Origin of the sequence: Streptomyces sp. WZ.A104 (assembly GCF_002382885.1) — a bacterium.
Classification (GTDB): Bacteria; Actinomycetota; Actinomycetes; order Streptomycetales; family Streptomycetaceae; genus Streptomyces.
The window spans coordinates 1-54,487 of the sequence record NZ_NWVL01000056.1 but is presented as its reverse complement, the minus strand read 5'-3'; the positions used below and the strand labels follow the sequence as shown (position 1 = coordinate 54,487).

The window sequence follows — 54,487 nt, the reverse complement described above, 5'->3', positions numbered from 1 at the left end:
CCCCCCACACCCTCCGCGACACCGCCCACCACGTCCTCACCGACCCCACCTACCGCAACAACACCCACACCATGCGCCACCACATCACCCACGCCGGCGGCGCACCCGCCGCCGCGGACTTCCTCGAATCGCTGGTGACCCCGGTGTCCGCCGCACAGGACGTCCGCGGGTGACGGGGCCCACGGTCCCGCCCGTCGAGATCGACACGCCGTCCTTCTTCGCCGACCAGCACGGGCACTACGGGCGGATCCGGGAATCGTCGGGGCCGCGCCGGGTACGCAATCCGCAGGGGCTGGAGTACTGGCTGGTCACGCGGCACGACGAGGCCCGGACGGTGCTGCTCGACGCCCGGTTCTCCAAGGATCCGCAGCGCGCGTCGGTCGCCTTGAGCGCGGCCGGGTACGGGGTCTCCGGCGCGGGAAGCTTCTTCCTGCCCCTGGTGAACAGCGACCCGCCCGACCACACACGGCTGCGGCGGCTCGTCTCGGGAGCGTTCACCCCGCGTCGGGTCGCGGCGCTGGGGCCCGCGGTCGAGCGCCTCACCCACGAACTCCTGGACGCGATGGCGGAGCGGGACGCGGGCCCCGCCGGGCCGGACGCGGGGGCAGCGCCCGTCGACCTCATGGCGGCCCTCGCCTTCCCCCTGCCGGTCCTGGTGATCAGCGAACTCATCGGTGTTCCTCACGGCAATCGCGGCGCACTGCTGACCTGGGCCGCGCGGATGCTCACTGTGTCGGGACCGGGAGCGACACCTGCCTCGGGGCCGGCGGAGCGCACCCGCAGACTCCACCAGTGGTTCGCCTCCCTGGTCGCTGCCAAGCGGCCCCTGGTCCGCACCGACGTACCCGCGGACGAGCAGCCGGACCTCCTCTCGGCGCTCGTGGCGGCCCACGCGCAAGAGCAGCGGCTGAGCGACGAGGAGCTCGTCAGCCTCCTCGTCCTGCTGTTGCTGGCGGGGCACGAGACGACCACGGGGATGCTGGGCAACGCCGTCGACACCCTGCTCCGGCATCCCGACCAGCTCGCGCTGCTGCGCAAGCGTCCCGAGCTGACCCCCTCGGCGATCGATGAACTCCTTCGCTACGAGACCTCCTTGGCCCGAACGACCCTGAGGGTCGCGACGCAGGACGTCGAACTCGGAGGAACGGTCATCCCGGCGGGCGGCATCGTCAGCGTGGCGCTCGCCGCGGCCAACCGGGACCCGGACGTCTTCCCCCTGCCGGACCGGCTCGACATCACCCGCGAGCGCGGCCCCCACCTCGCCTTCGGCCACGGCATCCATTTCTGCCTCGGCGCGCCGCTGGCCCGGCTGCAGACGGAGACGGTGCTCACCGCCCTGTTCGGCCGCTATCCGGACCTCGCGCCCGCCGACCCGGACCAGCCGCAGTCATGGCGTCCGATCGGTGACATGCGGGGCCTGCTCACGCTCCCCGTGCGCCTCGGGCCCCGCGCACCCGCGCGGCCCGTCCCCGGCCGTCCCGCCGCGTACCCGGCAGGCACCGCGTGAGCGTGCCGCACCGTCCCGACCACCCCCGTCCGGCAGAAGAGGAACCCGTGCTCCCACACGCCACCGGCGCCCGACCGCCCGAGGCGGCGATCGAAGTCCGCGGCCTGCGCAAGCGGTTCGGGAAGACGTCCGCCCTGGACGGCGTCGACCTGACCGTCGCGCCCGGTACCGTCTGCGGTCTACTCGGACCCAACGGAGCCGGTAAGACCACCCTGGTGCGGATTCTGGCGACCCTGTCGCCGCCGGACGGCGGGCGCGCCCGTGTGGCCGGCCTCGATGTCGTCCTCGACCCCGCCCGGGTGCGTGCCAACATCGCGCTGACCGGCCAGTACGCCTCGGTGGACGAGCTGATTAGCGGGCGCGAGAACCTGGAGATGTTCGCCCGGCTTCACCGGATGCGCGGGCCCGTCGTCCGCCGGCGCGCCGAGGAACTGCTCGAACGGTTCGGCCTCCAGGACGCCGCCGGTCGCGCCGTGCGCACGTACTCCGGCGGCATGCGCCGCAAACTGGATCTCGCCGTGAGCCTGGTGGTCCCCCCTGCGGTGATCTTCCTCGACGAGCCGACGACCGGCCTCGACCCGCAGAGCCGGTACGCCCTCTGGGACAGCGTGCGCGAGCTCGTCCGGGCCGGCACCACCATCCTGCTCACCTCCCAGTACCTGGACGAGGCCGACCACCTCTCCGACCGGATCGCCATACTGGGCAACCCGGACGGCGCGGGCGGCCGGGTGATCGCCGAAGGCACGCCCTCCGCCCTCAAGTCCTCGCTCGGCCGCGGGTGCATCGACCTCACCGTGCGCCACGCCGACCAGCTGGCCCTCGCCGCCGAAGCCCTGGTCCGCACGGGGGCCGGAGCGGTCGAGGTCCACCGCGAGCTGCGGAGGGTCACCCTGGCCACCGGACGCTCCACCGGTCCCGGCACCGCCGTGCTCACCGCCGCGCTGCGCGAACTGGAAGCGTCGGGCATCGCGGTGGAGGACCTCGCGCTGCGCCGTCCGACGCTGGACGAGGTGTTCATCGGCCTGGTGACCACACCCGCGACCACCACCGAGGAGGCCGCGTGAGCCCCCGCCCGGCCGGCCCCGCGGCGACGGCGTCGGCGACGACCGGGGGAACCGGGGCGCGATCGGCCCGTACGCGCCGGGACGAACCCCTGCTCTCCCGGCTGCGCTGGGGCGCGGGCGACGCGGCGACCATCACCCGCCGCTACCTGATCCATCTGCGCGGCGCCCCCGAGCGGGCAGCGATGGCCCTGCTGCTGCCCCTGGTCTTCACCCTGCTCTTCGTCTATGTGCTCGGCAGCAACATGCGCGTCCCGGCGGGTGATTCGTACGTCAACTTCCTGATCCCGGGGATGCTGGCACAGATGACGGTCTTCGGCATCGCGGCGAGCGCCTCAGCCGTCGCCGACGACCGGGACAAGGGGATCACCGACCGGCTCCGCTCCCTGCCTATGAGCCGGACCGGAGTACCCGTCGGGCAGTCGTTGGCCGAGAGCCTGGGCGGGCTGATCACCCTGCTGGTCATGGCGGGCTGCGGGCTCCTGGTCGGCTGGCGTCCGGGCGCCTCCGTGACGCACGTCGTGGCGGGACTCGCGCTGCTGCTGGTCGCCCGGTACGCGTTCAGCTGGCTCGGCATGTGGCTCGGCCTGGTCCTTCCGTCCCGGTCGGCCACGGACCTCATCGGCATGCTGACCTTCCCGCTGACGATGGTCTCCAACATCTTCGTGCCGTCCGACGGCCTGCCCGCGGGCCTGCGCCTGGCCGCCGAATGGAATCCCGTGAGTGCGGTGGTGTCCGCGGTACGGGAACTCTTCGGCAACCCCGTCGGTCTGTCCCCCGACGCGGCTTGGCCGATCGTGCACCCGGTGGCCGCCACGCTCGGTTGGTCGCTCCTGCTGCTCGCCGTCTTCGGCCCCCTCGCCATCTCGGCCTTCCGCTCGCCGAAGCACTGACCACTGGAGAGATGTCATGAAAGCCCTTGTTCTGGCGGGGGGTTCGGGTACGCGGCTGCGGCCCATCACCCACACCTCCGCCAAGCAGCTCGTCCCCATCGCCAACAAGCCCGTCCTCTACTACGGGCTGGAGGCGATAGCCGACGCCGGGATCAAGGACGTCGGCGTCATCGTCGGCGAGACGGCCGCCGAGATCGAGCGGGCCGTCGGCGACGGTTCCGCCTTCGGGCTGAACGTGACCTACATAGCGCAGTCCCAGCCGCTGGGGCTCGCCCACGCCGTGCTGATCGCCCGCGAGTTCCTGGGGGACGACGACTTCCTCCTCTACCTCGGCGACAACTTCATCCTGGGCGGGATCACCTCGCTCGTCGACGAGTTCCGCGCGAACCGCCCGGACGTCCAGCTGATGCTGACGCGGGTCGCGAATCCCAGCGCCTACGGCGTCGCCACCCTCACCGCCGCGGGCAGGGTGGCCGCCCTGGAGGAGAAGCCGGAGCGGCCCCGGAGCGATCTGGCGGTGGTCGGCGCCTATCTCTTCACGCGGGCCGTCCACGAGGCCGTCCGCGCCATCGCCCCTTCCGAGCGGGGCGAGTTGGAGATCACCGATGCCCTCCAGTGGATGCTGGACCACGACCGGGACGTCAGGCCGACGGTGATCACTGGCTACTGGAAGGACACGGGCAACGTCGCGGACATGCTTGAGGCGAACCGGCGCGTGCTTGAGGTCCTGGAGCCGGCCGTGGACGGCACCGTCAGCACCGACAGCGAACTGATCGGGAGGGTCAGGGTCTGCGCGGGAGCCGAAGTGCGCGGCTCCCGCATCGTCGGCCCCGCCCTGATCGGCGCGGGGTCGGTCGTCGTCGACTCCTACGTGGGCCCGTCGACCTCGATCGCCGAGAACTGCCGGATCACCGACAGCGAGATCGAGTTCTCGATCGTCCTGGACCACGCCTCCATCACCGGAGTCCGCCGTATCGACGCGTCGCTGATCGGTTGCCACGTCGAGGTCGCCCCGGCGCCCCGCGTACCGATGTCGCACCGTTTCGTCCTGGGTGACCACAGCAAGATACGGATCTCCTCATGAGCGGTCGGCACTACCTCGTCACGGGCGCCGCCGGGTTCATCGGCTCGCACTTCGTCAGCGACCTGCTGGGGCCCGGATCGCCGCCGGACGTCCGTGTCACCGTCCTGGACGCGCTCACCTACGCGGGCGATCCGGCGCACCTCGCCCCGCTCTCCGGCGACCCCCGGTTCCGCTTCGTCCAGGGGGACATCACCGACGTCCCGCTCGTCCGCACCCTGATGGAGCCCGGGTGTGTGGTGGTCAACTTCGCCGCCGAAAGCCACGTGGACCGCTCCATCGAGGACGCGGGAGCCTTCGTCCGCACCAATGTCACGGGGACGCACGTGCTCCTCGACGCGGCGCTCTCAGCGGGCGCCCGCTGCTTCCTCCAAGTCTCGACCGACGAGGTGTACGGGTCCATCGACCACGGTGCCTGGACCGAGGAATCGCCCGTCTCCCCGAACTCGCCCTACGCGGCCACCAAAGCCGCCGCCGACCTGCTGGCGCTCTCGTACGCCCGGACGCACGGCCTTGACGTGCGGGTCACCCGCTGCAGCAACAACTACGGCCCGCGCCAGCACCCCGAGAAGCTGATCCCGCTCTTCGTCACCACTCTGCTGGCGGGCGGGGCGGTGCCGCTCTACGGCGACGGGGGGAACGTACGCGACTGGCTGCACGTCTCCGACCATTGCCGCGGCATCCGGCTCGTGCTGGATCGCGGCCGGGCCGGCGAGGTGTACAACATCGGGAGTGGCACCGAGTTGACCAACCGCCAGCTGACGGGGATGCTCCTGGACGCCTGTGGGGCCGACTGGAGCGCGGTCCGCCACGTCAAGGACCGCAAGGGGCACGACCGCCGCTACTGCGTCGACGACGGGAAACTGCGGCGCCTCGGATACCGACCTCTCGTCCCCCTCGCGGATGGCCTGGCCGAGACCGTCGGCTGGTACGCGGCCACGCCCGCCTACCGCTGACGACGCGGCCCGCGCCGACCGTCCCGCTCCCTCCACCACTCCGTCACGCCAATCGGGCTCCGCGTTCAGGGCTCGCAGCTTCAGAAGGAATCTCCGTGCGCGTCCTGTTCTCCGTCTTTCCCGCGACGGCCCACACCCTCCCCGTCATCCCGCTCGCCTGGGCGCTGCAGAACGCGGGACACGAGGTCCGGATCGCCACCCACCCCGACGCCGCGGGGGCGGCGACGCAGGCGGGGCTCGCCGCCGTGCCCGTCGGCGGATCGGAGGATCTTCGCGAACTCGCCGACTTCAGCCGCAACCCCGCCCTGCTCGGCCACCTCGGCGGGAACCTCTCCGTCGCCTCCCCCGACTGCCCCGACTGGGGTCCGAAGTGGTTCCGGATGACCCGCGTGTTCGCCGGTCTGCGACCCCTCTTGGAGGAACTCACCGGTGTCGCCGTGCGCTGGCGCCCCGATCTGGTCCTGTGGGACCCCTTCTGCCTGCCGGCCGCCGTCGCGGCGCGGCTGAGCGGCGCCGCACACGCCCGAGTGCTGTGGGGGCGCGACAACATCGCCTGGCTCCGGCAGAGGTCCCGACGCTATCTGGCACAGGCTCAGGGCGGGACCTGGCCGGACCCGCTGGAGGAGGTCATGCAGCAGCTGCTGGAGCCGTACGGACTGCCCTACGAGGAGGAGCTGCTCCTCGGCCAGTGGACGATCGATCCCCTGCCCCCCGGGGTGAGACTGCCGGCGCCGGACGTCCGGTACGAGGGCATGCGGTGGGCGTCCTACAGCGGAGGCGGCCCCGTGCCCGACTGGCTGCACACGAAGCCCGTCCGCCCGCGCGTCTGCCTGTCGTGGGGAACCGGGGAGCCGGGTGCGCAGCCGCGGCCGGGGGGCGGGGCGCCCCTCTCCGAGGTGCTCGGCGCCCTCGCGGAACTCGACGTGGAACTGGTCTCCGCGCGCAGCGGGCTTGCGGCCCCGGCCGTCGACGTACCGGGCCGGGTGCGCCTGCTGGACCGGCTTCCGCTCAGCCAGTTGCTCCCGGGGTGCTCCGCGGTCGTCCACCAGGGCGGCAGCACTGTGTTCTCCGCGGCCGCGGCGCACGGCGTACCCCAGCTCGTGGTTCCGACGTCGTTCTGGGACGAGGAAGGGACGGCGGGGTACCTCGAACACCGCAACGCGGGACGGGTGCTGGACCCTGCCCGGTGGGATGCCACGACCCTGCGTGACGCGCTGTCGGCCCTGCTGGCGGACCGCCGCGTCCACGAGCAGGCCAGGGCCCTGCGCGACGAACTCGCGATGCTGCCGGGGCCCTCCGCGCTCGTACCCGTGCTGGAGCGACTGACCGGCCTCCACCAGCGGATCTGAGACGAGCGGCCCCACTCCAGTCGTAGTCCGGCCCCGCCCGCGGGCCCGTGGCGGAGACAGGAAAGCAGTCCCGGGACGGACGACCGCGCACCGGGGTCCTTGACACGATCGACCTCACGATTCGACGCGGGCACGACCTTCACGACCAGCCGAACGCGGAGCCCCACCATGCACAACACCATCGCGGCCATGTACCCGCGGATGAGAACCGGGATCTTCTTCACCCCCACCACCGAAGGCGACGGTGTCCTCCTGACCAACGGCAGTGAGGTCGTGTCCTTCCTGGGCGCCTCCACCTACGCCTGGCTGGACAGACTCTCTCCGCACCTCGACGGCTCGCACCGCGTGGCCGATCTGACGGCCGGCCTGCCGCCCGCGCCCCGGAAGATGGTGGAGAAGCTCGTCGGCGCTCTCCACGACGCCGGTCTGGTCCGTGACGTCAGCCAGGACATGGCCCATTCCCTGAATCCGGACGAACTGGAGCGCTACGCCTCCGAGATCGCGTTCATCGAGGCCTTCCACACCTCGCCCGCCCTGCGCTTCCAGCGCTACCGCGAGACCCGGATCTCCGTCATCGGGTCGGGCGCGGTCTTCGCCGCGGCCGTCGAGGGCGCGCTGCTGACGGGCGTCGCCCGGCTGTCGGCGCGGCCCGCCCCCGAGCGCGGCCCCGAGGACCGCGCCGTACGGGAGCGCCTCGACGAACTCGCCGCCGAGGCGCGGCGGCGCGATCCCGGTCAGCGGCTGGAGACGGCGGCGCTCGATCCCGCCGATCCTGTGGCGCTGCGCGACGCGGTCGGGGCCGCCGATCTGGTCCTGTACGCGGCTGACCGCACCGACCCCGGCGCACTGCGCGCGCTCGACGGGATCTGCGGCGACCTCGACCGGACCCTCATCCCCGTCACGCTGTACGGGGACGCGGCGTGGGTGGGGCCGACGTGTGCCGCGGACCGGCCCTGGGTGCGGTGGGAGAGTCTGTGGCTTCGGCTGGGCGACCGGCCCGACGGCGAACGGGAGCGGACCCGGTTCCTCACCGGTCCCGTGCCCGGCATCGTCGCCAACCACCTGGTCTTCCGCGCGTTCGAGCACCTCACCGGCGGGGCGGACGCGACGGCCGCGGACGAGGACCACCCCGGCCGGGCGTCCGGCGCCGTACGCCTGGACCTGGAGACCCTCCAGACCTCGGCCCACGAGCTGGCACCGCATCCGCTGGTGCCCGGGGCGGCCGACGGAAGCGCTGATGAGCGGCGGATCCGGGACCTCGCCGACGGAGCGGCCGTGGACGCGGCCGAACTCGCCGCACGCGTCGTTCCCCTGACCGACGTCCGGCTCGGTGTCCTCGGCCCCGTGTCGGAGGCGCACCTCGAACAGTTCCCGCTGCGCGTGGTCCGTCTCGCGGTGACGGATCCGCACCGGCCCGGCACGCCGTTCACCGTATGGGGCGCCGGATCCGATTTCCCGCAGTCCCAGGACGCCGCCCTGCGCCACGGGCTCGCCGCCCATGCCGTCCGCTCCGCCGCCACGACGACGCGTGCCGACAGCGTGCGCGGCGTCAGTCTCCTGGACGGCGCCGACCGGGCGGTACCGGCGCCGCGCGTCTTCGTCGCTGCGGGGGACAGCGCCGTGCCCGGCTCCCTTCCGGTCGGTACGGCCGGCGCGGCCACCTGGGCGGCCGCCGTCGAGCAGGGCCTGCTCGACCACGTCCTGCGTGGCGCGCCCGCCGGGGCCGCCTTGAAGGCGACGGACCACCGGACCACGGAGCAGCTCGATCTGACCGCCGGGGCACGGCGGTTCCTGGACCTGCTCGCGGCATCGGGCGAGACGCTCACGGCGCACACCGTGGACGCGCCTGCGGGGGTCCACCTGTACGCCTTCCGGCTCGGCGCCGACCAGGCGGGCCTCGTCGAGCACGGCGCGGGGTTCACGGCGGCCGAGGCCGTCGAGGCGGGGCTCGGCCGGCTCCTGCTGGCCTGGCAGGCCCGTAACTCGGGGCAGTCCGAGTACGCGCCCTCCCCCGCCGTGAACCTGCGCACTTCCTCCGTGGCCGACACGCGTGCGGACGAACCGCGCTACCGCGCCTTGGTCGAGGCTCTGCACCTCGCCGGATCCGCGGCGGTCGCGGTTCCCCTCGACGGCGACCCGGCCGTCCGTGAGGTACTCCCCTACCTGGTCAGGGTGGTGCTCCTCGATGTCTGAGCCGACCTCGAACCCCGTTCCCCCGCGCACGGTCGCCGTCATCGGTGACGGCGGCCTGCTCGACGCGGCCGTCGCCCGGGTCGCGTCACGCGGGTTCCGTGTGCTGCGCCCGGGCGACGCGCCGATCACCGACGAACTCCGCTCGTGCGCGGCCGTCCTGCTCCCGAGCGACAGCGCGAGCACCGCCCGGTACTCCGATGTGCGCGCGGCCGCCGAGGCCGTCGGCATCCCCTGGATCCCGGTCGGCACCGACGCGGACGCCATCCATGTGGGGCCGGTGGCCGCGGGCACCGGGCAGGCCTGTCCGACCTGCGCGGACTGGCGCCGCCGTCTCGCGCGGGACCAGGCGGGGCACCACGAGACCCTCCGCGCCCGCCACGGCTCCGCGTTGGCGGCCCTGCCCTCCCGGCTCCGTACGCGGCCGGCCGCGGCCGTGGCCGCGGAACTCGCGGTCTCCCTGCTGGAATCCGCCCTGTCCGGCGTCCCGCGCCGGGACACCGACGCCGGTACGGAGGGCGCGGAGGTCCGCCGTCCGGGGGACGTGTTCCTGCGGGTCGAGTTGGGCTCGCTCGCCATCACCTCCCACCGCTACCTGCCCTACTCCCTCTGTGAGGACTGCGGAGGCCTGCCCGACGACGACGCCGGGCCGGCGCGCATCGTCCCGGTCTCCCGCCCCAAGCCCGCGCCCGATGTATTCCGCGTACAGAACGTGGTGGCCCGCGAGCAGGAGCTGTACGACCTGTACGTCGACGGAGCCGCCGGTGTGGTCCCCTCGGTGGAGGACGAACGCGGAGGCCCCCTGCCGCGTGCCATGGCCCCGCTGAGCTCGCTGCGCGGCAACAACTCCCAGAATGGCTGGGGCCGTACGACCGACTACCGGTTCTCCCGCATCACCGCCGTCCTGGAGGCCCTGGAGCGCTTCGGCGGCGAGGAGCCCCGCGGCCGTCGTACATCGGTCACGGCCAGCCGCCGCGAGCTGGGCGAGCGCGCCGTCGACCCGCGCGCCTTCGGCCTCTATCCGGACGAGCGCCACGAACTGCCGGACTTCCCCTACACCCGGTACGACGAGGACCTGGTGATGCCCTGGGTGTGGGGGTACTCCTTCGCCCGGGGCGAAGCGGTACTGGTGCCGGAGCGGTACGCCTACTACGCCGCGCACAGCCACGAGGAACCCCGGTTCGTGTACGAGATCTCCAACGGCTGCGCCATGGGCGGCTGTCTGGAGGAGGCCGTCCTGTGCGGTCTGCTGGAAGTCGCCGAACGGGACGCCTTCCTGATGACCTGGTACGGACGGATGCCCATCCCCCGGGTCGACCCCGCCAGCGCGCGGGACCGCTCCATCCCGATGATGATCGAGCACCTGCGTCACCGGACGGGGTACGAGATCCAGCTCTACTCGGCCACGCTGGAGCAGGGCGTCCCGTGCTTCTGGGCGGTGGGGCTCGATACCCTCGGCGACCCGGGCAGGCCCCGGATCCTGTGCGCGGGCGGCTCCGCGCTCCAGCCCGAGAAGGCCGTGGTCAACGTCCTGCACGAGATGGGGCACCTGCTGGAACACGCGAAGCTCTACGACTCCGCGGAGCGGGACCGCGCCGCCCGCATGGTGGCGGACCCGTCGCTGGTCAAGGTGATGGGCGACCACTCGGTGCTCTACAGCCACCGGGACGCGTTCGACCGGTTCGACTTCCTGTTGTCGGAGCGCAAGGCGCGGCCGTTCGCCGACTTCGAGGAACAGTGGCGGTGGCCCGCCCACACTGATCTACGGTCCGACCTGGACGAGATGGTGCGCCGCTACCTGGACCGCGGCCTGGACGTCCTCGTCGTCGACCAGACGACACCGGAACACCGGGCAGGCGGATTCGCCTGCGTGAAGGTGATGGTGCCCGGCACCCTGCCGATGACCTTCGGACACCGGAACAGGCGTGTCGACGGGCTGCCGCGGCTCTTGAACGTTCCGTACGAACTGGGTTACCGCGACCGGGTCCTGACTCCCGGGGACATCAATCCCCATCCCCACCCCTTCCCCTGAGGACTGCACGGATGACGGCCATCGAAGGGCGGGACGGGCACACCGCGTCGCCAGGTGCCCGGTACTGGCACCGGTCCCTGCACGACTACGCCGCTATGACGGCGGGAGCTCCGCGGGGCCGCGAGGGCGGTCCCGCGGAGCCCGCGCGGTTCACCCGGTTCGGCGCGCTGCCGCGGTACCCGCTGCCCGCGCCCGTGGGGGAACTCGCCCCGCTCACTGTGACCGCCCCGGACGCCACCTTCCACTCGGCGCTGCTCCACTACTCCTGCGGTGTGCTGCGGACCGAGTTCGGTCCGACGGCCCGCTGGCCCTATCACAGGGCAACGCCCTCCGCCCGGTGCTTCGCCCCCGTCGAGACGTACCTCTGGACCCCCGGGCACGAGGGGCTCCCGGCGGGTGTCTACGCCTACGATCCGGCGCACCACACGCTCGTGCTGGTGCGTGCCGGGGACCACCGGGCCTTCCTGAGTGCGGCGTTGGGCGCGGACCTCGACGACGCGGTGGGGGCGCTGCTGCTCTCCACGGTCTTCTGGCGGACAGCCTTCCGCTACGGCGACTACGCCTACCGGCTGTGCGCGCAGGAGACGGGACTGGTCGCGGGGAACGTGATGATGGTCGCGGACGCCCTGGGCATGCAGGCGCACCTGCACCACCAGTTCCTCGACGGCCCCCTGGAGCGGCTCGTCGGAGCCCCGGGCCCGCAGGAGAGCGTGGCCGCCGTCCTCCCCTTTTACTCCCGGCGGGACTCGGGGCACAGACCGGTCCTGCGGAGCGAGGCCGCGTACACCGGGGAGGCCCTGGCCGCTCTCCTCGGGGCCGCGCACGGCCGGCCCGCGCCGCCGACGACCGGAATCGATGCCCTGGCGGAACTGACCGGGATGGACGCGGCTGCCCGGCTCACGGACACGGCGTCCTTCTCTCGGCTGCCCGCCGGTCCGGCTCCCGCACGGCGGACGGACGACGCGGGGGCCCGGACCCCCGATCTGGCGCACTGCCTGCGGCTTCGCACCTCGGGCAGTCCCGCCTTCAACCCGGCCCGTCAGCCCGTCCCCTTGGACGGGATCCGCCGCGTGCTCGGTCCGCTGTTCGACCCCTGGCCGTCCGATGCGGTGCCTGACGGCGCGGCGCCGCCCGTCACCGCCCATCTCTGGGCGGTCAACGTCAGCGGGCTCGCCGACGGAGTGCACCGGGTGGCACCGGACGGACTCCACCGGCTCGGGTCCGCCGCCCCCCTCCGCGCCCGGGACATCGGCATGGAGGCGGCCAACATCAACTACCGGGCCGTCGCGGCCGTGGTGTTCCTCTCGGCCCCGCGCGCGGTCGCCCAGGAGGTCTTCGGTGACCGGGCGTTCCGCGTCCTGCACCACGAGGCCGGAGCCGTCGCGCAGCGGCTTTGCGTACGGAGCGCCGCCGAGGGGCTCGCCGCCAGGATCCACAACGGCTACGCGGCGCGGACGTTGTCCGGGGTACTGGAGCTGCCTCCGGGGCACGAGCCGCTGTTCCAGATCGCGCTCGGCGTGCCTGGGCCCGACGAACGCTATCTGATGCCGGTCACCCGGCTCTCGACGACCGCTCAGCGGCCCGGACACCCCGGCGGGCCCACCGCTGCCGCACCGACACGGAACGAGGTACACACCGCATGACCGCACACGCTCCGTCCGTCGGCGCGACAGCACTGGGATTCCTGCGCTCCGGCCATCAGCCGCCGGACGCCCTGCCCGCGGCGGACCCTGCCCGCCTCCCGCCGGTCCACAAGCGCTACCCGTCGGCCCCCTCGGTGCCCCTCCCGTCCGGCGGCGAGCCGTCGGTGGACGCCTCGCTCCCCCGCCTGTCCTGGCTGCTGCGGCAGACCGCCGGGCTCACCAGGATGCGCTGGATGAGCGGTCTCATGCCGCTCGGTCTGAGCGGCTCCGGTGAGCCGCGCGACCGGCGGGTGCTCCTCTCCCCCGGCCGGATAGGGGCGGCCTCCGGCTCGCGCTACCCCGTGGAGGTCTACGTCGCGCACGGCGCGTCGGACGGTCTCCCGGCCGGGCTCGCCCACTACGACCCCGTGCACCACGTACTGGAACGCCTGCGGGACGGTGACGGCCGGGCCCGGCTGCTCGGCCTGCTGAGCACGCCGCCGGAGCGGGAGCCCGAGTTGGTACTGCTCCTGACGAGCGTGCTGTGGCGCAACGCGGCCAAGTACGGCGTGTTCGGCTACCGGCTGCAGAGCCTGGACGTCGGGGTCGTGGCTGCCCAGGCAGTGGCCGCCGCGGAGGCGACAGGGCTGACGGCCACCATCCACCTGCACTACGACGACACGGCCCTGGACGAGGTCCTCGGCTTGTCCCCCTTCGCCGAGAGCGTCTTCGCGGTGGTCACCCTGCACCGGGCGGAGGACCGGCCCGCGCCCCGCGCGGAGCGGAACGCCCCGTGGTACGGCCCCGTGCCCGAGGCCGTACCCGGACCGGCTTCGATCTCCGCAGTCCCCGAGATGGCGGAGGCGGCCGCCCTGCACTCCGCGATCCGCGCCGCGGCGCCCGGTTCCCGGGGGTGGCTCCCGGCGTGGTCACCTGATGCCGGTGCGCTCCCGCACGCACTGCCGACGGCGGACCTGAACCTTGCCGACGGCTTCGCCGGACGGCGTACCGTCTACGGCTACCGGCCCGCTCCGGTGCCGGAGCATACGCTCGCGGCTCTGCTCGCCGCGGCCGCCGCGCCCCTCCCCACGGACACGCCGGACAGGGCGGACGCACCTGCCCTGCGGCTCGCCGGGGTGGTGCAGCGCGTCCACGCGGTGGCGACGGGCGCCCATGTGTACGACCCCGTCGGGCACGCGCTGATCCCCACCCGGCCCGCGGAGGCCGTGCGGGCGATGATCGGCGCGGCCAAGAGCCCCATGCTGGCCGACGAGTGCCGCACCGCCACCGCGACCCTGGCGCCCTGCGGTGATCTGCGGGCGGGCATCGAGCGGTTCGGCGACCGCTGGTACCGGACGCAGAACATCGCTGCGGGAGCCCTCGCCCAGCGCGTCGCACTGGCCGCGGCCGCGGTCGGGCTGGAAAGCCACGTGCACTGCGACTTCGACCCGGACCGCGCCGCCTCGGCCCTCGGCCTCGGCCCTGGTCCCGGAGCGCTCCAGCCGCTGGTGGTGGTGACCGTGGGGCCCCCGTCCCCGCAGCACTCGGACCCGCAGCTGCCGCTTCGGGGCCAGGCATGAGAACCCCACCCGCACCCCTGCCCGGCAGACGGAAGGACACCAACTGATGGATCTCTACGATGTCGTGGTCGTAGGCGCCCGGAGCGCGGGAGCCTCCACCGCGATGCTCTTCGCACGCGCCGGCTGCCGGGTCCTCCTCCTGGACCGGATGCGCTTCCCCAGCGACACGCTCTCCACGCAGCACGTCCACCGGCCCGGGCTGCGGCTGCTCAACCGGTGGGGCCTGCTGGGGCGGCTGGCGGACACCGGCTGCCCGCCGGTGCGCCGGATCTCCTACACCCTGGGAGACCTCCGGCTGGAGGGGGCCGTACCGGTGGAGGAAGGCATCGACGCGGTCTATGCGCCGCGCCGGTTCGTCCTTGACAGCCTCCTGATCGACGGCGCGGTCGAGTCCGGCGTGGAGTTCCGCGAGGGGTGCACCGTGACCGGCGTGCTGTCCGACGCCGGCAGGGTGTCCGGTGTGGAGTGGCGTACGGCCGCGGGGTCCACGGGCCGGGCGCACGCCCGGCTGGTGGTCGGCGCGGACGGGATGCGCTCGACCATGGCCCAGCACGTCGGCGCCCGTACGGTGCGGGAGAACGCTCCGCGCACCTGCGTCTACTACGGTTACTGGGAAGGCCTGCCCGCGGAGTTCGAGGTGTACGAGCGAACCGGCCGACTGATCGGCGTCGTCGGCACCCATGACGAACTCACCTTGGTGGCCGCCTACTTCCCGCAGGAGGAGTTCCCCCGAATACGGAAGGACCCGCAAGGGGCCTACCTGGAGGCGCTCCGCACGACCGCCCCGGAACTGGCCGAGCGCGCCGCGTCGGCGCGCCGGGTGGAGCACCTGCGGGGCACGGGGAGCCAGCTCAACTTCTTCCGCGAGACCACCGGACCGGGCTGGGCCCTGGTCGGCGATGCCTCGTGCCACAAGGATTCGATCACCGGAACCGGTATCAGTGACGCCTTCGAGCAGGCATCACTGCTCGCCGGATCGGTAGGCGGGTCGCTGCACGACGAGCACGCGACGGCCGCCGCGCTGGAGCGGTACGCGGCCGGCCACCAGCGCCTCCTGAAACCGCGCTACGAGACGGCGCTCCAAAGCGCACGACTCGAAGTGAGCGCGGAGCGACTGGAGTTCACCCGCTGGATCTCCGGCGACCAGGCGTCCACCGAAGCGTTCCTGTCGGTGGCGGTGAGCCACATCGATCCCTCTCTGCTGGTCCCCACCACGGGGTGAGGGGGTCCCCGACGGCCGCAGCCGACCGGGAACCCCCTCACCGGTCACGCCGCGGAGGCCCTCACCAGCCCCGTCTCGTAGGCGAGGATCACCGCTTGGGTCCGGTCGCGCAGCCCGAGCTTCTGGCACAGGTGATAGAGGTGCGATTTGACCGTGGCCTCGCTGAGCGACAGCATCTTGGCGATCACCAGGTTGGAGTGACCGTTGGCGACGAGCGCCAGGACATCACGCTCACGACCGGTGAGCAGCGAGAGCCGCGAGGCGGTCGCGGGGGCCATCTCCGGCGCCCGGTTGAGCAGCAGCCGGATCAGCTGGACCGCGGGCGGCGACTTCAGCACCATCGCCCCGTCAGCGATGTCACGGATGGCCGCGGGGAGCGACTGCGGGTCACAGTTCCCGGGCAGCAGCCCCCGGACCCCGCCCCGTAGCGCCGCGAGCATTTCGTCGTCCTCGGTGGCGGAGCTGAGCATGAGGACCCCGGGCGCGGCAGCCCAGCCCACCCTCCTCAGAATCATTGCAATCGCGACGCCATCCATGGCATCCGGATCATGGCTGATCAACGCGACATGAGGTCGCAGTTCCCGTACGGCCGCCTCCACCTCACGCGTGTGCAGCGCCTCACCGACAACTACCATGTCGGGCTCGCGTTCCAGAACGCTGGCCAGGCCCACGCGCATCAGATGGTTCGGGTCACACAGAAGAACCCGAATACAGTCAGCCTCAACATCATTCGCCACAGTGCGACTTACCCCCGTAAATGCATGAACTCCTGCCGAGATCGCCTAAGAATTGGCGATTCGACTGGTCTGGACCACTGAAGAGACTACCGACATGTCGGTATGAGAGCCAGCAGGTTGCACTCCGGTTTGCGTCACACGCGAGCCCAAAGGGTGAGACGGGCTCCGGACTCAACCCGCAGGCGGGGGAACAAGACTGGCCGACGGGCGGACGACATCGTTCCACGCCGGTGTCAGGGTGGTCCCCGTCAGTCAGTTCAGGGGGGGGTAAAGGTGCAAATACCGGCGGAAGCAGCTCCGTTGCTCGACTTCAGCCCCTACCGCCTGCTCACGGAACCGGAGGCCGTCCACCGCAGTATGCGTGCGGAGCCGCCGGTGCGCTACGTACGCGAGGAGAGCGGGTTCTCGTACTGGCTGATCTCCCGCTACGCCGAGGCCCGTGAGGCACTCGGCGCGCCGGGGCTCTCGAACGACCCGCGCCGCCTGGGGCACGCGGTCGACGCCCACAACGCCTACTCCCCCATGGCGAACAACGACCCGCCGGACCACACCCGGCTGCGCAGGCTCGTCTCCCACGGGTTCACCCGGCGCCGGGTGGCCGCTCTGGAGCCCGAGGTCGACCGCATCGTCGACGAACTGCTCGGCGACGTCGGACCGTCCGGCCGCACCGACGTGATCGCGGACCTCGCGTTCCCCTTGCCCGTCCTGGTCATCTGCGCGCTGCTCGGGGTACCGGGCCGGGACCGCGCGGCCCTGCGCACCTGGGCGGAGCACACCCTCTCGACGGCGGTGGGCCCGCGGACCCGGGAGGAACGTTCCCGCAGGCTGCGCACGTACTTCACCCGGCTGATCGCGGCCAAGCGCGACGCCGTGCGGACCGCCGTGCCGCCCGACGAACAGCCGGACCTGCTCAGCGCCCTCATCGCCGCACAGGAACAGGACAACAGCCTCACGGACGACGAACTCGTCGGTCTGGCCGTTCTGTTGCTGGTCGCCGGGCACGAGACGACGACCAACCTGATCGGCAACGGGCTGCTGACCCTGCTGCTCCACCCGGAGCAGCTGCGGCTCCTCCTGGAGGAGCCGCAGCTGCTGCCCACCGCGGTGGAGGAACTACTCAGATACGAAGGCTCCGCCGGGCAATCCTCCTTGCGCGTGGCGGTCGAGGACACCCTCATCGGGGGAACCCTGATTCCCCGGGGGTCCGTCGTCAACATCGGCCTGTCCCTCGCCAACCGGGACCCCGGCGTCTTCCCGGACTCCGGCACCCTCGACGTCCGGCGGGAGCCCAATCCCCACCTGGCGTTCGGGCACGGCATCCACTTCTGCCTCGGCGCGCCCCTGGCCCGCATGCTGGCGACCGCGGCCCTCGGCGCCCTGCTGGAGCGGTTCCGCGGCCTCGCACTGACCGTGTCGCCCGACGAGCTGCGCTGGCGACAGATCAGCATCCTGTGCGGCCTCACCGCACTTCCCCTCTCCTTTGATCCCGTTTTTCGTGAAACGAGTCGTACGTGACGATCCCCGATCCGATGGCGGCGGCCCATCTCTACCGCCTCGCCTTCGGTTTCATTCCCGCCCAGATGATCCATGCCGCTGCCAGGTTCCGCCTCCCCGATCTGCTGGCCGAGCGGAGCCTGACCACCGAGGAGTTGGCGGACCTGACCGGTACCCACGCCCCCTCGCTGCGCCGGCTGCTGCGCGGCCTCGCCTCGATCGGCCTGGTCGAGGAGGCCGAGGGGGGTGCCTTCGGGCTGACCCCGGCCGGTGTACCTCTTCGGTCCGACGTGCCCGGCTCCGTCCGCCCCATGCTGATGCCGTACTTCGACGAGGGCATCTGGGCCTCGTGGGGACGGTTCCTGGAGTCCGTGCGCACGGGCCGGCCCCCGGTCGAGTCGGTCACCGGAGGTTCGGTGTTCGCCCACTTCGCGGCCGACCCGGAGCTGGCCGCCGAGTTCAACGCCGCCATGGCGGTGAGCGGCGGCGCAGAGGCCTGGAGCCTGGCCAAGTCGCTCGACTTCACCGGCGTGCGGACCGTCGTGGACATCGGTGGCGGATCGGGCGCGCTCCTGGCAGGGCTCCTGGGACACCATCCCGAACTGCGCGGCATCCTGGTCGACACCCCCGCGGGAGTGTCCGACGCCCCGGCCGCCTTCGCCGAGGCGGGTGTGGCGGACCGCTGCGAGATCACCGCCGGGGACTTCTTCACGTCGGTGCCCGGGGGCGGCGACCTCTACGTGATCAAGAGTGTCCTGCACGACTGGGACGACGAGGAGTGCGTCCGCATCCTGCGGAACTGCCGCCGGGCCATGGACGACACGGCCCGCGTCCTGATCGTCGAGGTCATCGCGCCCGCCGTCGTGGACCCCACGACCGATCCGTTCCTCACGGCGAGCGACCTCAACCTGCTGGTCCTCACCCGCGGCCGCGAACGGACGCAGGAGGAGTTCGCCCACCTCCTGGAGGAGGCCGGTCTCCGGTTGACGGGCGTCGGCGATCCGGTGGGCTTCAACGGGTACCGGACGATCGAAGCACGCCCGGCGGCCACGGAAGGCGGTGCGGCGTGAAGACGACCGAGGGATCCCGGGCAGCGAGCCCCGTCGAGGACTCCCACCAGAACGTAGGACCCGGCACGCTCCGCCGGCTCGCCGCGGCCTGGCCCAGGCGGGCCACGGTGCGCACCGACATGGACAAGGTCACCGGCACCGAGGCGTACGACCCCGAGCTGCTCGACTACCCGGTCTCCCTGATGCCGTTCGGTGAACACCCCGACTTCCAGGGCGCGTCCGAGGAGAAGCGCCGTACGGTGAACACCCTCGGCTGGATCGCGTACAACGAACGCGTCGTCGCGGCCGAGGAGTACGTGGTCAACCCGACCTTCGAGAAGCTCGGCCACGCGGTGTTCCCCGGCGTGGACCGGTTCGAGGTCAAGGAGATCGTGCGGCAGTCCCACATCGACGAGGTGTGGCACACGTACATGCACATGCTGGGCATGCAGCGCACCCGGGAGGCCCGGCAGGTCACGGCGGAACCCGCGGCCACGCACCCGGTGACGAACCGTCTGCTGTACGAGGCGCAGGCCGAGGCGGGCGAGCGTTGGCAGACGGACCTCCTCTACCTGCTGTGGACCACGGTCGGCGAGGTCAGCGTCAACGCCTTCCTCGACCTCATGGCGCGGGACACCACCGTCCAGCCGATGCACTCTCTGATCGCACGGCTGCACGCGCGGGACGAGTCGGCGCACGGCCCGGTCTTGATCGAGATCATGAGGGACGTCTACACCCACCTGAGCAGGAAGCAGCAGGACTTCTTCATCGCGTCCCTGCCCTCGGGCATCACCGCGTTCTGCGCGGAGGACTTCGACTGGTGGCTGAAGGTGCTGGAGTTCGCGGGAGTGCCCAAGGCCAGGGACATCATCGAGGACTCCAGGAGCGCCGGCGGCGGCCCGCACGGCAACCTGCTCGTCAACGACTTCTCCGGTGTGCGGCGCCTGTGCCGCGAGCTCGGCGTAGAAGACCGGGTGGCCTTCGACTTCGCGGCCGACGACGCCGCTCGGCTGGGGAGTGCCGCATGATCCTCACCGGTCCCGAGATCACCGACGCGGCGGCGGACGGACGCATCGTCATTTCGCCCTTCCGACCGGACCAGGTCAACCCCAACAGCTACAACATCTGTCTCGGAGACAGGCTGTTGACGTACACCGACGAGGTCATCGACCCCTACCGCCCCAACCCGACCCAGGAGATCACCATCGGGGAGGAGGGCTATGTCCTGCAGCCGGGCCGCCTCTACCTCGGCCACACCGTGGAGCGCGTCGGCTCCGACCTCTACGTACCGCTGCTGTTCGGGCGCTCCTCGGTCGGCCGGCTCGGGCTGTTCGTCGAGATCACCGCGCCGATCGGCGACATCGGTTTCCACGGCCAGTGGACGCTGATGCTCTCTCCGGTCATGCCCCTGCGGGTCTACCCCGGGATGAAGATCGGCCAGATCATGTTCTTCGTATCGCTCGGCCAGGTCGACCTCTACGAGGGCAAGTACCAGTCCTCGGCGGGCCCGCAGGAATCCCGCTACTGGAGAGACGTGGCGGTACCGGCGACATGATCCTCACCCGTGAAGCCATCACCACCGCCGTGGAGCGGGGCGACATCGTCATCGAGCCCTTCGCCCCGGAGCGCGTCTCCCCGAACGCCTACGACTGGCACCTGGGCGACCGGATCCGCGTATGCGAGGGCGACGAGCTGGACGCGGCAGCCGCCACCCGGGTCACCGAACACGTGATCCCCGCGGAGGGCATGGTCCTCCGGCCGGGGCGGCTCTACCTCGGAGTCACCCACGAGCGCACGCACTCGGAGCGCTACGCCCAGATGATCAACGGAGACCGCAGCCTGGGCGCGCTGGGGATCTGGGTGCACGTCTCGGCTCCGCTGGGACACGTCGGCCACGCCATCCGCTGGACCCTGGAGATCCGCGTCGCACAGCCCGTCAAGGTCTACCCGCTGATGCCCTTCGGGAAGATCGTCTTCTTGTCCACGGCCGGAGCGACTGCCAGCTACCAGCACCTGGGGCACAAGTACACGCGGACGAGCGGGATCGACATCTCACGTCTGTACGAAGAGCTTCGGTGAGCGCGGTGAAGGTACTGACCGGGCTCGATCTGCCCTGGGGCAGCCCCGGCGGTAGCGTCGAGCTGCTCAAGGACCTCTACCTGGGGCCGCGGGCCCCCCTGGCCGCCGACACGTTCATGCTGGGTACGGACGCGGCGCCCGCCCCCTCCGGCGAGGGGCTGCCCGCGCTGCTCGACGTACCGGGCAAGCAGCTGAGCGGCGAGGGGTTCTGGTCCTACGTCGACGGGCTCACCCGCGCGATCACGACGCGCTTCCCGCCCGGGGACCAGGACGTGCTCCACCTCCAGCATCTCGCCTTCGGCGCCACTCCGGCGCTGCTGCGCGGCTATCCGAAGCACCCGGGGATCGCCCTCGTACACGGCACGGACCTCCTCTTCGCCGAGGAGTTCCCGACGCAGCACGACGTGCTCCACGAGGCCGCGGCCACCGCCCGGGCTGTCGTGGTGCCGTCGGCGGCGATGGCCGACCGGCTGCGCCTGCTGACCCCTGTCGAGAGCGACCGTATCGTCCACATCCCCTGGGGCGTCCCCGACCACTTGCTGACCCGCCCGCCCGTGCGGACCGCCTCCCCCGACGGAAACCTCCGCGTCCTGTACGCCGGTCGACTGACCGCGGAGAAGGGCGCCGCCGAACTGGTCGCCGCCGTGTCCGGGACGGTCGGCGTTCAGCTGAGCATGGCGGCACCGGCCGACGAGTTCCGACGGCTGTCCGAGGTCATGGACCTCTCCACGATCCGCTACCTGGGCTGGCTGAGCCGCCCGGACCTGTGGGCGGCCTTCGCGGAGCACGACCTCCTGGTGATTCCGTCGGCCAGGCTGGAGGCCTTCGGCCTCGTGGCCATCGAGGCGCAGGCCTGCGGTCTTCCGGTGGCCTACCAGCCAGTGCCGGGACTGACCGACGTACTGGGCGATTCCGCCCTGCCGCTGGACCTCTTCGCCCACGCCGGGCGGACGCGCGAGACCCTGGTCCGGCTGGCCGCGGACCGCGGCGCCCTGGAACACCTGCGCGCCGCGGGCCACCGGAACGCGGCGCGGTTCCCACTGTCCAGAACCGCGGACGAACTGACCGCGCTCACCTGCCAGGTGCGCTGAACCCCGCGCCCGCCTCCTCGGATTCCTGAAGCCGCGCCCGCACTCCCGCCGACGCCGACACAGAAGGACCCCCACATGTACGCAGCCGCACTCTTCGACCTGGACGGCACACTGATCGACACCGAGCCGCGGAGCCGGGAGGCCTGGTCGCGGCTGTTCCGCGGCCACGCCGTCCCGTACGACGACGCCACCATCAGGGGCTTCGCCGGGCGCCCCGCGAGGGAGGCGCTGGGCGACCACGTCCACCGCTTCTCCGGCCGCACGGTCGACGAGCTCTTCGCCGAGGCGATCCACTACACGACGCTCGCCGACATGCCCGCCGTCGATACCGTCCCGGGTGCCCTGGAGCTGGTCTCCCGGCTCCGCGCGTCGGGCGTACCGGTGGGACTGGTCACGTCGGGCACGAGGGAATACGCCCGTCACGAGCTCGGCGCCCTGGGAGCGCTGCACCTCTTCGACGTCATGGTCACGGCCGACGACGTGACCAGGGGGAAGCCCGATCCACAGGGCTACCTCGCCGGCTGCGCCGCCCTGGGTGTCGAGCCCTCGGCCACGGTGGTGTTCGAGGACGCGCCGGCCGGAGTGGCCGCGGCCAAGGCTGCGGGCGCCCGTTGCATCGCGATCTCCGCCGGGCAGCCGCCCGAGGCGCTCGCCGCGGCGGATCTGATCGTTCCCGACCTCACCGACATCGTGTGGCCCCCGCGGTTCCGGCCGGTGGCCGCCGTCGCGGGTTCGGAGGGCTGAGGATCATGACGGAACCCATCCTGGAAGTGGTCGTCACCTCCGCGCAGGAGGCCATGGACGCCGTGGCGGGCGGCGCCAACCGCCTGGAACTGGCCACGGACATGGCCTCCGACGGCCTGACCCCCTCATTGCCCGACTTCCTCCGCGTGCGCGAGGCCGTCACGGTCCCCCTGCGGATCATGCTGCGGGACAGCAACGGATTCCAGCCGACCGACCTGGACCGGCTCGGCGAAGCGGCCTCGGCACTCCGGGCGGCGGGAGCCGATGCCTTCGTACTCGGCTTCCTCACCCCGGAGGGAACTCTGGACCTGCCCTCGGTGACCGCCCTCCTCGCGTCGGTGCCGGGCTGTCGCTGGACGTTCCACCGCGCCCTGGACCACGCGAGCGACCGTGACGCCCTGCGCCGCGCCCTCCACGGACTGCCGGGCCTGGACACCGTACTGACGGCGGGCTCCGTCCCCGGCGTCGAGCGCGGACTGGACGTCCTGACCGCGGAAGCCGGCCGGCAGGGCGAGCGCGGCTATGAGGTGAACGTCATGGCCGGTGGCGGCCTGATGACACGCCACGTACCGATCCTGCGCGCCCACGGCCTCGACACCTTCCACGTCGGCACGTCCGTGCGCCACGGCGGCTGGGACACGCCGATCGACCGGGCCGCCGTGCGACGGTGGCGGCAGCTCATCGAGACCGACCCGGGACAGCCTGACCGCGATGACCTCTGAGACAACCTGCGAGTTCTGTGCCATCGTCACCGGCCGGCTCCACGCCGAGATCCTGTTCGAGGACGAGTCGACCGTCGCCTTCCTCGACAACACCGCGGTGATGGAAGGGCACACCCTCGTCATCCCCAAGGTCCACGCCACCGACATCTGGGCCATTGCCGAGGACGACGCGGCGGCTGTGATGCGCACCGCGCACCGCATGGCCGCGCTCCTCGACGGCGTGTTCACCCCGGACGGCATGACACTGTTCCAGGCCAACCGTCCGGCGGGCTGGCAGGACGTCTTCCACCTCCACGTCCACCTCGTGCCCCGGTGCGAGTCCGACCACCTGCACCGGCCCTGGCACGCGGAACGCGCCCACCCCGCCGCTCTGGCACGGACCCGCCAACGCGTTCTGAGGCAGACCGGCGACGACGCGCCCATATGACGCGGCCCACCCCCAGTGAGGAAGAATCGTGACCATGGAACACCCCCACCTGCCGACCACCGAGGCCGCCGTCACCGCGATTCGCAAGATTGCGGACGACTACCGCCTGGCGATGACCGTCACCGACGACATCGGCGCCGACCAGACGTCACGCCGCACCTCGGCGGGCGTCTTCGAGACCCTCGACCCCGACGGCTCATTGCCGCACGAGGCATTCGTCGAACTGGCCGGCTCCCCCGCCGTGAGCGTCCGGGTCTTTCCCGAGGACGATGCGAAAATCACCGTGGATCACGTCGAGTTCCACGACGTGCCCCGGGACTCCGTCCCGGCGTTCCTCCGCTCCGTGTACGGCGGACTCGCCCACACGAAGGGCCGGTTCTTCCCCCCGGGCCAGTGGCTCATCGTCCCCCTCCCCGGCGACGAGACCTACAAGGAACTGATCGCGGACACCACTCTCACTCCCTGGCTCGCACGCAGCGCGCGTAGCTCATGACAACCCGCTAGTAGCCACCCCGTGGACAACCCCGCTCCGCACGTTGGGCCGTTGCAGGCCCGACACCCACTCCGCGCTGACCTTCGCCCAGCGCACAATCCAAGCCGCTTCCCGAAGCAGGTCCCACCTGGTTCGGGAAGCGGCTTTCCCTCGCTGAGATCCCATCAGGATCCACTTGGGACGAGCGTCACGAGCGTCATTTCAGCGTCAAGATATCGCCCGTAACGCCCACAGTGCACATAATGCGCATCGACAAACCTGCAGGTCAGGCGCCCTTTGCCACCGGCTCCAGGATCGCGACGCACTCGACATGCTGGGTCATCGGAAAGGTGTCGGACTGAGCTGATCTCGGAAAGTTCCAGGTCAGAGGCCATTTCTCGGCCGACTGGCCTGCGTGCGGGGGCACAGAGCGTCATGGCCGCAGCCCGTCCCTCCGGTCAGAGCGGGGCATGCTGCCAAGACCACGCCCCTGCACAAGCCCGTCCTCGTTCACTCCGGACATGGTTCCCGCATCGCACCCCGCACCACTTCACCGGCATCCATACATCCCGGTCGGCATCCATTTCGGCACCGCCGACCTCGCCCACCGACAGCGGGCCGCCACTCTCGCCCAGATGTACGTGGCGCACCCCCATCCTTCGGCCTCTGCCTCCAGCCCCCGAACCTGCCCAAGGCCGTGTGAATCAACGACCGGCGGACCGCACCCCTGCTGCGACGGTCGCACGGACCGGCCGCCCGGGCGCCTGCGGCAGCGGGCGGGCCGCACACCTTCCTCAGCCACTGCCGCGCGGGGAGTGGACGGTGAGAACACCGTGAGCGCGCAGAACGGCGGCCAGGTCATCCGGCTGCTCGCGCAGCGTGGCGTTGAGGAAGGCCAGGGATGCGGCGGCGGTGACGCGCGGTCCATCGGTACGGCCTCGTGATCCCACGATCGACTCCACCGGGGGCATGTAGAGCGGAGCGTCCGTGAACGTGAGATGGGCCGCGCCTGGGACGGTGAGCCGGTAACTGGTCGCGCCGCTCAAGCTGAGCACATGGGTGAGGCGGGGGAGGTAGTCCGGGTCGATGTCCCGGCTGACGTCCTGGGTCAACGCCAGCACCGGTTGCGGGAAACGTGTCGGGGCGGGGTCGTGCGGAAAGCCGTCCAGGTCGATGACGGCGTCGAACCGATCGTCCTGGCGAGCTGCCTGCAGGGCGGCTCCTCCGCCGAGGGAGTGACCGGCAACGGCGACCCGTCCGGTGTCCATGCGCCCGCTCACCGGCCCCGGGATCTCGCCTCGCGCTACACGGTCCAACTGACTGAGGACGAAGCCCAGGTCGGCTGCCCGGACTGCGGTCCACCCGACCGCCAGCTCCTCGTCACGGTCGTCATCACCCGAGGCGGTGACCTTCGTGCGGATGGTCCGGCCGTCGGCGAGGACGACGGCGGCCGAGTCGTAGGGATGGTCGAGGGCCGCGACGACGTAGCCGTGGCTGGCCAGTTCCTGCGCCCACGCCGAATTCTGGGTACGTACGCCGCCCAGACCCGGGGAGAACAGCACGACCGGGAAGCGTCCCTTGCCGTCGGCCACCGGCGCGTCGACCACCGCATGGGTACGGGCGCGGGGCAGGCCGTCGAGCAGGAACCCGGGTATGCCGACGTAGTCGGCGAGGGCGTCGGAGACGGTCCCCGCCTCGCGGTCCGTGCGCCCGAGGTAGGCGGCACGCCGCGCATCCTCCGGGCTCTTTTGCGCCGGGTACCACAACTGCACGACGACAGTGCGCCGGTCGTCCTCGTCGGGGGTGGCGTCCTCGGGACGGTTGGCGTCGGTCCACTGCACCACGCTGGTGCCCACGGCGAAGGGGCCGGACGGCGCCGGGAACTCCGGCACGGGCAAAACCCAGGCGGCGGCCGGGCCGACCGCGATCAGACACAGACACACCAGCGACGCCGGCAAAGCCGCCCACCATCGAGCCCTGCGCGGCGGCCGCCCGCCGCGCACTCGCAGCTCGGCCGCGACGGCGAACGGCAGGACGAGTGCGGTGCCGGCCAGGACGGGCACCATCTGCCACCGCAGCGAACCCCACACCAGCGCCACACCGGACAACAGGACCACGACTCCGGCACCGATCGCGGCCGGCCGGCGCATCCGTCGGGGGAGCCAGCGGGCCGTCACAAGCGCGACGGCACCTACCACAAGCACGGTTTCCAGAAGGGACACGTACAGTCCCGGCGGTGTTTCGGTCACACGGTCATGCTGGGTGCACGACTGCCTTCCCCACATCAAGCCCAGGTCGCGACCGTGTGCGACCTGAGGCTGACATGACGGTCATCCGAAGGCCGCACGGAAGCGTTCGCGCAGATCAGCGAGGCGGTCGGTGGGTTCGTTGGCGAAGACCAGCCGCAGATACCTGTCGCCACTGGGGCCCCACCCCGTCATCGGTGTCGCGGCGACCCGCCCGCGGCGGAACAGACGCTCGGACGCCTCACCCGGAGCCAGTCCCAGCGCGGCGGTGTCGAGCAGGAGGGACCAGCCGCCGTGCGGTCGTACGAGCGGGTAGCCGTCGAGCTGCCGGATCACGATGCTCCGGCGCCGCTCCCAGACGCGTGTGGCCGCGGCGACGTCCTCGTCGGCGTCGGAGGCGTCGAGCGCTGCGGCGACGGCCTGTTGGGCGATTCCCACTTGACACACGACATTGGTCATCCCCACCAGTGCGATGTCGGAGATGATCCGGGACGGACCCACGACCCACCCCACCCGCCAGCCGATCAGGCGCAGCTCCTTGGACGCCGAGCCGACGGTGATGGTCCGTTCCGCGAGAGCGGGGTGCGCGGCCGGATGCGCCGGGCGGTTGCCGTCGAACAGGATGCGTTCCATCGCCGCGTTGTGGATCAGCCAGCAGTCATGCCTCTCCAGAACAGGAGCGAGAGCCTTCCAGTGACTCGGGCCAAGCAGGGCACCGGTCGGCATGGCCGGTGTCATGGCCAGCACCGCAGCGGTGCCGGGTCCCACCGCTGCGGCGAGCTCTTCCGGATCGACCTGCCAGCCCCCGGGGGTGGGGGTGCACGGCACGTGGCGGGGAACTCCTCCCACCAGCCGAATGCGGTTGACCAACCCCGCGTACACCGGGTCGCAGACGACAACCTCCTGACCGGGCTCCACCGTGGCCAGGAGCACGTTCAGCAGCGCGTTGAGCCCTCCGGCGGCGCTCACGCATTCGGTGGCCGGATCGTAGTGGACCCCGGACAGCCGGGAAACATGGGTGGCGGCGGCCTCCCGCAGCCCTCGATGCCCCTGGAACGGCAGATAGCTGTTGGCGGCGTCGTCCTCCACGGCGGTCCGGGTGACCTCGAGCGCGATCCTGGGCGGACGCAGATCGGTGTCCAGATTCTCCAGACGAAGCATGTCGGGATCCTTGGCGGCGTCCGCCGCGTCACCGATCACGTCCACCCCGATCCCCGGGATGTGCCGCAGACGTGAAACCCTCACCGTTCCTCCCTCAAGATCGTCGACGCGCGACCCGCCCGGCGTCGAGGCGTAGGCAGTAGCACACGGGGCACGCAACCGTGTCCACCACCCGGATGAGTTCCGGCAGGGAGGAAGGTGCGCCCGCCGGCCTTCATCGACGCCGGGCTCCGCTCACCTCTGACGGCCCGAGGTTCCTCATTCGTAGATCTCAGGTCGCCGGAGCGCCGGCGGGTTGGTCAGGCGTGCGCCCCGCCCGCGGCGGCCGCCTGGGTGATGGCTTCCCCCAGACGCTCCCCGGTGCAGGCGTGGCCTCCCATGCCCCAGCCTCCGTCCGGGGCGTTGACGATGTTGATCCGGATGCCGTCGCGACCTTCGGCTCGTGGACCGGACAACTCGCCCGGAACCTGCGGGAGGCGGGACTCGCGACGGCCGACGAAGGGAAGGGCCGGGTTCAGTCCGCGCGCTGCTCGCTGCGGCGCGCGGCGCGCGCCCGGTTGCCGCAGCCGATCGAACACCACGCCTGATCCCGTCTGCGCGCGAGGAAGAACATCCCGCAGCTCGGCGCGGGGCAGCGCCGCAAGCGCGCCCGCTCCGGCCCGGCGGCCAGCACGAGCGCCTGCCGGGCGACCGTCGCCGCGACGGGCCCGCCGGCCTCCCGCTCCGCGAGGTGACCGGCGTCGTCGACCCGGAAGGTCACGGGGGCCCGCGCGGCCAGCGCGTTCAGTCGCACCCTCGCCAGCCCCGGCAGCGGGGCCTGCCGCGCCGCCGCGTCCAGCGCTGCCCTGACCGGGACGCGCAGCTCCGCGAGGTCCTCCAGGGGGAGGTCGGCCAGCTCCCGGTCGCACGCCTTCTCCCGCCAGGACGCCAGAAGTTCCGGTTCTGCCAGCAGGTCGACGTCGCCACCCGCGTGACCGGCTCCGACGACGACGGTGTTGGCCACGTCGAGGACCGGCCGCTCGCCGATCCACGGCATCTCGCGCAGGTTCTTGAGGGACATGTCATCAACCTACCGGACCCACGGATTCCCTGTGCCGAATCCGTGATAGCTTCCACTCACGGATTTAGAGGTATAAATCCGTGAGTCGATAGGAAAGGGATCCCATGAGCACGACGATCGAGTACGTCCGCTTCGCCTGCGCCGACCCCGAGCGGCTGACCGCCCACCGCGCCAAGCTGATCACCCTTCTGCGTGAGCGGTACGGGTCCGACTTCCTCGGCGCGCACCTCGCCCGATACGAGGACGGCTCCCTGCTCGACCTCATCCTCTGGGCCTCGCCGGAGGCAGCCGCCCGCGCGGCGGAGGAGATGCCCGCAGACCCGGCCGCCGGGGAGTTCTTCAGCCTGATCGGAGAGGTCCACGAGATGCGGCACGCCGAAGTACTGCACAGCGCCCAGCCGTAGCCGTGCCGGTACCGGGCGGCGCGCCCGACCGCGCAGGGCGAGCACGCCGCCCGGTACGGCACCGAGGAGAAGGGACAGTCGTGCCCACGGCCGACGAACTGATCAACCCTCGCACCACGGACCTGCTGGCCTCCGTCATGGCGGCAGGAGGCGCCGCACCGGCGACTGCCCTCCGCGGCTGCGGAGCCCTGCTCGAGGACCTGGCGTTCAGTCGGCGCGTCACCGCCGTGAAGGAAGCCGTCCTCGCCGACCTTCCGGACGCCTACCCCGCCTTCGCCGACGTCGTCCACGCGGCCCTGCGCCAACCCGAATTCACCGGCTGGATGACCTTCCCCGTCAACGCAGCCGTCACCGAACGCGCCCTGGCGTCCGACGTGTTCGAGCCGGGTCTCGATCTGCTCGCCACCCTCACTCCGCTGCTCACCGCGGAGATGGCGGTACGCCCCTTCCTCAGCGCCGATCCGCCACGGGCCCTGGAACGGGCGATGCTGTGGACCCGTCACCCCGATCCGCACGTACGGCGCCTGGCGAGCGAGGGCACCCGCCCGCGCCTCCCCTGGGCGTCCCGGCTGACCGCGTTCGTCGCCGATCCCACCCCGGCCCTGCCCATCCTGGACGCGCTGTACCGAGACCCGAGCGAGTACGTCAGGCGCTCAGTGGCCAACCACCTCAACGACATCAGCCACGACCACCCCGGCACGGCCGTCACCACCGCCGCCCGCTGGCTCGCCGAGCCCGCACCCACCACACCGGCCCTGGTCCGGCACGGCCTGCGCACCCTCGTCAAGGCCGGCGACCGTGACGCGCTGGCCCTCCTCGGCCACGACCCCGACGTCCGTGTCCGGGTCGTCGGCCCCGACGTCCGCACACCCCACGTGCAACTGGGCGAGGACCTGGTCTTCGGCTACGAGGTGACCAACACCGGGCCCCGTACCGCGCGACTCGTCATCGACTACGTCGTCCACTACCGAAAGGCGAACGGCAGCCTCTCCCCCAAGGTCTTCAAACTCACCAGTCGCGACCTCCTCCCCGGCGAGCGCCGCTCGGGCGTCCGCCGCCACCCGCTCCGGCCACTCAGCACACGTCGACACCACCCGGGCGCGCACCGCGTACAACTCCAGATCAACGGTCGGCCCTACGACTCCTGCCCCTTCACCCTCCACATCCCACCGGAAGCCACCCTCGGCTGAACGCCCCCATGAGGTCTCCCGTGCACGGCGCTTCAGCGCCGCCCCCGCTTCCGCCCGCGGCACCGACCCGCTCCCCTCGCCCCCGCTTCCACCCCGCCCGTTCCCTGTCCGAGAGGATCGACGATGCACGGCATGTCCCCTGCGTTTCGGCGCGTGATTCTGGTGATCGCGGCCATCGGCCTGGTCAGCGGCTGTTCCCAGCAGTACAACGACGAGCGCGGCAAAGGGGACGCGCCGGTCCAGGGGCGCTCGGGGGACAACACCCCGGCCGAGGTCTTCAACATGCCCGACGGCTTCGGCGACCTCACCACCAAATGCGTGGGAGCCGGCAAGCGCGCCTATGTCACCACCCGCTGGTGCGGCACGACGATCCGCCCGTCATAGTCCCCGCCAACACCGCCGTCGTCGACGATCCGACCTGTCAGGCTCCCTGACCTCCCCGTGCCCGGAAGTCGTCCATGAGCAAGCTGAGGTAGTCACGCGCGCCACATGCGCCACCGGCGAGTGCCGCGGCCTGACCGGCCCACAGGCTGCTGAGATCCTCCCGCCCTTGGGCACCGGCTTCACGACGGACGGACTGCATCAGCGCGCTCTGCACGGGGTACGCGGGCACGGTCTCCTCGTACGGGGCCATGTCACGGACGAACCGGTTCACGATTCCGCGGGCGGTCCGGCCCGTGAAGAGACGCGTGAGAACGGTGGTGCGGGCCTCGGGGGAGCCGAGTGCCCTTTTGTGGGCTTCGCTCGCCCCTGATTCGCGGGTGGCGAGGAAGGCGGTGCCGATCTGGACGGCGTCGGCGCCCAGGGCGAGCGCCGCGGCCATCCCCCGGCCGTCGGCGATCCCGCCGGCGGCGACGACGGGAACGCTCACGGCGTCGGCTACCTGGGGCACGAGCGAGAACGTCCCCACGAGCGACTCCCGTACCGGCCGCAGGAAGGCGCCCCGGTGGCCGCCGGCATCGGCGCCGGAGGCCACGACGGCGTCGACGCCGGCGCGCTCCAGTGCGACGGCCTCGTCCACGGTGGTCGCCGTGCCGATCACCGCGATGCCGCGGCGGCGCGCCTCGTCCATCACCCTTCGGGGCGGGAGGCCCATCACGAAGCTGATGACCGGGGGCGCTGCCGCGAGCAGCGCGTCCACCTGGGCGTCGAAGTCCGGCCCCGGCGTGACGTCCTCGACCGCCACCGCGGGCAGCCCGAGTTCGTCGTAGCAGGGGTGCAGCCGCCGGATGTGGGGGGCCAGTTCGGCGGCGTCCGGCCACGGTCCGGCCTCGTCCTGGTGGGGGACCCAGAGGTTGACGGCGAACGGGTGGCTGGTCCGGGCCTTCAACTCGCCGACGAGACCCGTGATCTCCCGCGGCTCAAGGAGGTGCGCCCCGTAGGAGCCCAGCCCTCCCCCTTCGGACACGGCCGAGGCCAGGGCGACCGAGGACAGGCCCCCGCCGAACGGTCCCTGCACGACGGGAAGGGCTATGCCCAGCAGATCACCGAGGCGTCCGGCGCTCACGCCGTCACCGCCAGGGCTTCGACGGCCTCGCGCCCGTGCACGAACTGCAGCGCCGTCCGGGCGACATGCTCGCCGAGATGCCGCGCGGTCCGCAGATCGGCCTCTGCAGGGGACTCCTCCGGGCCGAGGTCGGAGGGCGACTGCGCCATGGCTCCCACGAACGAACCAAGCCGGTTCAGGTCCTCGGGACTGCCGCCGGAGCTGTAGATCCAGCCGGGCATCAGGCCAAGCGGAACCCAGTTCATGCCGTGCTGGGCCGCAAGGACCGTCATGGACAGCAGCGCGTTGTCCTTGTTGCCGTTCACCCCCGCCGAGTTGGTGAACCCGGCGGCGAGCTTGCCCTGCCACCCGCGCGCGGCCCAGACGGGGGCACTGGCCTCCACGAAGCGCTGGAACACGGCCGAGGTGGCGCCCATGTACGTGGGTGAGCCGAAGACGATCGCCTCCGCCTCCGCCAGGGCCGCCCACAGGCCCTCGTCGAGCGTGGAGACGTCCCGCAGATCGGCCAGGACGCCAGGCACCGCCGCGGCGCCCTCCGCCACGGCCGCCGCCTGCCGGGCCGTGTGCCCGAATCCGCTGTGGTAGGCGATGACGACAGAGACAGGTACGGACATGTGGCCCTCCATGAAGTGGTGTATGCCCCGGAATCGGGGCGAATGGTCAACCGGACGCGGGCGTCGGGACCGCCTCCGGAAGACATGCTAGACGACCGGTCAACTACTACGCCACCCGGCGCACCTCCGAATTAGTTGACCGGCCGTATACTTGCGGCCATGGGACGCACCAGCACCGCACGCGAGCGGCTCCTCGACGCCACCGGCGAACTCATGCGGCACCGGGGGTACAGCAGCCTGGGAGTGGCGGAGATCTGCGCCGCGGCAGAGGTCAAGAAGGGCAGCTTCTACCACTTCTTCACCTCGAAACAGGACCTCACCCTCCAGGCGGTCAACGCCCACTGGGAAGGCCAGCGCGGCGCCTGGACCCTGGCGCTGGACGGCCCGGACCCCGCCCTGGTCCGGCTCCGCCGGCTGCTGGAGGGCATGGCACAGGTCCAGCGGCACAGGAAGGAGACCTGCGGCACGGTCGACGGCTGCCTGCTCGGGAACCTCACCCTCGAACTCAGCACCCAGGAACCTGACGTTCGAGCCAGGCTGGAAGAGATCTTCGACGAGCAGACCGCGCTGATCGGCGACGTGCTCGGCCAGGCCGCGGACGAAGGCGCCATCCCTCGCGAGCACGCCGGACAGTCGGTCGCACGCGCAGTAATCGCCCATCTGGAGGGGCTGGTGCTGTTCGCCAAACTCAAGAACGATCCCGCGGTCCTCGACACGCTCTGGCCCCACACACTGCTCCTCGTCAGCGCCGAAGAGCCGTAGACAGCCCCGGTACGGACACGGAGTGGCGGGCCTTGCGACACCCGCCCGCGCACCCGCATGCGCGGAGCAGACAGGCGGCTCGGCCACTCCGCGAAGCGCCCGGGGCATCGTTCTTCACGCAGGAGCAGCGACGAAGTGCCGGCGCCGGAGATCCGCCTCCGCCCGGTCCGGACACCGGCTCGCCCATCAGGGCCCTCGCAATGTCCCCGGCCGCCATGAAGGAGTCATGCCCTCCAGCCCACAGCATCCCGCGCCCACCCCGAGGGGCGTCCCAGGCGCGGACGCCGAGGACCCCATGCCGCACCGGGAGGAGTTCCGCCGCCGTCCGCCGGAGTCACTGAACGAGCTGCACGGGCCGACCCACGGTGTCGTGGCTCTGCCGCTGCGCATGGCCTGGTCCGGGATGGAAACGGTGCGCTCTCATCATCAGACTTCGACATCATTGACAGTCCATCAGAACGAGCGTCACCGGAGCGTCAAGATGTCCCGCCGACCGTAAGAGCTGGGCCGGGGAGGCGCGTCCACCACCTCTGCACAGGCCGCGAAGCAGCAGGTCGGCGACGTCGATGAGCGCGCGCCGTGTTCATCCTGTGTCTTTCGGAAAACAGGTTGAGCACACAAGACGACGGGCCTACGGGGCCGGACTCTCGGCTGTCTCCAGCCAGTCGGTGTACCAGCGGGCGAACTTCACTGGCATACCGTCATCGTCGAGGAGCGGCACGAGGTCAGCATCGTCCACCCGACGGTCGGACCAGATCGTGCCGCGGTGCCGGCCACTGACGATCAGCCACTCTCTCTGGGCGCAGCCCAGATGGGAGATCACGATGGCACCGACGGTGCGCTCCGGAGCAAACATGACAGCCTCCCACCGCTCGTCCCACGCCTCGATGGCGTCGTCGAAGTCCTCGATGTTGTCGAAGTCTTCTTCCTCCGGGCGTTGGGCGAGAAGTTCGTCGAGCAGCTTCGGGTCCGGGCCCTGGGCGGGAAATGGCTCGGCAAGTCTCGACAGGTCGGCCAGATCCGCGCCGTCGCCTTCCCAACGCCAGCGGTCTTGTACGCGCCGAACCGGGAACAGGCCGTATGCGGGACCGGCGCCGCCCGCGCCAACGTAGAGCAGGAAGGCCCGGTATTCCTCCGGCAGCCCCACGCCTGTCTGAGCCTCGAGTTCGGCAAGCTCATCCTGGGTTAGCGGCTCCTCCACGACCCACTTGTGCCCCGATGCCCCGAACACCTTGCTACCCCCAGGCCCTGCACCCGCCGCCTCGACCCGCTGACGTACGCGCACCCACCACCGATCAGTCATGCGCAGACCGTACGTGCAGCCACCGAGACCCGGGTTGCAGGCCCTGCTGATGCCGCCTCGACGAGCTGTGGTGACTGTTCCCTACGGGAGCCCCCCAAGCAGACGCACCGTCGTTGGAAGGGCGCGCGGTGGAAGTCGTCGGGCACACGGAGTGGGCGGTGCTGGACGCCTGGTCCCTGGAGAGGCTCCGTGTGCAGCGAGTTGACACGTGAGAAACCGCGTCGCCGACAGTGAGGCCAGGAGGGGGGCACCGCGCTTCACGCCATGGGGTCTGAGTCATAGGATTGGGTCCGGTGAAGTCAGGAACGAGGTCGACTGCGTCCGGTCGAGCGAGAGATACACGTGGACCTTGGTCCGCTGCGGCGGGCAGAGGCTCGCGAAGTTCTGCAGCCGGCGGTAGGCGCTGTACTGCTTGCGCTGGACCTTCGTGATCCCGTCGCCGAGACCGAGCAGGACCTCGTCCGCCGCTTTCGCCAGTTCTGCGATCCGCTCGCCCCCCGAACGCACCGGCCTGGTGCGCCGCTCCGGCCTACCCTGTACCGGCCGACCCCCAGCCGTTGCCACGGTCTCGGGGACGATCAAGTCCCTGCCGAAGAGGCAGCAGCGGACCAGGTCGATGCTGCGCCGGTGCTCGCGCACGGCATGGAGGTCGTAGCGCGTATAGTCGCCGGCCACACAGATCAACCGAGGCCCGCTCCGGAACACCTGAGCCGCGGCAGTCGCCCCGAGGCGCTCACGGACCAGGTGCTCGAACTCGGCCCGATGCAGCGGTCGGCCACCCTCACCACCAGGCAACTCCACCCTAACGTTAGAGTAGAGAACGGCGGTGCCCACCGGGCCGAGGCCGCCGACGACGACGCGGAAGACCAGAGGATTACGGGCGTGGACGGCAAGCACATGCAGATCGGCGAGGTCGCCGCGCGCACCGAGCTGTCCCTGCGCACCATCCGGCATTACGAGGAGGCCGGCCTGGTCGTCCCCTCCGCCCGCTCCCAGGGCGGGTTCCGCCTCTACAGCGAAGCCGACGTCGCCCGGCTCATGGTCATCCGCCGCATGAAACCCCTCGGCTTCACCCTCGACCAGATGCGCGACCTCCTCGACGCCACCGACCGCCTCGACGCCGGCACCGACCTCGATGCCGACGATCGGGAAGCCCTGCTGGAGCGCGTGCGGACCTACCAGCAGGCCGCCGCAGAGCAGGTCGACAAGCTCCGCGTCCAGCTCGCCCGGGCCGAAGACTTCGAAGCCACCCTGCGCACCCGCCTCACCCACACCGCCACGTCAGCCCCCGGTGCAGACGTGAGGCCTTGCCGGACGAGGCGTCTGCCCGCCCTCGCCGGACAGAGCACCGTCGCCGTTACGCCAGCTCCGCCGCGCCGAAGGAGACGTCGAACCGGTCGCACCAGATGGTCACGCTCGTGTAGTCCGCGAGTTGCACGTCAGCGGGGATCGGGTAGTTCTGGTCGCCCTTGTTGCCCTTGAGCTTGCCGAGGCTGACGTACTTCCCGTCGTCGAAGACGTGCCAGCCCTCCTCGCCTTCCTTCACGGGGGCATCGGTCAGCCAGACGCGCAGGTCCGGGCCGTTGCTGGTGTCCAGGCTCTCCAGCCGGAGCGTCCGTGACCCGTCGGGAAGCTGCACGATCTTGGCCGTACCGGTGGTCGTGTGCTCGTGGCTGATCAACCCGCCCTGGGCGACGGTGCGGGGTCCGGCCGGTGCGGACGGCGTGGCCGTGGAGCCGGCCGAGGGCGAAGCGGCTGGCGTCGGCGGCAGGGGCGACGTGCTCGGGAGTGCCTCGCTGACCTTCTCGTCCGTCCACAGCTTCCAGGGCTGGAACCAGTAAAGGCCGACGCCCGCCAGCACCACTGCTGCCACCACCGCGCTGAGAACCAGTGTCCGCCGCTTCCCGCTCCGTGCCACCACGTCGACCTTCCGTCCGGATACCTGCGATCCAGACCGATTCAACCCCGTGCCCCGCCCCGGCCTCCAGCTCGGGCGGATGACGATTGCCCTACGTGCGTTGCGGCCCGGCGGACCGAGGTGCGCGGCCGGGCCGTGCGGTGACCCACGGCCGACGGGAGGCTCCGGCAGTGGCAGCACTCGCCGTCCTCAACCGGGCCACGGGCGCCCTGCGGGTCCGCAACCTCTGCGAAGCCCTCGACCACGAACTGCTGCCGACGAACAACGAAGGCCCCACGCAGGACCGGCCCGGATGTGGTCCTGTGGTCCGACCGGGCAGGTCGGATCGCGGGAGTCGGGGGGAGGCCGCAGAATGGAAGTCCGGTCACTGCGGCAGTGCTCAGGCGAGTACACAGGCCGCCTCACTGCTCCGCTTGGCGGTCCGCCAACAGAAACGCGGGCCGGCCCGGCCCATCGCCCGAGACGCACGCGCAGGGCCGCCCCGGAGACGACCGCGGCAGAGGCAGACCACCGGAGGAGAAGCCATGACCGTCACCGACCCGGCGACCACGCTACGTGGGAGGTTCGCGGGCCAGGTCCTGCTGCCCGGGGAAGCGGGCTATGACGAGGCCCGCGAGGTCTTCAACGCGCTGATCGACCGGCGGCCGGCGGTGATCGCCCGGTGTGCGAGCACCGCGGACGTCGTGGCCGCCGTGGAGGTGGCCCGCGACCATCGGCTCGTCGTGGCGGTCCGAGGTGGCGGCCACAGCGTCGCCGGACTGAGCACCTGCGACGACGGCATGCTGATCGACCTCAGTGGGCTCAGGACGATCACCGTGGATCCCGCCGCGCGGACGGCGCGGGCCGGCGGAGGCGTGTTGTGGGGCGAGTTCGACGCCGCCACGCAGGAACACGGCCTCCATACGCCCGGCGGGCGCGTCACCACCACCGGGATCGGCGGTTTCACCACCGGCGGCGGCTACGGCTGGACCTCCTCCGTGTACGGGCTGGCCTGCGACAACCTCCTCTCCGCCGAAGTCGTCCTCGCCGACGGAAAGGTGGTGCGCGCGAGCAAGGACGAACACGCCGACCTGCTCTGGGGCCTGCGCGGCGGTGGCGGCAACTTCGGCGTCGTCACCGAGTTCGAGTTCCGGCTGCACCCCCTCGGCCCGACTGTCCTGGCCGGGCTCGCGATGTTCCCGATCGAGCGCGCGCCCGAGGTGCTGCGTACCTGGCGGGACCTCGCCGACGCCGCACCCGACGAGCTCGCGACGGCGGTCGTGGTCCTCACCGCGCCGCCCGAGCCGTTCGTCCCCGAGGAACTGCGGGGCAAGCAGGTCCTGGGCATGGCGGCCATGTACGTCGGCGACGCCGACCGGGGCGCCGACGTGATCCAACCGCTCAAGGACCTCGGCCCCGCCGTCGACCTCATCGGCCCGATGCCGTACACCGCCTTCCAGGCCGTCACCGACCCCATGGCGCCGTGGGGCGTCCGCAGCTACTGGCGCGGCGAGTACCTGCGCGAACTCGGCGACGACGCGATCGACACCTTCCTGGCCCGGGCCACGGAGGTCACCGCGCTCGGGGCGCCCCTGACCCAGGCGATCATCTTCCGCATCGGCCAGGGCATCGCCGCGGTGCCCGACGGGGCGACCGCCTTCTCCCACCGCGACGCCCGCTATCTGTTCCACCCGATCTGCGTGTGGACGGACCCGGCCGACGACAGCCGGATGATCGCAGCCGGCCGCGCCTTCGCGGCCCTCATGCGGCCGTTCGGCACGGGGGCCTCATACCTCAACTTCACACCCGAACCGGACCGGGTGCACGACGCCTACGGAGACGCTGCCTACACACGCCTCACGGCACTCAAGGACGCCTACGACCCGGCCAACCTCTTCCACCTCAACCACAACATCCGTCCGAGCAACGGCGCAGACTCGTAGAGGCCCTGCTCCGGGCGGCCCGCTGAGCGCCCTTGCCCTGACCGACCCCGTGACGACCCGACAGGCACGGGACGGGGGCCAGGCGTAGCCTTGAATTATCCAGGGCTGTCTCGGACTACGGGAGGCGTGATGACGTTCGTGCAGGTCATCGACTGCAAGACGAGCAGGGCCGATGAATTGAACAGGCTGATGGACTCCTGGGTCGAGGCGACCCGGGGCAAGCGGACGGCAACCCACTCGATCGTGGGGCGCGACCGCGCCGACTCCACCCATGTCGTGGAGATAGTGGAGTTCCCCTCCTACGAGGAGGCGATGAAGAACTCGAACCTGCCGGAGACCGACCGGATCTTCCGGGAGATGGTGGCCCTGTGCGACGGCGAACCGTCCTTCACGGACCTCGACGTGATGCGCGACGAGCAGCTGAACAAGGTCGTGGTGCGGAGCTTCTTCGAGGACGTGATCAACGCGGGGAACGTCGACGCTGCGGACGCGATCTGCACCGCCGACTACCGGGAACACGACCCCTCCCTGTCCTCGTCCGATGTGGGGCTCGAGCAGGCCAAGGCCGAGAACAGGGAGACCATGGCGGCCTTCGAGCCGCAGGCCACCGTCGAGAGCATGGTCGCCGAGGGCGACATGGTGTGCGTCCGTGCGTCCTTCAAGGGGCGTCATGTGGCCGCGTACCAGGGCATGGAGGCCACCAGCCGCGAGGTCTCGGGAACCGCGCACGCGACCTTCCGCTGCGCAGGCGGCAAGATCGCGGAGAGCTGGTGGAACTTCGACGACCTCGGCCTGCTGAAGCAGCTCGGCGTGGTGGAGGCCTGAACCGAGGCGGCGCCCGGGCAATCCAGACTCCCCCGCTCACGCGCATCCAGAGCCGTCGGCGTCTCGTCCGCTCCGTACCGCTTGTGTCCATTCACGAGTGGCCTGGCCGCGCCAGCAGTACACCAAGATCCTGACCGCCGCCGGGCGAGCACTCCGCGCACCGGGCGGGACGACGACGCGATGCTCCGCAGGATCGACCAGATCGAGGCACGGCTGAACCCGCTGCGCATCACCGCCGCGGCCCGCCTCACTGAAGCCGGCACGGACCTCACGGCGGCTCCTGCCATGCTGGCGGCGGCCCGCAGGGCGATCACGGACGGAGTCCTGGGATACACCTTGCTTTTCACGGAAAGGGCCCCTCGGCTCGCGTGACCCGGCCACGAAAGGGGCGGCGGCCACGAGCGTGAACCCGAAGGTGTGAGCGGTCGCGCACAGGGCACCGGGCCCGGCCCGCTCCGGCTGCGTGATCAGCCCCTCCAAGAGTGACGCGGTCCTTGACCCACAGTCCTCACGAAGTCCTCGCTCGATCTTGACGCCACTCTAGGACAACTGTCCTAGAGTCCCTGACCAACGAACTCGCCAAACTCGATCACTCCGCACGCCGCCAGGCCGTCGGCGTCTTCGAGCTGTTCCTGACGTGGCTTCGTGAACAGTTCGAGGCACTCGGGTCCACGGCCGAGGCCGTCGAGCACGCGATGCACGTCCTGGCCTTCAGCCAGGGCGTGGCCACGTTGTCCAACGCCTTCCACGACGGCGAGTTCGCGCGGCGCGAGGTCGACCGCCTCCACGACTGGCTCGACGAGTGCCTCGCGGATCACGCGTCATCGCGCTCCCGCCACTGAGCCGCCTGGCCACACCACCAGCAAACGAAGGAGTTTCGAGTGTTCGTCGTCCTGCTCCGCTTCGCCACCTACAAGAGTCAGGCTCCGGATCACATGGCAGGCCATCAGGCATGGATCCGGCAAGGCATGGATGACGGGGTCTTCCTGCTGATCGGAGGCATACAGCCCGGACAGGGCGGTGCCGTGCTGGCCCACAACACGACCCTCGACGACCTGCGACAGCGCGTTGCGGCCGATCCGTTCGTCGCCCACGAGGTCGTCTCGGCCGAGATCATCGAGATCGCCCCGAACCTCACCGACCCGCGGCTCGCATTCCTGGCGGGCTGAACCCACGACCGGGGCCTGCTCGCAGAGACCCTCGCCGCCCGGCCGCGAATGCGTCAGGCCCCGTCGGGAGGAGGCAGGTCTCGCAGATGGCGTGCCTGGGTGTCATAGTCGCTGAGAACGTGTCTGAGCTGTTCCAATGACTCCTCGGGGATGTCGGAGGGAGCGGACTCGGCCACGAAGCGGGCGGCGGCCACCAGTGCCGCGAACTCGAAGGCGTGGCCGGTCACGCGCAGGACCCCGGGCCGGGCCCACTCCAGGTGCACGATCAGCCCTTCGAGGCGAGGTAGTTCTTGATCTCACCCAGTTCGCGCTCGAAGTCGTCGTAGTCCTCACGGACGCCGTTGAGGTACGCGCTCCAGCCGAGGCTGTTCTTCGCGTAGTGGACGGCTTCCTGGATCTCCTCGTCGGTGGCCCCGAACAGCTTCGCGGCCTCGGTGTGGAAGAGCGTGCAGTATCGGCACTTCGTCTCGGAGTGCAACGCGATCCCGATGAGCTCCTTGTACTTGTTCGGGATGAGCGTCTCGCCGAGCTCGAGCTTCTTGAAGATCTCCCACTCGTAATCCATCAGGTCATCGGGGATGCGGGAGAAGAAATGAGGCACAAGGCCCAGGGTCTCCTTGATCTCCGCCTCGACCTCGCTCCGGGTACGGCCCGCCATGGCGACCACTCCTCTCAGCCGAGCGAAACTGGCACCCCTCCTTCCACGCTAGAGCGCGCCCCCGGCAGCCGCGACTCCTGCCGCAGCCACCTCGCCACGTCACTTGGGCGGCAACCCGGCGGCGAACGCATGACCTTGATCGATCCAGCCGGCCAGATCCTCGTCCTCGGAAAGGGCGGACGCGGCGACGACGACCCAGCCGCGCAACGGGCGGCCGGTGAAATCGAAGGGCCTCGTCCCGGGCCGCGCGAGAGCAGCGTCCGTGGTGTCGGGACCGACCCGGACCATCAGCTCGTCCCCGATCACCCCTACGCCCATGTTGCCGGCGTGCAGGAACGCCAGGCCGCCGAACATCCGCTTCTCCGTGATGGCCGGGTCCGCGCCCAGGTGGGCACGGACCCGTTCCGCCAGTACCTCGTCGAACGCCATGGGCGTCCTCGCGATCAGTCCTGCGGCGTGCTCAGCCGCTCCTCCAGGTCCCGCAGATCCTTGACCAGCGAGGATCGCACCTTGCGCCCCATGAGCGGCGCCGCGAGACCGTAGAGGCCGGACGCGTCACCCCGTACACGGATCCGGGCGAGCGTGCCGCCGTCCGCCGTCGGGGTGAAGACGTAGGTCACGTGCATCGGCATCGGGCCCGCGACCGACACCATGTCCAGCAGCCTCGGGGGCTCGTACGCGGCGACGCGCAGCACATAGTCGATCCGCCTGCCCAGGAAGTACGCGGTCCGCGTCACCTCGGCCCCGACCCCGAAACCACCCCCGCCGGCCTCCCGGGTCAGCTCCGCCGTACGGATGCCCTGCGTCCACTCCGCGTCATGCCGCCAGTCCATCGCATACGCCGCGACCCGCTCGCACGGCAGCGGCAGCACCCGCTCCACCGTCACGTCGATTCCCATCCCCTGCCCCTGCTCCCGATCCCGCCGCACCCACCTCCATGGACCCACTCCGTTGGGGCTGCGGCAACCGGAGCCCGCGCGGGACTACCGGTGCGTAGGTAAGGGCGGTCACATACCTGCCCGCGGCATGCCTCCTAGCGTCGGCGACGAAAGCAACAGAACGAACTCGACCCGATGGGACGATCATCATGACCACGGCAACACACGTATCCCCCAAGACCGCCGCGATCCCGGTCCACGCCGTGTGGGGCGCCGCGGCCGGACTCGTCGGCGGCGTCGGCATGGGCATCTGGATGTCGGTGTCCCGGCCGGTCATGGACACCGCGATGATCACGATGGTGGCCGGGCTGCTGGGCTCCACCAACGCCTTCGCCGGCTGGCTGATCCACCTCTCCATCGCCCTGTTCGCCGGCACCACGTTCGGCATCGTGTTCGGCCACCTCGCGCAGCGCCTCGCGCCCGCGGTCGTGCTCGGCCTGGTCTACGGCGCGGTGTGGTGGACCCTCGGATCCCTGTGGATCATGCCGGCCAACATGAGCATGCCCGTCTTCGACTGGAACGACGTCACCGCCTCCAGCCTGGGCGCCCACCTCGTCTTCGGCCTGCTGGCCGGACTCACCTTCGCCACCATCGCCCGGAGTGCGGGCGAGCCGACCGGCCAGACCTCAGGATGACCACGCCGATAGGACCGACGGCGTCCGCACCCGGCCCCGGCGCGCCGCTCCGGGGCGCCGGACCCCGCGCCGGTGCCCCGGAGGACTACTGTCTGGCCCACGGCGCGGGCGCGCTGGCCAGCCCGCCCTGGGGGTATGTGCCCCCTCCGTGGGCACCGGGACGACGCGAGGAACCGCCCCACAGGAACCACACCGGCGACGACGCCGAGAAGACCTTCTGCATCTCCGAGGTCGACATCTTCAGTGATCTGACCGAAGCGGAGATGGATGCCATCGCCGCCGCGGCCCCCATGAAGACCTACGGCGCCGGCGAACTGCTCTACTCCCCCGCCCAGCCCTCCGAGGTGCTGTTCATCCTCAAGAAGGGCAGGGTGCGCATCTTCCGGGTCTCCGCCGAGGGCCGCGCGCTCACCACTGCGATCATCTGGCCGGGCACGATTTTCGGCGAGATGGTCCTGCCCGGACAGCGCATGTACGACAACTTCGCCGAAGCCCTCGACGACGTCACTGTATGCATCATGAGCCGCGCCGACGTCCACCGCTTCCTGCTCTCCGACGCCCGCATCGCCGCCCGCATCACCGAGATCCTCGGCCGCCGCCTCACCGACCTCGAACAGCGACTCTCGGACAGCGTCTTCAAATCCGTCCCCCAGCGCATCGCCACCACCCTGCTCACCCTCACCGCCGAGACCCGGCCCCGGGTGCTGGGGGTACGCAGCCCGCAGATCGCGCTCACCCACCAGCAGATCGCCGCCCTCGCCGGAACCTCCCGCGAGACAACCACCAAGGTCCTGCGCGACTTCGCCGACCAGTACCTCATCCGCCTCGCCCGAGGCCACATCACCGTCCTCGACGCCGAACACCTCACCGACCACGCCGGCTGACATCACCGAACCGTGAGCAGCAGGCCGCCCACCACCCGCAGTTAGGTCGACAGTCGAGCCGACCGCACACAGGATCCTGGAGCCATGGAGATCGAAGTCCTCGTGGTGCCCGACTGTCCACACCGGCAACGTGCCGAGCAGCAGCTACGCAAGCGTCCAGGCGTTCGAATCGCGAGAAGAGGGTGTCGGGGTCGTCGACAAGCACCTCGTCCAGGCGTGAGCAGCCGATGACCATCTTGCCCTGATGCCCGGAGTTGCCTTCGCTGACGTACCACAGGATCCGGGCGGGAACGCTCTCTCCCCGATGTCCCGACGAGCGGTAGTAGACGTGCTCGCGGCTGATGCCCAGTACGTCGTCCCTGGGAACGAGCATGACCGGAACGTCGAAGAGCTCCGTGGACCAGCGCGGCTTGATGGGTGCGATGAAGGAGGGCAGGGCCGTGTCGATCAGTTTGGCCGGCCACCACACCCGCTCGGCCACGCTCGCGATCCCGGGCGATACGCGATCATCGAGGCGTGGCGTCGACCGCCTCATCCGTCCCGCGATCTCCGCGGCCTTCTCCGAGACGGCCTCGGGATGCGGAGCGAATCCCAGCCGCTCGGCCTGACCAGGCCCGTCCAAGGGCGCGCTCTCCGGCTCGTCCAGGCACTGATCACCGCCGCCGAGGTGCAAGGACACTCCTGTTCGGCCGGAGCGACAGGCGCCACACCCCGGCCTCACCGCCGCCGCAGCACACCATCCCACTTCAGCATCACCGCACACGGGCAGGCAGTGGGGTTCCTCGTCCTCCAGGAACAGGACCGTACCGAGCACATCGCCACCGCGAAGGAACTCGCAGAGGCCGAGAAGTACTCCTGGGTCAGGATCCCCCGCTTCGACTACACCCCGTCCGAACGCCTCCGCCTCGTCCTCAGCGGCGGCCAGCCGCACCGGGCGAGCGAATGGTCCGCCCCCCGGACGCTCCCTCGAAGACCAGCTCGCCGAGATCGCACAGGAGGTCACCCTTCGCGGCGAAGCCGCAGAGCGCAGACGCCACGACGAGATCGAAGCGGCACGCCAGAAGCGCATCCGCTGGGAAGTCGCTGTGGAGGAAGCCCGCGTCCAGTACGCCGGGGCGTACCGCTTCAAACACTTCGAGGAACAGGAAGCGGCATGGCGCCATGCCACCCGACTGACCGAGTACCTGAGCGCCGCACGCACACGCATCGAGACCATGCCGCCGGGCCAGCCCCGGACCGAAGCCGAGGCATGGATCAGCTGGGCAGCGGCCGCCGTTGAGCGCCTCGACCCGCTGAGCACACCACCCCGGCTGCCCGACCTCCCCGAGCCACGAGCCGACGACCTCAGGCCATTCCTCGGACACTGGAGCCCCTACGGCCCCTGACACGACATCCGCCCGACGCCCTGCCCGGCGTCACGGAACGTCACTACCGAGAAGCGAACGAGGGATCGTCCACAGACTCACCGGCCAGCCTCCCCACCCCTTCGGAGGGGCCCACCGCCACCCGACTGTGGACTCCTCCGACCGCCGCCAAATCACGCATGACAAACCCTCAGAAACTGCGCTGCTCGCGCGTCAAACGTGCGTCAGACATGACGCTCGTGCGTCAAACGTGCGTCAAGATATCGCACCTAACGCACGTAACGCCCATAACGCACACTCGGAGAAACGGCAGGTCAGCGACCCTTCTCAGCAGGCTCAAGGATCGCCACGCACTCCACATGATGCGTCATCGGAAACAGATCGAACGCCCGCAGCGTCCGCACCCTGTATCCGCCCTCCGCGAAGTACGCCAGGTCCCGTGCCAGCGCCGCCGGGTCGCACGCGACGTAAGCGATACGACGCGCGCCCAGGCCCGAGAGGTGCTTGACGACCTGCTTGCCCGCGCCCGCGCGCGGCGGGTCCAGGACGATCAGGTCGCATTCGGTGATGCCGGTACGGGGCAGGATCTGGTCGACCTTGCCGTGTTCGATGCGGACGCGGTCGAGGTCCTTGAGGTTGTGGCGGGCGTCCTCGACCGCTCGCTTGCCGGACTCGATGCCGAGGACCGCGCCCTTTTCGCCGATGCGCTGGCCGATGGCGCCGGCGAAGAGGCCCACGCCGCAGTAGAGGTCGAGGGCCGTGTCGTTCTTGCGGGGCAGAAGGCCCTGCATGACGGCGCGGACGAGGGTGTTGGCGGCCTGGGGGTGGACCTGCCAGAAGCCGCCGGAGCCGACGCGGTAGGTGCGGTCGTCGGCGCGTTCGCGGACGAAGGCGCGGCCGTGGACGCGGTGGACGCCGCCGTCCTTCTCGTCCACGCGGAGCACCGAGACCGGCTTGTCGAGTTCTACGAGGGGGAGGCGGCCGCCGGGCTTCGGGGTGAGGATGACCTGGCGGTCGTTGGAGCCGGTGGCGGTGATGGCCTCCACCGCGGCCATCTGAGGCCACTCGCGCTTCTCGACGCCCAGTTCCGAGACCCCGGGGGCCGCGATCAGGCAGTGGTCGACCGGCTGCACGTCGTGCGAGCGGTGCTTGCGCAGGCCCGCGTTGCCGTCGGCGTCGACGGCGTACTGGACGCGGGTGCGCCAGGCGGGGACCTCGCCCGCCGGAAGCTTGTCGCCCTCGGCCGGCATGACCGTGCCGTCCCAGCCCGCCTCTTCGGGGGTCAGGCCCGCCAGGCGCTGGAGCTGCTCGGCGATGACCTCGCCCTTGAGGCGGCGCTGCGCCCCCGGCTTGGCGTGCTGCCAGTCGCAGCCACCGCACATGCCGGGGCCCGCGTACGGGCAGGGGGCCTCGACGCGGTCCTTGGACGGTTCGAGGATCCGTACGGCGTCGGCGCGCAGGAAGCGGGAGTCGGTGTCGCCCTCGGTCACCTTCGCGATGATCTTCTCGCCCGGGAGCGTGTGGCGGACGAAGAGGACCTGGTTGCCGGCGGTACGGGCGATGCAGTGGCCGCCGTGCGCGACGGGCCCGACCTCGACCTCGTACTCCTCCCCGACCAGTGACGACGTGGGTGCGTTCTGCATGAGGGGAGGCTCCAGGGGCGGGGTGGCGGCGAAGGGGTGTGGTGGCGGGCGAGCAGTCGCGCCTTGCGGGCAGGACAACAGCCCACCAGTCTACGTGGGCGTGGGCGGGGCGCCGACCACGAGCGAGGCCCGCGTCGTGGGGACGCCCGTCGCGCGACCGTCCGCCGCCGCTCACTTCTTGGGGTTCGGCTCCTTGCTCCTGCTGTTCCTGCGTTCCACCGGGCCCCGGCGCACCGACCCCGGAGCGTTCCATTCCGCGCGCTTCCCCGCCCGCCTCTTCGCGGCCTCGGAGGACTGGAGCTGGTAGGGGACGGACGTGACCATGACGCCCGGGGTGAACAGCAGGCGGCCCTTCAGACGCAGGGCGCTCTGGTTGTGGAGCAGGTGCTCGTACCAGTGGCCGACGACGTACTCGGGGATGTAGACGCTGACCACGTCGCGCGGGCTCTCGCGGCGCAGCCCCTTGACGTAGTCGATGACCGGGCGGGTCACCTCGCGGTAGGGCGAGTCGAGGATCTTGAGCGGTACGTTGATGCCGCGCCGCTCCCAGTCCTCGCGGAGCGCCTTCGTCTCGTCCGGGTCGACGCTGATGGAGAGGGCCTCCAGGCGGTCGGCGCGGATCAGTTTCGCGTAGGCGAGGGCGCGCAGCGTGGGGCGGTGGAGCTTGGAGACCAGCACGATCGCGTGGACACGGGAGGGGCGCAGGCCCTCGTCCACGGGGGCCTCGTCGGCGGCGATCTCGTCGGCGACCCGGTCGTAGTGCTTCCGGATGGCGGTCATCGTGCCGTAGAAGATCACCATGCCGAGCAGGGCGACCCAGGCGCCGTGGGTGAACTTGGTGGCGAGGACGACGACCAGGACCAGCCCGGTGAAGGTGGCGCCGAAGGCGTTGATGGCCCGGGAGCGGATCATGTGGCGGCGCCGGGCGGGGTCCTCCTCGGTGCTCAGATGGCGGTTCCAGTGCCGGACCATGCCGGTCTGGCTGAGGGTGAAGGAGACGAACACCCCGACGATGTAGAGCTGGATCAGGTGCGTGGAGTCGGCGTCGTAGATCCAGACGAGCAGGATCGCGGCCCCGGCCAGCAGGACGATGCCGTTGGAGAAGGCGAGGCGGTCGCCGCGGGTGTGCAGCTGGCGCGGCAGGTAGCGGTCCTGGGCGAGGATCGAGCCGAGCAGCGGGAAACCGTTGTACGCGGTGTTCGCGGCCAGGAAGAGCACGAGTGCGGTCGCCGCGGCGAGGACCATGAAGAGGAACGAGCCATGGCCGAAGACCGCCTCGGCGACCTGGGAGATCACCGGGTCCTGGGTGAAGTTCTCACCGACCGGGGAGCCGTCGCGGATCAGGTCCACGGCCGGGTTCTCGGCCATCTTGACGTCGGTGGCCAGGGCGAGCCCGATGATCCCGCAGAACATGGTGACGGCGAGCAGGCCCATCGCGGCCAGCGTGGTCGCGGCGTTCCTGCTCTTGGGCTTGCGGAACGCGGGAACCCCGTTGCTGATCGCCTCGACGCCGGTGAGGGCGGCGCAGCCGGAGGAGAACGCGCGCAGGAGGAGGAAGACCAGGGCGAAGCCCGCGAGCCCTTCGTGTTCGGGCTTGATCTCGAACTCGGAGGTGGGGGCGTGCATCGTGTCGCCGAGGACCAGCCCCCGGAACGCGCCCCACAGGATCATCCCGAAGACACCGGCCACGAAGAGGTAGGTGGGGATGGCGAACAGCCTCCCCGATTCCTTCACGCCGCGCAGATTCATCAAGGTGAGCAGGACGATGGCGCCTACGGCACAGAACGTCTTGTGCTCGATGACGAACGGAATGGCGGAGCCCAGGTTCTCCACACCCGAGGAGATCGACACGGCGACGGTGAGGACGTAGTCGACGAGCAGGGCGCTGGCGACGGTCAGTCCGGCCTTGGGCCCGAGGTTGGTGTTGGCGACCTCGTAGTCGCCACCGCCGCTCGGGTAGGCGCGGACGTTCTGCCGGTAGGACGCGACGACCGTGAACATGAGGACGACGACGGCGAGCGCGATCCAGGGGCTGAAGTGGTACGCCGACACTCCCGCGACGGACAGCACGAGGAGGACTTCTCCGGGTGCGTACGCCACCGAGGACAACGGGTCGGATGCGAAGACGGGAAGCGCGATGCGCTTCGGGAGGAGCGTTTCTCCCAGCTTGTCGCTGCGCAGCGCCCGGCCGATCAGGATCCGTTTGGGCAGGTCGGTCAGTTTGGACACGCTGAGGATCGTAAGCGGAGCCGGGGCCCGGGACGAACGCCCTTTTCACGTGGCCCCGCAATCTCCTGCGCTCGGCGGAGAATGCGGGGCCTTCTTTAACGAAATCCTTGCGCCCGCTCTGACCATTTTGCTTTTCCTTTGCCGGAGTGTCCCGGAGACAGGGACACTCCGGATGAGGCCGGGGCATCCCTGGCGCATAAGCTCATCCCCGGGCCGCACCGCGGGTGCGGGCCCGTTGTTTGCCCGGCAAGCTGAGAGAGAAGTGTGAGCAGCGTGTTTTCGCAGGTCAGCCGGATGACCAGGACGGCGGGGTAGGCGCACAGTGCACATCGTCATCATGGGCTGCGGGCGCGTCGGAGCCGCTCTCGCGCAGACCCTCGAACAGCAGGGGCACACGGTCGCGGTGATCGACCAGGACCCTACGGCCTTCCGCCGTCTCGGGTCCGGATTCGGCGGGCGCCGGGTCACCGGGGTCGGCTTTGATCAGGACACCCTCCGCGAGGCGGGCATCGAGGAGGCCGGGGCTTTCGCCGCGGTCAGCAGTGGCGACAACTCCAACATCATCGCGGCCCGGGTGGCACGTGAGACGTTCTCCATCGAGAACGTCGCGGCCCGGATCTACGACCCGAAGCGCGCCGAGGTCTACCAGCGTCTCGGCATTCCCACGGTGGCGACGGTGCGCTGGACGGCGGACCAGATGCTGCGCCGGCTGCTGCCCTCGGGCGCGGAGCCGCTGTGGCGTGATCCGAGCGGGGGTGTGCAGCTCGCCGAGGTGCACACGACGCCGTCCTGGATCGGCCACAAGATCAGCACGCTCCAGGAGGAGACGGGGGTCCGCGTGGCCTTCCTCACCCGGCTGGGTGAGGCCATTCTGCCGACCTCGCAGACGGTTCTCCAGGAGGGCGATCTGGTGCACGTGATGATGCGTACGGACGAGATCGCCAAGGTCGAAGAGGCCTTCGCCCAGGGTCCCGAGGAGGGCGGTCACTGATGCGTGTGTCGATTGCCGGGGCGGGCGCGGTGGGCCGTTCCATCGCCACCGAGCTGCTGGAGAACGGGCACGAGGTGCTGCTGATCGACAAGGCGCCGAGCGCCATCTCGGTGGAGCGGGTCCCGATGGCCGAGTGGCTGCTCGCGGACGCCTGCGAGATCACGTCGCTGGACGAGGCGGCGCTGCAGCGGTGCAACGTGGTGATCGCCGCGACCGGGGACGACAAGGTGAACCTGGTCGTCTCCCTGCTCGCCAAGACCGAGTACGGCGTGCCGCGTGTGGTGGCCCGGGTGAACCATCCGAAGAACGAGTGGCTGTTCAACGAGTCCTGGGGCGTGGACGTCGCCGTCTCGACGCCGCGTCTGATGTCGGCCCTGGTCGAGGAGGCGGTGAGCGTCGGAGATCTGGTCCGGCTGCTGCGCTTCAGCCACGGCGACGCCAACCTGGTCGAGCTGACGCTGCCGCCGGAATCGGCCCTGGCCGGTACCCGCGTGGGGGACGTCGCCTGGCCCGAGGACACCTCGCTGGTGACCATCATCCGCGGGTCGCGGGTGCTCACGCCGAGCCCGGAGGAGTCCCTGGAGGCCGGTGACGAGCTGCTGTTCGTGGCCGCCCAGGCGCGTGAGGAGCAGTTGGAGGACCTGTTGTCGGTCCGCCGCGGCCCCTCGGACGACTGACCCGGAGAGTCGCCTGTACGTGAAGGGGCCCGGAACCCAGGAAGCGGTTCCGGGCCCCTTCACGTACGTCCGTTACGGGGTCACGCCTCCGGGTTGCGCAGCGCGGCCGCGGCCTGTGCCGCGCGCTCCTTCTCGGCCCGCTCCTCGGCCTCCATCTCGGCGAAGACGTCGATGGGCGGCGGCGCCTTCGCGAGGAAGACCCAGGTCAGATAGACCGCGAGCAGGAACGGCGGGATCTTCAGGGCGACCAGCACCCAGCCGAACTGGGTGGTGTCGGCCCACCAGTAGAGCGGGAAGAGGATCGCGCACTTGGCCAGCAGGATGAGTCCCCAGGCGTAGCTGGCCTTGGTGTACGCCTTCTTCCGGCCCGGGTTGCGGGTCCGCCAGGAGAGGTTCTCCTTGAAGACCGGGCCGAGGATCAGCCCGATCAGCGGTACGCCCGCGGCGGCGGTGCCGAGATAGGCGATGGCCAGGCCCAGCGTGTAGAGCATGCCCGGCAGGTAGAAGTCCTTGGCGTTGCCCGTCATCATCGCGAAGACCACACCGAAGGCCACCCCGAAGACGCCGCTGAAGGCGTGCTTGACGGTGTCCCTGCGGATCAGCCGGACGGCGACCAGGGCCAGGGACACGGCCAGGGCCGCGATGGCCGAGATGTGCAGGTCCTTGTTGATGGTGAAGATCGTGACGAAGAGCAGCCCGGGGAGGACTGTCTCCACCATGCCGCGTACGCCGCCGAAGGCCTCGAAGAGGGCGGCCTCGGTGACCGCCTTCGACTCGGCGTCCTGCTGAGCGGCGTGCTTGCCCCCTGCGTCCTGCTGTGCGGTGCGGTGGGACTGGTCCGTTTCGGACGTCGGCTTGTCCAGAGACGTCACCGGCTACTCCTTGCCGAGCGGTCGGAGTTCGTATGTGGGGTTGAACAGCACCCGGCGGCCGTGGCTCATGGCGACCCGCCCCGATGCGATGATCCTGCGGCCGGGCTCTATGCCGACTATGGAGCGCCGGCCGAGCCAGACCACGTCCAGCGGCTCGGTGCCGTCGAAGAGCTCCGCCTCCAGGGCGGGCACTCCGGCCCGGGGTCGGAGGGTGACGGTGCGCAACGTACCAGCCACCTTCACGATCTGCCGGTCGGAGCACTCGGAGATCCGGGTGCATCCGGTGACCTGCGCGTCCTGCCGCAGCTCCTGGGACTCCAGGTCCTCCTGGGAGCTGGAGAGCCGGTCGAGCATACGGCGGAAGCGCCCGGAAGGCCTCGCCGCCTTCCCGGCCTTCCCGGCTTTCTCGGATCGGGGAACAGCACTCATACCCGAAGGGTACCGGTCCCGGCCACCGCGGTCGGGGGTCCGGTGACCACTCGAATGGATGGCGCCGGGGGGTGACCGGCGCGGTGTCCCGCCGGGTCTCAGCCGCGTTCGAAGCGGTAGCCCATCCCCGGCTCGGTGACGAAGTGGCGGGGGTGCGAGGGGTCCGCCTCCAGCTTGCGGCGGAGCTGGGCCATGTAGACCCGCAGGTAGTTGGTCTCGGTGCCGTAGGAAGGGCCCCAGACCTCCTGGAGGAGCTGCTTCTGGCTGACCAGACGGCCGCCGTTGCGGACGAGGACCTCCAGCAGGTGCCATTCGGTGGGGGTGAGCCGTACGTCGCGGCCCGCCCGGTGCACCTTCTTCGCGGCCAGGTCGACGGTGAATTCGGCCGTCTCGACGATCGCGATGTCCTCGCCGCCGCCCTCCTGGCCGACCGGCTCCGCACGGCGTACGGAGGCGCGCAGCCGGGCCAGCAGCTCGTCCATGCCGAAGGGCTTGGTGACGTAGTCGTCGGCGCCCGCGTCCAGCGCCTCCACCTTCTCGTCGGAGGTGTGGCGCGCGGAGAGGACGAGGATCGGGACCCGGGTCCAGCCGCGCAGCCCCTTGATCACCTCGACCCCGTCCATGTCGGGCAGCCCGAGGTCCAGGACGACGACGTCGGGGTGGCGGGCGGCGGCGAGCTGGAGGGCGGTCGCCCCGTCGGGAGCGGCGTCGACCTCGTACTGGCGAGCCTTCAGGTTGATCACGAGGGCGCGGACGATCTGCGGCTCGTCGTCGATCACAAGCACCCTGGTCATCGTGGACCTGCCTTTCTGTATGGGGAAGGGGAAGCGAACGCGTGGGGGGCGGGCGGCATACGCCCTGGGGTGGGTCACGAGGTGACCTGCGCGGGGAGGTCGGCGTCGACGCGGGCGCCGCCCGGCGCCGCGGCGAGGGTCAGCACCATGGTCAGCCCGCCGCCCGGGGTGTCCTCGGCGTCCAGCGTGCCGCCCATGGCCTCCGCGAAGCCCCGGGAGACGGCGAGGCCGAGGCCCACCCCGGCTCCGCGCGGGGCGTCCCCGTACCGCTGGAAGGGTTCAAAGATGCTCTCCTTGGCCTCTTCGGGGACGCCCCGGCCGCGGTCCACGACCCGTAGCTCCACCCGGCCGCCGAGCGCGCTGGCGGCGACGTGGACGGGCTCCTGGCCGGAGTGGTACTTGACGGCGTTCTCCACGATGTTGGCGACGACCCGCTCCAGGAGCCCCGGGTCGGCGGCGACCATGGGCAGCGTCTCGGGGATGTCGAGGTCGACGCTGCCGTCGGGGACCCCGCCGAGGGCCATGGGGACCACCTCGTCGAGATCGATCTCGCGGATCAGCGGGGTCACGGTGCCGGTCCGGAGGCGGGACATGTCCAGCAGGTTGCCGACCAGGTGGCCGAGCCGGTCGGCGCCGTCCTCGATGCCTTCGAGGAGCTCCGCCCGGTCCTGCTCGGACCAGGCGACGTCGTCGGAGCGCAGGGAGCTGACGGCCGCCTTGATGCCGGCCAGCGGGGTGCGCAGGTCGTGGCTGACGGCGGCGAGCAGGGCGGTCCTGATCCGGTTGCCCTCCGCGAGCCTGCGGGCCTGTTCGGCCTGCCCGACCAGGCGCCGGCGGTCCAGGACGACGGCCGCCTGGGTGGCGAACGCGCCGAGCACCCGGCGGTCCTCGGCGGGCAGCACCCGGCCGGACAGCGCGAGGGCCATGTCGTCGCCGACCGGCATGTCCACGTCCGCGTCCTCGGGGCGGGCCACCGGGGCCGGTCCGACCGATCCGGCGCAGGTCCACGGCTCCACGTCGCTGCTGCGCTCCAGCAGGGCGACGGACTCCATGGCGAAGGTCTCGCGGACCCGCTCCAGCAGTGCGTCCAGGGCGGTCTCGCCGCGCAGCACGCTGCCCGCGAGGAAGGAGAGGATCTCCGACTCGGCGCGCAGCCGGGCGGCCTGGTGGGTGCGCCGGGCCGCGAGGTCGACGACGGAGGAGACCGCCACCGCCACCGCGAAGAAGATCACGATGGCGACGAGGTTCTCCGGGTCCTGGACGGTCAGGGTGTGGGTGGGCGGGGTGAACCAGTAGTTCAGCAGCATGGAGCCGACGGCCGCCGAGGCGAGCGCGGGCCGCACTCCGCCGAGCAGGGCGGCGACCACGGTGAGGAAGAGGAAGAGCAGGACGTCGTTGGCGAGGCCGGGCGCGTCCTCCATGCCGCGCAGCACCACCGCGAGCAGGACCGGGCCGACGACGCCGACGAGCCAGCCCCAGACGAGCCGGGCGCGGCCGAGCCGGGCGCCGCGGGCCATGGGCAGACCGCGGCCCTTGGCGACCTCCTCGTGGGTGACGATGTGGACGTCGAGGTCGGGGCGGGACTCGCGGGCGACGGTCGCGCCGACCCCGGGTCCGTAGATGTACTGCCAGGTCTTGCGGCGGCTGGAGCCCAGCACGATCTGGGTGGCGTTGACGCCGCGCGCGAACTCCAGCAGGGCCGCGGGTATGTCGTCGCCGATGACGTGGTGGAAGGTGCCGCCGAGGTCCTCGACCAGGGTGCGCTGGACGGCCAGCTCCTTCGGCGACACGGAGGTCAGGCCGTCGCTGCGGGCGATGTAGACGGCGAGGATCTCGCTGCCGGAGCCCTTGGCCGCGATCCGGGAGGCGCGGCGGATGAGGGTGCGTCCTTCGGGTCCGCCGGTGAGGCCGACGACGATGCGTTCGCGGGCCTGCCAGGTGGTGCGGATGTCGTGCTCGCCCCGGTACTGCTGGAGGTACTCGT

56 protein-coding genes and 2 pseudogenes are annotated in these 54,487 nt (G+C 71.0%); 35 read left to right on the top strand and 23 right to left on the bottom strand.

The features are described from left to right. Nucleotides 1-169 precede the first annotated feature (169 nt). The 11 genes from CIB93_RS26370 (at nt 170) to CIB93_RS26320 (ending at nt 15,493) form a co-directional block, all read left to right on the top strand. A complete protein-coding gene (locus CIB93_RS26370) occupies nt 170-1,507 on the top strand; it encodes a cytochrome P450 (RefSeq protein ID WP_096630398.1) in 1,338 nt (445 codons plus the stop codon). A gap of 47 nt (nt 1,508-1,554) precedes the next feature. Further along, nucleotides 1,555-2,571, top strand: a complete 1,017-nt coding sequence (locus tag CIB93_RS26365) for an ATP-binding cassette domain-containing protein (protein WP_218839800.1) — start codon at nt 1,555-1,557, stop codon at nt 2,569-2,571. Beyond that, nucleotides 2,568-3,461 (top strand): ABC transporter permease, encoded by an 894-nt coding sequence (locus tag CIB93_RS26360; protein WP_096630396.1) that lies wholly within the window; start codon nt 2,568-2,570, stop codon nt 3,459-3,461. Before CIB93_RS26365 ends, CIB93_RS26360 begins: the two co-directional genes overlap by 4 nt. A 16-nt stretch (nt 3,462-3,477) precedes the next feature. After that, entirely contained in the window at nt 3,478-4,545 is a 1,068-nt protein-coding gene (locus CIB93_RS26355; protein WP_096630395.1) for a glucose-1-phosphate thymidylyltransferase, read from the top strand. After that, nucleotides 4,542-5,498, top strand: a complete 957-nt coding sequence (gene rfbB, locus CIB93_RS26350) for a dTDP-glucose 4,6-dehydratase (RefSeq protein WP_096630393.1) — start codon at nt 4,542-4,544, stop codon at nt 5,496-5,498. The genes CIB93_RS26355 and rfbB overlap by 4 nt, the downstream gene beginning before the upstream one ends. 95 nt (nt 5,499-5,593) lie before the next feature. Then, the gene (locus CIB93_RS26345) at nt 5,594-6,847 is read left to right on the top strand and encodes a nucleotide disphospho-sugar-binding domain-containing protein (RefSeq protein ID WP_096630391.1); all 1,254 of its coding nucleotides are present in this window, start codon (nt 5,594-5,596) and stop codon (nt 6,845-6,847) included. Between the two features lie 168 nt (nt 6,848-7,015). Further along, the gene (locus tag CIB93_RS26340) at nt 7,016-9,040 is read left to right on the top strand and encodes a hypothetical protein (RefSeq protein WP_096630390.1); all 2,025 of its coding nucleotides are present in this window, start codon (nt 7,016-7,018) and stop codon (nt 9,038-9,040) included. Then, nucleotides 9,033-11,069 carry a TOMM precursor leader peptide-binding protein gene (locus tag CIB93_RS26335; protein WP_096630388.1) on the top strand — a complete coding sequence of 679 codons (2,037 nt, stop codon included), beginning with the start codon at nt 9,033-9,035 and terminating at the stop codon, nt 11,067-11,069. The genes CIB93_RS26340 and CIB93_RS26335 overlap by 8 nt, the downstream gene beginning before the upstream one ends. Before the next feature lie 11 nt (nt 11,070-11,080). Further along, on the top strand, nt 11,081-12,712 hold the full coding sequence (locus tag CIB93_RS26330) for a SagB family peptide dehydrogenase (RefSeq protein WP_096630386.1): 1,632 nt from the start codon (nt 11,081-11,083) through the stop codon (nt 12,710-12,712). Beyond that, nucleotides 12,709-14,271: a SagB family peptide dehydrogenase gene (locus CIB93_RS26325; RefSeq protein WP_096630385.1), complete on the top strand. Its 1,563-nt coding sequence runs from the start codon at nt 12,709-12,711 to the stop codon at nt 14,269-14,271. Before CIB93_RS26330 ends, CIB93_RS26325 begins: the two co-directional genes overlap by 4 nt. A 46-nt stretch (nt 14,272-14,317) precedes the next feature. Continuing rightward, the gene (locus CIB93_RS26320; protein ID WP_096630383.1) at nt 14,318-15,493 is read left to right on the top strand and encodes an NAD(P)/FAD-dependent oxidoreductase; all 1,176 of its coding nucleotides are present in this window, start codon (nt 14,318-14,320) and stop codon (nt 15,491-15,493) included. A gap of 44 nt (nt 15,494-15,537) precedes the next feature. Here CIB93_RS26320 and CIB93_RS26315 read toward each other — a convergent pair whose 3' ends face one another. Next, entirely contained in the window at nt 15,538-16,230 is a 693-nt protein-coding gene (locus CIB93_RS26315) for a response regulator transcription factor (protein WP_257002370.1), read from the bottom strand. A gap of 300 nt (nt 16,231-16,530) precedes the next feature. Here CIB93_RS26315 and CIB93_RS26310 point away from each other — a divergent pair, with 300 nt between their 5' ends. The 10 genes from CIB93_RS26310 to CIB93_RS26265 all read left to right on the top strand — a co-directional run bounded on the left by CIB93_RS26310 (nt 16,531) and on the right by CIB93_RS26265 (nt 24,329). After that, nucleotides 16,531-17,745, top strand: a complete 1,215-nt coding sequence (locus CIB93_RS26310; RefSeq protein ID WP_107470979.1) for a cytochrome P450 — start codon at nt 16,531-16,533, stop codon at nt 17,743-17,745. Continuing rightward, nucleotides 17,742-18,794: a methyltransferase gene (locus CIB93_RS26305; RefSeq protein ID WP_096630377.1), complete on the top strand. Its 1,053-nt coding sequence runs from the start codon at nt 17,742-17,744 to the stop codon at nt 18,792-18,794. The genes CIB93_RS26310 and CIB93_RS26305 overlap by 4 nt, the downstream gene beginning before the upstream one ends. After that, nucleotides 18,791-19,801 carry a diiron oxygenase gene (locus CIB93_RS26300; RefSeq protein ID WP_096630376.1) on the top strand — a complete coding sequence of 337 codons (1,011 nt, stop codon included), beginning with the start codon at nt 18,791-18,793 and terminating at the stop codon, nt 19,799-19,801. The genes CIB93_RS26305 and CIB93_RS26300 overlap by 4 nt, the downstream gene beginning before the upstream one ends. Then, the gene (gene dcd, locus CIB93_RS26295) at nt 19,798-20,328 is read left to right on the top strand and encodes a dCTP deaminase (protein ID WP_096630374.1); all 531 of its coding nucleotides are present in this window, start codon (nt 19,798-19,800) and stop codon (nt 20,326-20,328) included. Before CIB93_RS26300 ends, dcd begins: the two co-directional genes overlap by 4 nt. After that, nucleotides 20,325-20,852 carry a deoxycytidine triphosphate deaminase gene (locus tag CIB93_RS26290; protein ID WP_096630372.1) on the top strand — a complete coding sequence of 176 codons (528 nt, stop codon included), beginning with the start codon at nt 20,325-20,327 and terminating at the stop codon, nt 20,850-20,852. The genes dcd and CIB93_RS26290 overlap by 4 nt, the downstream gene beginning before the upstream one ends. Further along, nucleotides 20,849-21,943 (top strand): glycosyltransferase family 4 protein, encoded by a 1,095-nt coding sequence (locus CIB93_RS26285; protein WP_096630370.1) that lies wholly within the window; start codon nt 20,849-20,851, stop codon nt 21,941-21,943. The genes CIB93_RS26290 and CIB93_RS26285 overlap by 4 nt, the downstream gene beginning before the upstream one ends. A 75-nt stretch (nt 21,944-22,018) precedes the next feature. Beyond that, on the top strand, nt 22,019-22,687 hold the full coding sequence (locus CIB93_RS26280; RefSeq protein ID WP_096630368.1) for an HAD family phosphatase: 669 nt from the start codon (nt 22,019-22,021) through the stop codon (nt 22,685-22,687). Nucleotides 22,688-22,689: 2 nt separating this feature from the next. Then, nucleotides 22,690-23,409 (top strand): copper homeostasis protein CutC, encoded by a 720-nt coding sequence (locus CIB93_RS26275; RefSeq protein ID WP_373558808.1) that lies wholly within the window; start codon nt 22,690-22,692, stop codon nt 23,407-23,409. Further along, nucleotides 23,399-23,836 (top strand): HIT family protein, encoded by a 438-nt coding sequence (locus CIB93_RS26270; protein WP_096630366.1) that lies wholly within the window; start codon nt 23,399-23,401, stop codon nt 23,834-23,836. Before CIB93_RS26275 ends, CIB93_RS26270 begins: the two co-directional genes overlap by 11 nt. A gap of 34 nt (nt 23,837-23,870) precedes the next feature. Further along, nucleotides 23,871-24,329: a hypothetical protein gene (locus CIB93_RS26265; RefSeq protein ID WP_096630365.1), complete on the top strand. Its 459-nt coding sequence runs from the start codon at nt 23,871-23,873 to the stop codon at nt 24,327-24,329. Nucleotides 24,330-25,102: 773 nt separating this feature from the next. Here the strand turns inward: CIB93_RS26265 and CIB93_RS26260 are convergent. The 4 genes from CIB93_RS26260 to CIB93_RS26250 all read right to left on the bottom strand — a co-directional run bounded on the left by CIB93_RS26260 (nt 25,103) and on the right by CIB93_RS26250 (nt 28,775). Continuing rightward, entirely contained in the window at nt 25,103-26,593 is a 1,491-nt protein-coding gene (locus CIB93_RS26260; protein WP_096630363.1) for a dienelactone hydrolase family protein, read from the bottom strand. Nucleotides 26,594-26,638: 45 nt separating this feature from the next. After that, nucleotides 26,639-27,799, bottom strand: coding sequence for a pyridoxal phosphate-dependent aminotransferase (locus CIB93_RS26255; protein WP_096630361.1), 1,161 nt, complete (start codon nt 27,797-27,799; stop codon nt 26,639-26,641). A 215-nt stretch (nt 27,800-28,014) separates the two neighbouring features. Further along, entirely contained in the window at nt 28,015-28,170 is a 156-nt protein-coding gene (locus CIB93_RS38115) for a hypothetical protein (RefSeq protein ID WP_179500256.1), read from the bottom strand. A 59-nt stretch (nt 28,171-28,229) separates the two neighbouring features. Further along, entirely contained in the window at nt 28,230-28,775 is a 546-nt protein-coding gene (locus tag CIB93_RS26250) for an ABATE domain-containing protein (protein ID WP_096630360.1), read from the bottom strand. A gap of 104 nt (nt 28,776-28,879) precedes the next feature. On the opposite strand from CIB93_RS26250, the gene CIB93_RS26245 reads away from it, so the two are divergent. The 3 genes from CIB93_RS26245 (at nt 28,880) to CIB93_RS26235 (ending at nt 30,753) form a co-directional block, all read left to right on the top strand. Continuing rightward, nucleotides 28,880-29,179: a hypothetical protein gene (locus CIB93_RS26245; protein WP_096630358.1), complete on the top strand. Its 300-nt coding sequence runs from the start codon at nt 28,880-28,882 to the stop codon at nt 29,177-29,179. An 80-nt stretch (nt 29,180-29,259) separates the two neighbouring features. After that, entirely contained in the window at nt 29,260-30,369 is a 1,110-nt protein-coding gene (locus tag CIB93_RS26240; protein ID WP_096630356.1) for a DNA alkylation repair protein, read from the top strand. A gap of 132 nt (nt 30,370-30,501) precedes the next feature. Beyond that, nucleotides 30,502-30,753: a hypothetical protein gene (locus tag CIB93_RS26235; RefSeq protein WP_218839798.1), complete on the top strand. Its 252-nt coding sequence runs from the start codon at nt 30,502-30,504 to the stop codon at nt 30,751-30,753. Between the two features lie 37 nt (nt 30,754-30,790). Here the strand turns inward: CIB93_RS26235 and CIB93_RS26230 are convergent, their stop codons facing one another. Together CIB93_RS26230 and CIB93_RS26225 are read right to left on the bottom strand one after the other, a co-directional pair. After that, complete coding sequence (locus tag CIB93_RS26230) at nt 30,791-31,876, bottom strand: nitronate monooxygenase family protein (protein ID WP_096630354.1); 1,086 nt, start codon at nt 31,874-31,876, stop codon at nt 30,791-30,793. Then, the gene (locus tag CIB93_RS26225; protein ID WP_096630353.1) at nt 31,873-32,490 is read right to left on the bottom strand and encodes a flavodoxin family protein; all 618 of its coding nucleotides are present in this window, start codon (nt 32,488-32,490) and stop codon (nt 31,873-31,875) included. Before CIB93_RS26225 ends, CIB93_RS26230 begins: the two co-directional genes overlap by 4 nt. A gap of 159 nt (nt 32,491-32,649) precedes the next feature. Between CIB93_RS26225 and CIB93_RS26220 the strand changes: the two genes are divergently transcribed. Further along, nucleotides 32,650-33,252 (top strand): TetR/AcrR family transcriptional regulator, encoded by a 603-nt coding sequence (locus CIB93_RS26220; RefSeq protein WP_096630351.1) that lies wholly within the window; start codon nt 32,650-32,652, stop codon nt 33,250-33,252. Nucleotides 33,253-33,883: 631 nt separating this feature from the next. Here the strand turns inward: CIB93_RS26220 and CIB93_RS26210 are convergent. Further along, on the bottom strand, nt 33,884-34,555 hold the full coding sequence (locus CIB93_RS26210) for an SMI1/KNR4 family protein (RefSeq protein ID WP_096630349.1): 672 nt from the start codon (nt 34,553-34,555) through the stop codon (nt 33,884-33,886). Nucleotides 34,556-34,847: 292 nt separating this feature from the next. Next, nucleotides 34,848-35,320: pseudogene (locus CIB93_RS39115) on the bottom strand (transporter); the annotation flags it as partial. Nucleotides 35,321-35,437: 117 nt separating this feature from the next. Here CIB93_RS39115 and CIB93_RS26200 point away from each other — a divergent pair. After that, nucleotides 35,438-35,842: pseudogene (locus CIB93_RS26200) on the top strand (MerR family transcriptional regulator); the annotation flags it as partial. Between the two features lie 70 nt (nt 35,843-35,912). Here the strand turns inward: CIB93_RS26200 and CIB93_RS26195 are convergent. Then, complete coding sequence (locus CIB93_RS26195; RefSeq protein ID WP_373558807.1) at nt 35,913-36,473, bottom strand: DM13 domain-containing protein; 561 nt, start codon at nt 36,471-36,473, stop codon at nt 35,913-35,915. 524 nt (nt 36,474-36,997) lie between these two features. Between CIB93_RS26195 and CIB93_RS26190 the strand changes: the two genes are divergently transcribed. The 3 genes from CIB93_RS26190 (at nt 36,998) to CIB93_RS26180 (ending at nt 39,592) form a co-directional block, all read left to right on the top strand. Next, the gene (locus tag CIB93_RS26190) at nt 36,998-38,395 is read left to right on the top strand and encodes an FAD-binding oxidoreductase (RefSeq protein ID WP_096630347.1); all 1,398 of its coding nucleotides are present in this window, start codon (nt 36,998-37,000) and stop codon (nt 38,393-38,395) included. A 129-nt stretch (nt 38,396-38,524) separates the two neighbouring features. Next, a complete protein-coding gene (locus tag CIB93_RS26185) occupies nt 38,525-39,220 on the top strand; it encodes an ester cyclase (RefSeq protein ID WP_096630345.1) in 696 nt (231 codons plus the stop codon). Nucleotides 39,221-39,400: 180 nt separating this feature from the next. Further along, nucleotides 39,401-39,592: a hypothetical protein gene (locus tag CIB93_RS26180; protein WP_096630344.1), complete on the top strand. Its 192-nt coding sequence runs from the start codon at nt 39,401-39,403 to the stop codon at nt 39,590-39,592. Nucleotides 39,593-39,774: 182 nt separating this feature from the next. On the opposite strand, the gene CIB93_RS38110 is transcribed toward CIB93_RS26180, so the two are convergent. Further along, nucleotides 39,775-40,038, bottom strand: coding sequence for a hypothetical protein (locus CIB93_RS38110; protein WP_179500254.1), 264 nt, complete (start codon nt 40,036-40,038; stop codon nt 39,775-39,777). Nucleotides 40,039-40,101: 63 nt separating this feature from the next. Here CIB93_RS38110 and CIB93_RS26170 point away from each other — a divergent pair, with 63 nt between their 5' ends. Beyond that, a complete protein-coding gene (locus CIB93_RS26170) occupies nt 40,102-40,389 on the top strand; it encodes a YciI family protein (RefSeq protein ID WP_096630342.1) in 288 nt (95 codons plus the stop codon). 53 nt (nt 40,390-40,442) lie between these two features. On the opposite strand, the gene CIB93_RS26165 is transcribed toward CIB93_RS26170, so the two are convergent. The 4 genes from CIB93_RS26165 to CIB93_RS26150 form a co-directional block, all read right to left on the bottom strand. Further along, nucleotides 40,443-40,652: a hypothetical protein gene (locus CIB93_RS26165; protein WP_096630340.1), complete on the bottom strand. Its 210-nt coding sequence runs from the start codon at nt 40,650-40,652 to the stop codon at nt 40,443-40,445. Nucleotides 40,653-40,654: 2 nt separating this feature from the next. Next, complete coding sequence (locus CIB93_RS26160; protein WP_030844167.1) at nt 40,655-41,047, bottom strand: carboxymuconolactone decarboxylase family protein; 393 nt, start codon at nt 41,045-41,047, stop codon at nt 40,655-40,657. Between the two features lie 99 nt (nt 41,048-41,146). Beyond that, the gene (locus CIB93_RS26155) at nt 41,147-41,476 is read right to left on the bottom strand and encodes a TfoX/Sxy family protein (protein WP_096630337.1); all 330 of its coding nucleotides are present in this window, start codon (nt 41,474-41,476) and stop codon (nt 41,147-41,149) included. A 14-nt stretch (nt 41,477-41,490) separates the two neighbouring features. Further along, on the bottom strand, nt 41,491-41,946 hold the full coding sequence (locus CIB93_RS26150) for an SRPBCC family protein (protein WP_096630335.1): 456 nt from the start codon (nt 41,944-41,946) through the stop codon (nt 41,491-41,493). Between the two features lie 188 nt (nt 41,947-42,134). Between CIB93_RS26150 and CIB93_RS26145 the strand changes: the two genes are divergently transcribed. After that, nucleotides 42,135-42,620 (top strand): hypothetical protein, encoded by a 486-nt coding sequence (locus CIB93_RS26145; protein WP_096630333.1) that lies wholly within the window; start codon nt 42,135-42,137, stop codon nt 42,618-42,620. After that, entirely contained in the window at nt 42,617-43,504 is an 888-nt protein-coding gene (locus tag CIB93_RS26140; protein WP_096630332.1) for a Crp/Fnr family transcriptional regulator, read from the top strand. Before CIB93_RS26145 ends, CIB93_RS26140 begins: the two co-directional genes overlap by 4 nt. Here CIB93_RS26140 and CIB93_RS39110 read toward each other — a convergent pair. Both CIB93_RS39110 and CIB93_RS39105 read right to left on the bottom strand, forming a co-directional pair. Then, a complete protein-coding gene (locus tag CIB93_RS39110) occupies nt 43,485-44,177 on the bottom strand; it encodes a hypothetical protein (RefSeq protein WP_257002368.1) in 693 nt (230 codons plus the stop codon). The two genes, CIB93_RS26140 and CIB93_RS39110, sit on opposite strands and share 20 nt — an antisense overlap. A gap of 238 nt (nt 44,178-44,415) precedes the next feature. Further along, nucleotides 44,416-44,541 carry a hypothetical protein gene (locus tag CIB93_RS39105; protein WP_257002367.1) on the bottom strand — a complete coding sequence of 42 codons (126 nt, stop codon included), beginning with the start codon at nt 44,539-44,541 and terminating at the stop codon, nt 44,416-44,418. 48 nt (nt 44,542-44,589) lie between these two features. Between CIB93_RS39105 and CIB93_RS26130 the strand changes: the two genes are divergently transcribed. After that, on the top strand, nt 44,590-44,889 hold the full coding sequence (locus CIB93_RS26130) for a hypothetical protein (RefSeq protein ID WP_257002366.1): 300 nt from the start codon (nt 44,590-44,592) through the stop codon (nt 44,887-44,889). A gap of 293 nt (nt 44,890-45,182) precedes the next feature. Here the strand turns inward: CIB93_RS26130 and CIB93_RS26125 are convergent, their stop codons facing one another. Together CIB93_RS26125 and CIB93_RS26120 are read right to left on the bottom strand one after the other, a co-directional pair. Further along, nucleotides 45,183-46,511 (bottom strand): class I SAM-dependent RNA methyltransferase, encoded by a 1,329-nt coding sequence (locus CIB93_RS26125; RefSeq protein ID WP_096630330.1) that lies wholly within the window; start codon nt 46,509-46,511, stop codon nt 45,183-45,185. 171 nt (nt 46,512-46,682) lie between these two features. Then, the gene (locus CIB93_RS26120; protein WP_096630328.1) at nt 46,683-48,740 is read right to left on the bottom strand and encodes an APC family permease; all 2,058 of its coding nucleotides are present in this window, start codon (nt 48,738-48,740) and stop codon (nt 46,683-46,685) included. 322 nt (nt 48,741-49,062) lie between these two features. Here CIB93_RS26120 and CIB93_RS26115 point away from each other — a divergent pair, with 322 nt between their 5' ends. Beyond that, entirely contained in the window at nt 49,063-49,731 is a 669-nt protein-coding gene (locus CIB93_RS26115; RefSeq protein ID WP_096630326.1) for a TrkA family potassium uptake protein, read from the top strand. Beyond that, entirely contained in the window at nt 49,731-50,408 is a 678-nt protein-coding gene (locus CIB93_RS26110) for a TrkA family potassium uptake protein (protein WP_096630324.1), read from the top strand. Before CIB93_RS26115 ends, CIB93_RS26110 begins: the two co-directional genes overlap by 1 nt. Before the next feature lie 80 nt (nt 50,409-50,488). Here the strand turns inward: CIB93_RS26110 and CIB93_RS26105 are convergent, their stop codons facing one another. The 4 genes from CIB93_RS26105 to CIB93_RS26090 form a co-directional block, all read right to left on the bottom strand. After that, on the bottom strand, nt 50,489-51,280 hold the full coding sequence (locus tag CIB93_RS26105; protein ID WP_096630323.1) for a DUF3159 domain-containing protein: 792 nt from the start codon (nt 51,278-51,280) through the stop codon (nt 50,489-50,491). A gap of 3 nt (nt 51,281-51,283) precedes the next feature. After that, nucleotides 51,284-51,709: an OB-fold nucleic acid binding domain-containing protein gene (locus CIB93_RS26100; RefSeq protein ID WP_179500253.1), complete on the bottom strand. Its 426-nt coding sequence runs from the start codon at nt 51,707-51,709 to the stop codon at nt 51,284-51,286. A 98-nt stretch (nt 51,710-51,807) separates the two neighbouring features. Next, on the bottom strand, nt 51,808-52,503 hold the full coding sequence (locus CIB93_RS26095) for a response regulator (RefSeq protein WP_096630321.1): 696 nt from the start codon (nt 52,501-52,503) through the stop codon (nt 51,808-51,810). Nucleotides 52,504-52,577: 74 nt separating this feature from the next. Continuing rightward, on the bottom strand, nt 52,578-54,487 hold a 1,910-nt coding region (locus CIB93_RS26090; protein ID WP_096630320.1), incomplete at its 5' end, for a DUF4118 domain-containing protein.

Bases quoted from the DNA above. Each gene is read 5' to 3' on its own strand.
- CIB93_RS26290 (WP_096630372.1), top strand. From the start codon at position 20,325: ATGATCCTCACCCGTGAAGCCATCACCACCGCCGTGGAGCGGGGCGAC.
- CIB93_RS26235 (WP_218839798.1), top strand. From the start codon at position 30,502: ATGTCCCCTGCGTTTCGGCGCGTGATTCTGGTGATCGCGGCCATCGGC.
- CIB93_RS26270 (WP_096630366.1), top strand. From the start codon at position 23,399: ATGACCTCTGAGACAACCTGCGAGTTCTGTGCCATCGTCACCGGCCGG.
- CIB93_RS26125 (WP_096630330.1), bottom strand. From the start codon at position 46,511: ATGCAGAACGCACCCACGTCGTCACTGGTCGGGGAGGAGTACGAGGTC.
- CIB93_RS26245 (WP_096630358.1), top strand. From the start codon at position 28,880: ATGAGCACGACGATCGAGTACGTCCGCTTCGCCTGCGCCGACCCCGAG.
- CIB93_RS26335 (WP_096630388.1), top strand. From the start codon at position 9,033: ATGTCTGAGCCGACCTCGAACCCCGTTCCCCCGCGCACGGTCGCCGTC.
- CIB93_RS26220 (WP_096630351.1), top strand. From the start codon at position 32,650: ATGGGACGCACCAGCACCGCACGCGAGCGGCTCCTCGACGCCACCGGC.
- CIB93_RS26100 (WP_179500253.1), bottom strand. From the start codon at position 51,709: ATGAGTGCTGTTCCCCGATCCGAGAAAGCCGGGAAGGCCGGGAAGGCG.
- CIB93_RS26320 (WP_096630383.1), top strand. From the start codon at position 14,318: ATGGATCTCTACGATGTCGTGGTCGTAGGCGCCCGGAGCGCGGGAGCC.
- CIB93_RS26190 (WP_096630347.1), top strand. From the start codon at position 36,998: ATGACCGTCACCGACCCGGCGACCACGCTACGTGGGAGGTTCGCGGGC.
- CIB93_RS26185 (WP_096630345.1), top strand. From the start codon at position 38,525: ATGACGTTCGTGCAGGTCATCGACTGCAAGACGAGCAGGGCCGATGAA.
- CIB93_RS26280 (WP_096630368.1), top strand. From the start codon at position 22,019: ATGTACGCAGCCGCACTCTTCGACCTGGACGGCACACTGATCGACACC.
- CIB93_RS26140 (WP_096630332.1), top strand. From the start codon at position 42,617: ATGACCACGCCGATAGGACCGACGGCGTCCGCACCCGGCCCCGGCGCG.
- CIB93_RS26145 (WP_096630333.1), top strand. From the start codon at position 42,135: ATGACCACGGCAACACACGTATCCCCCAAGACCGCCGCGATCCCGGTC.
- CIB93_RS26155 (WP_096630337.1), bottom strand. From the start codon at position 41,476: ATGGCGTTCGACGAGGTACTGGCGGAACGGGTCCGTGCCCACCTGGGC.
- CIB93_RS26225 (WP_096630353.1), bottom strand. From the start codon at position 32,490: ATGTCCGTACCTGTCTCTGTCGTCATCGCCTACCACAGCGGATTCGGG.
- CIB93_RS26110 (WP_096630324.1), top strand. From the start codon at position 49,731: ATGCGTGTGTCGATTGCCGGGGCGGGCGCGGTGGGCCGTTCCATCGCC.
- CIB93_RS26180 (WP_096630344.1), top strand. From the start codon at position 39,401: ATGCTCCGCAGGATCGACCAGATCGAGGCACGGCTGAACCCGCTGCGC.
- CIB93_RS26160 (WP_030844167.1), bottom strand. From the start codon at position 41,047: ATGGCGGGCCGTACCCGGAGCGAGGTCGAGGCGGAGATCAAGGAGACC.
- CIB93_RS26325 (WP_096630385.1), top strand. From the start codon at position 12,709: ATGACCGCACACGCTCCGTCCGTCGGCGCGACAGCACTGGGATTCCTG.
- CIB93_RS26250 (WP_096630360.1), bottom strand. From the start codon at position 28,775: ATGTCCCTCAAGAACCTGCGCGAGATGCCGTGGATCGGCGAGCGGCCG.
- CIB93_RS26150 (WP_096630335.1), bottom strand. From the start codon at position 41,946: ATGGGAATCGACGTGACGGTGGAGCGGGTGCTGCCGCTGCCGTGCGAG.
- CIB93_RS26355 (WP_096630395.1), top strand. From the start codon at position 3,478: ATGAAAGCCCTTGTTCTGGCGGGGGGTTCGGGTACGCGGCTGCGGCCC.
- CIB93_RS26095 (WP_096630321.1), bottom strand. From the start codon at position 52,503: ATGACCAGGGTGCTTGTGATCGACGACGAGCCGCAGATCGTCCGCGCC.
- CIB93_RS26340 (WP_096630390.1), top strand. From the start codon at position 7,016: ATGCACAACACCATCGCGGCCATGTACCCGCGGATGAGAACCGGGATC.
- CIB93_RS26260 (WP_096630363.1), bottom strand. From the start codon at position 26,593: ATGTGGGGAAGGCAGTCGTGCACCCAGCATGACCGTGTGACCGAAACA.
- dcd (WP_096630374.1), top strand. From the start codon at position 19,798: ATGATCCTCACCGGTCCCGAGATCACCGACGCGGCGGCGGACGGACGC.
- CIB93_RS26330 (WP_096630386.1), top strand. From the start codon at position 11,081: ATGACGGCCATCGAAGGGCGGGACGGGCACACCGCGTCGCCAGGTGCC.
- CIB93_RS26210 (WP_096630349.1), bottom strand. From the start codon at position 34,555: ATGACTGATCGGTGGTGGGTGCGCGTACGTCAGCGGGTCGAGGCGGCG.
- CIB93_RS26265 (WP_096630365.1), top strand. From the start codon at position 23,871: ATGGAACACCCCCACCTGCCGACCACCGAGGCCGCCGTCACCGCGATT.
- rfbB (WP_096630393.1), top strand. From the start codon at position 4,542: ATGAGCGGTCGGCACTACCTCGTCACGGGCGCCGCCGGGTTCATCGGC.